Origin of the sequence: Caulobacter sp. 602-1 (genome assembly GCF_003931565.1) — a bacterium.
In the GTDB taxonomy this organism is placed as follows: domain Bacteria; phylum Pseudomonadota; class Alphaproteobacteria; order Caulobacterales; family Caulobacteraceae; genus Caulobacter.
Genome location: NZ_RRYI01000003.1, coordinates 111,107 through 168,777, shown reverse-complemented (window position 1 = coordinate 168,777; position 57,671 = coordinate 111,107). Strand labels below are relative to the sequence as shown.

Here is a 57,671-nt window from a genome sequence, read left to right as displayed (position 1 = left end):
GTGTAGAGGCCGGGACCGAGCACGGCCGCGAAGCGGTTCAAATTCCAGCCGGTCTGGTAGAGGCGGTCGTTGCGGATCCGCCGTCGCTCGATCACACCGCCCGCCAGCAGGCCGAAGCGCCCGCTGTCATCGACCCAGCTCCACACGCCGGACACGGACGGATCGGGCCGGTCTACCCGGCCCTCTGACATGCGCACCGAGACGACGGAGCTTCGCCCGCGATCCAGCGGCTTGAACGTCCGCACGTTGATATTGCCGCCCAACGCGCCCTCGTCCATGTCGGCGGTGGTCGACTTGGCGACCTCGATCTGGTCGATGACGTCGGCGGGCAAGACCTCGAAGCGGAACTGCCGCCCCCGGAAGCCGCCGTTCTCGACGAGATCATTCATGGCCAGCGGGCGGCCGTTCAGCAGGACATTCTGGAACTGTGGGCCCAGGCCTCGGACGCTGACATAGAGGCCTACGCCCCGGTGTCGCTCCAGGCTGACGCCTGGCGTCAATTGCAGCGCCTCGGCGGCGTTGGCGGCTGGCAGGCGGGCGATGTCCTCGGCGCTGACGGCGTCCAGCGCATAGGCCGAGGTGCGCTTGAGGGCCAGGGACCGGCCGAGGCTGGCGGCGTAGGCGGCCGTGACGGTCACCGCCTCGACCTCGCTGGGCCGCGCATCTTCGCGCGCCGCCATCGGTCGCGGAGACGCGGCGTCGCCGCGTTTCTCGAGCACGAAGACGCCCCGTCGCACCTCGCGAACGCTGGCGCCTGTCTCGATCAGCAGCGCCTCGATCGCCGCCCGCGCTGACAGGCCTGGCGGCAAGACCCGGCCGCTCCGGCCCGCAACCAGTTCCGGCGCGTAGAGGATCACGATGTCTCGTTCCGCCGCCAGTTTCACGAGGTTGTCGCCGAGGCTGGTGGGCGCGCCGGCGATCGCCGCATGGGCCGGCAGGAGCACGGCGACCCCGATCGCACAGATGCGGAAACAGGCGGACATGCCCGGCGTGATGGCCCAAGGAAAGCTCGGGCCTGCTTATCGACCACCCATGACAGTTGGACGACAACTTCAATCGGTTGACCAGGCAAGACCACGCATTGCGCGAACGCACGGGCCTCAGAACGAGAACATTCTAGCGCAAACCGGTCCAGTTTTTCGGGAGCAGGTCAGTCGCCACCCGCGGCGAGGAACAACGCCGGCAGCAGGGCCAGAGCGACGCCGATCCCGGCCAGGGCGGGCCAGCGCCAGGCGCCCATGCCGCGCCATGCCGACGCCCAAACGGCCGACGCCCGCTGTTCGCGCGACAGCCGCAAGGCGTAGATCGCCACACCCGACACCGCCAGCGCGGTGAGAGCCAGGCCGAAGGCGAACCAGATCAACTTGGTCCACACCCCGCCGAACGTGCCGAAATGCAGCGGGTCGGCCATTTCCGAAATGCGCTGATGGGCGTTCAGATCGCGCCCGTCGGTCAGCAGCACGACGGCGCCGGTGGCCGGGTTGGTCCAGGCCACATTGGCCCGCTCACGCACCAAAACGGCCTTGTACTGGCCCGCGAATTGGAAGGCGCCCACCTTGCCGGCCGGAAAGGCGATGCGCTGGATGCGCAGGCCGGGATAGGCGGCCTGGGCCGCGTTGAGATTGGTCTCCAGCCGGTCGGCCAGCTTCCGGGTGTCCAGCTTTACGGCGGCGACCTTGGCGCGCGGCGAGGGCAGGGCCTTGGCCACGGTGCTCTCGGCCAGGTACCAAAGGCCGGTCGCGCCAATCAGGGCCACGAACCACAGGCTCCATAATCCCACCAAGCGGTGCAGATCGCCCATGGCCGTGCGGGCGTCGCGCCAGCGGACCGGCTTGAAGAAGCCCCGCCACCACTTCTTGTAGACCACGAAGGATGTGCCGACGCTGACCAGCAGCAGGATCGAGAGGGACGAGACGATCGGTACGCCGATCGGGGTGGGCAGGTTCAGGTGGCGGTGCATGTTGCGCAGGATGCGCTGAGCGCCGACCCACGACCCCTCGCCCTGCACCGCCCCCGTCGAGGGGTGCAGATAGACGAAGGCGCGGACGCCGTCCGGATTCTGAATCGTCGCGGTCAGGGCGAAGCCCCGGTCAATGGGCGCGTCCAGCAACAGAATCCTGGCCTTGGGGCGCAGGGCTGCGACATTGCGAGCCGCCGCCGACCAGGCGAGGGGACCGTGAACCGTCGCCGGATCGACGCGCAGGGCGGGCCGCAGCACCCAGTCGATCTCGTGACTGAACACCGCGATCGTCCCCGTCAGAAAGACGAAGGCCAGCAGGATCGACAGCTTCAGCCCCACCCACTGGTGGACGCTCCACCACAGGCGCGAGGCCTTGGGCTTGGCAGCGCGCCGAGGCGCCGCCGCCGTCTGGGCGCGTTCGACGCTCACCATTCCCGCGACACTTCCAGGAACACCGACCGCGGCTCGCCGGGGAAGTGGCCGGTGCGGTCGATGAAGCCGGAGGCGGCGTAGGTTTCGTCGAACAGGTTGTCGACCCGCAGGAGCGTCGACCAGGGCCCAATCTTGTAGATCACCGAGGCGTCGAACACCGTATAGGGACGAACTTTCTGACCGCTGATCGAGGTGCGGACGTCGACATAGTCGCCGCCCAAGGCCAGGGCCAGGCCAAGCTTGGGGAACTGGTAGCGGGTCCAGAAGCCGGCCTTGTGCTTGGGCGCATTGGCGAAGCGGTCGCCGACGCTGTTGGTGATCACCGTCGCGCCGTTGGTCTTGGTGATGCGGGTGTCGTTGTAGGCGTAGGAGCCGGTCAGCACCCAGTTGTTGGTCAGGTCGGCGGCCAGGTCGAACTCGACGCCCTTGCTGGTCACCTCGCCGAACGCGACCAGATCGTCGATGCCGTCCCCGTCGACGTCGCCGCGCGGATCGCTCTGCAGCATGTTGCCGCGGACAATCCTGTAGATGGCCATGGTGGACTGCAGGCGCCCGCCCAGCAACTCGGTCTTGACGCCGCCTTCCAGGATCTCGCCGTCGGTCGGGGCGAAGGGCCCGCCCGCCCGCGGGTCCTGACTAGACACGCTCTGCGGCTCATAGCTCTGAGCCCATTGGCCGTAGACCGAAACGTCGGGACGCGCGCGCCAGACCAGACCCGCGCGCCAAGTCGCCTTCTCATCCTCGAAGGTGCTGGCGTCGGACTGGTCCTCATAGCGGTCGAACCGCACGCCGGCGGTGGCGATGAATTGACCGATCGTGGCTTCTTCCAGCAGGTACGCGCCGGACCGCTCTTGAATGGCCGAGGTGCGGACACGGGGTTTGAGGTTGTAGGTCTTGGGGTCCGTGACGCCGTAGACCGGATGGGTCAGACTCAGCGGCGCGGGCAGTCCCGCCACCGCGGTGAAGCCGCCCAGCAGAGAAGGCCGGTTGTTGTTGATCAGTTCGCTGCGATAGGCGTCGACGCCGACCAGCACGCGATTGCGCACCGCGCCGAAGTCGCGCGACCAGACGGCGTTGGCCCCGAAGCTCACTTGCTCCAGATCGCGCTCCTGATCGCGGAACTCGCGGCGTGACAGGTCCGGCACGCCGTCTCGGTCGCTGTCGGTCAGGCCGCGCGGCTCGTGATATTGCTGGCGCTCCACGCTTTTCGAGTAGCGCAGGCCCGCATCGACGGTCAGGTTTTCACTGACCGGCCATGCCACGCGCGCCTGCAGCACATTGGCCGTCAGGTCGAGGAAGTCGCTCTTCTCGTTGTGGTTCCAGCGCCGGTCGGCGAGAAAATGGCCGAGATTGTCGGTCGGCACGCCGCGCAGGCGGTTGCCCTGCAGGTTCTGCTCGTATCGGGTGGCCTGTAGCGTCAGGGCCGCCGGGCCGAGATCGGTCTTGATCCCGCCGTCCAGGATCAGCACCTCGCTGCCGGAGTTGCGGCGCGGGGTGTTGCGGTCCTCGTAGAACACGCCGACGCGCGTGGCCGGCGCCTTGTCGCCTCGCAGGAAGCCTTCGACCTCGACCGAACCACCCCTGCGCGCCTCGGCGCCGACCACCGCCGTGGCCCGCGCCGAGAACTCGTCCTTGGGCGTCTTGGTGATGTAGTTGAACAGTCCGCCCGGCGCGCCGGGGCCATAAAGCATGCCGGCCGGCCCCTTCAGGAACTCCAGTCGCTGGACATTGAACAGCTGCGGCACCGAAAAGGCGACATAGGGGTCGCCGCGCAGGCCGTCGAAGAAGATCTCCTCCTGACGGAAGCCCCGAGCGGTGACTCCGGCGTAGGAGAACAGGCTGACGCCGGCGATGTTGCGATAGAGGTCCTGTGCGTCGCGGGCGCCCTGGTCGCGGATGAGCTCCTCGTTCAGGACCTGGATGTTGAGGCTGGACTCCAGCGGCGGGGTCTCAAGCTTGCCGCTGGTGGTCTCCTGGGTGCGATAGAGCTGACGGGCGCGGGCGGTGATGATGATCGTCAGGTCGGGCTCGTCTTCGGCTGACGCCGTCGGCGCCTCGTCCGCCCAGGCAAGACCAGAGCCGCCAAGGCCCGCGATGCTGATCAGCGTAGCCATGCAAACCGCTGGCGCCCTACCCATACCCACAACCCAACTCCGTAGCGATCCATCTGGGCGGCCGCTCTATAGAGAATGAGAACCAATATCAATTTAAATGAGAATGATTCTCGGGTTGGTGGCGATGATCGTTCCTCGAACATGAGGTCGCCCTGGGCGCCCGGCCGCGCCCGCCCAAACCTTAGCGCTGGCGGGCCGGCTTTCGAGCAATCTGATGCAGACTGTCTGGGCCGCGCGGGCGCTTTGGGCGAATGGCCCAATCTCCTCAGACTTATAGCCTGGTGTCGTGGACTTGGCGGCGCTCCGTCGTGGATCAACAAGTCGCGACAATCTTGCGCTTGAAATCCTCGCTTCGCGTTGTCGATTTCGATAGGTGTCCGTATGCAGCGCGATCCGCCAACCGGGAAAATCACGATCATCGATATCGCCCGAGCCGCTGGCGTGTCCATCAAGACGGTCTCGCGAGTGATCAACCAGGAAGAGGGCGTGGGGGACGAGACCCGGGCGCGGGTCCTGGAAATCGTCGCGACGATGGGTTATCGCCCGAACGTCTCGGCCCGCTCGCTGTCCAGCCGCCGCAGCTATCTCATCGGCGTGATCTTCATGCGCGTCGGAGCCTATCACTATGTGGGCGAGGTGCAGGTGGGCGCCATGCGCGCCTGTCGGCGGGCGGGCTACCATCTGGTGGTCGAGCAGGTGCTGCCGCCTGAGGCTGTAGGTGGCGTCCAGGGGTTCGCCGAAGGTTTGCGCGACGCCCGGTTCGACGGCGTGGTGCTGACCCCGCCGACCTGCGATGATCCCGAGGTTCTGGCGGCGGTCGAGACGGCGGGTCTGCCCTACGTGCGCATCGCGCCGCACCGCGAGTTCGAGCGCTCGCCGTACGTCTTCATGGACGATCGCAAGGCGGCGCGGGAGCAGACCCTGCGGTTGTGGAACATGGGCCATCGACGGATCGCTTTTATCGATGGTCCCGCCGATCACGGCTCGGCGGCGCGTCGCCGGCAAGGCTATATCGAGGCTCTGCGGGACCGAGGCGTCGAGCCACGGCCTGAGTGGATCGCCAAGGGCGAGTTTCTCAGCCTGTCCGGCTTCGACGCGACAGAGCGCCTGCTAGCCTTGCCCGAGCGCCCGACGGCGATCTTCGCGGCCAATGACGAGATGGCGGTGGGCGCGTTGGCCGCCGCCGCCAAGCACGGACTGTCGGTGCCGCGCGATCTCTCCGTGGTCGGTTTCGACGACACGCCGACGGCCGAAGCGGCTTGGCCGCGCCTGACCACGGTCCATCAGCCGACCGCCGAAATGGCCGAGGCCGCCGTCGAGATGCTGATCGACGGATTCGGGGACGAGCGGTTTCGCGCCCGAGTCGCGGCGCGTCAATTGGACTATAGCCTCGTCCAGAGGGACTCGGCCGCCCCGCCTCTGGCCTAGGCCGGATCGGCCCAGAAGCGCGCCCGACGCGATCGATTTTCGGCGTTGGCGTTAGTCCGGCGAACAAAGCTTCGCTATGGGGCTTTGTCGGAGGCGAATTCCGTCCGCTGGCTGAAATTCCAGACAGCGGTGTCAACAACGACACCCATAGACAACGTTGTCGTAATCATGCTGTCTAGGTTAAGACAACGTTGTCGTAGCTGTCTTGGCGACGACGACTGCGTCGGGAAAAGGCCTCGGAACAAGGGGCCCAAGGAAACGCAAACAGGCGCCGATGGCGCCGCTGGGTTGGTGGCGTCCGGCGTTCGCGTCGGCGCGCTCCGAGTCAGGCAGGACAAAGGGAAAGAGATGCGTAGTCTCCTGTTCGCATCGGCCGCCATGGCGGCCGTGAGCTTTCACGCGCCTGGCGCGGCGGCTCAGGAAGCCGGCGCCGTGAAGCTCGACGAAGTGGTCGTGACCGCTCAACGCCGCAGTGAAAACCTCCAGAAGACCCCGCTCACCGTGTCGGCGGTGACGGGTGACAAGCTGGAGTCGCAAGGCATCAAGACGGTGGTCGACCTGTCGGCGCAGGTGCCGGCGCTGCAGATCAGCTCCAGTGGCTCGGGCGCGGCCGTGGTCTTCCTGCGCGGCATCGGCAGCACCAATGTCACCGAGGTCGGCGATCCGGCGGTCGCCTATCACATGGACGGCATCTACATCGCCCGATCCACATCGGTGGGCGCGCTGTTCTACGACGTCGATCGCGTGGAGGTTCTGCGTGGTCCTCAGGGCACGCTGTATGGCCGTAACGCCACGGCCGGCGCGATCAACGTGATCACCAAGCAGCCCAAGTTCGACTACGAGGGCAATGGCTCGGTCGATATTGGCAACTACGGCGCCATCACCACCTCGGGCATGGTCAACCTGCCCGTCAGCGACACCCTCGCCGTGCGCGCAGCGTTCCAGACCGCGCGCCACGACGGCTATGTGAAAGCGCTGAACAAGGGCCCCGGCACTGGTGGCAACGATCGCTACGACCAGGACGACAAGTCGGCCCGCGTTCAATTGCTGTGGAAGCCCAGCGACACGTTCTCGCTGCGGGTTGGGGCCGACTACCTGCACCAGGGCGGCGCCGGCGGCGGCGACAAGAGCTATGGCGCGGCCCTGTCCAACAGCGATCCGTGGACCTGCAACTGCGCCACCAACCTCTATCGCAACAACAAGTTCTTCGGCGCCCACAGCCAGGCCGACCTGGACCTGGGTTTCGCCACGCTGACCTACCTGACCGGCTACAACTTCTCGCGCCTGGACCGCAGCGGCGAGAACGCCAGCACCGGCGCGCCCAACTACTTCAAGGGCAAGGACACCACCTGGTCGCATGAGCTGCGCCTGGGCGGCGACACCGGCAAGCTCAAGTGGGTCGTGGGGCTGTACCGCTTCACGGAAGACAACAATGTCGATTTCCGCGTCTTCCTGGCGACCAACTCGTACCTGTCTTTCATCCAGCCGGAAGTCACAGCCAAATCGATCGCCGCGTTCGGCCAGGGCACCTACGAGGTGACGGACCGGTTCCGGATCACCGGCGGCCTGCGCTACACCGAGGACCGCAAGGCGCGTGACGGCGGGACCTTCCTGACCAATTCGGCCGGGGCGATCACATCGACCGTTATCAAGAACCTGGCCGACGCCAAGTGGGACGCCACCAACTGGAAGCTCGGCGCCGACTTCGACCTGACCAGCAGCTCGATGCTCTACGCCAACGTGGCCACGGGCTATAAGGCCGGCGGCTACTACGACGGGGTCGAGAACAACGTCTACGAGCCCGAGAAAATCACCTCGTACGAAGCCGGCGTGAAGAACCGCTTCTTCGACAACCGCCTGCAGTTGAACGCCACCGGCTTCCTCTACGACTATCGCGACTTCCAGGTCACGGCGGTCGGGACCATCGCCGGGCAGAACGCGTCGGTCACGCTAAACGCCGACAAGGCCCGGGTGTACGGCTTTGAGTTCGAGAGCAATCTCGTCGTCACCGAGCACGATCGCATCGACGCCACCCTGGGCTGGCTGCATGCCCGCTACACCGACTTCGTACTGCCGCTGGGCGACGCCTTCGCTAACAACAACGCCAACGCCGGCGGCACGGGTTGCTTCAAGACCAACTTCGCGGCCGCCGCGCCTCGGTCGACCGACTTCTCCGGTTGCCGCATGGCCCGCACCCCGACCTGGAGTGTCAACGTCGGCTACCAGCACACCTGGGAGATCGCCTCGGGCGCCAAGGTCGTTGGACGGGTCCAGAGCCACTACGAGAGCGGCAAGAACCTCGAATACCATGGCTTCGCCCAGAACCGGCAGGACAGCTTCACCAAGACCGACGTCAGCCTGACCTACACCAGCGCCGACGATCGCTGGACCCTGCAGGGATATGTCCGCAACCTCGAGAATGACGACGTGCGCACCGCCTCGTCGCCGAACTCGACCACCGGCCTGGCGACCAACGGCAATGGCGAGTTCTACGCGCCGCCGCGGACCTACGGCCTGCGTCTAGGAGTCAGTTTCTAGCTTCCCATGACCTTGCGCCCCCGGCGTATCCTGCGCGCCGGGGGGCCTTCTTTGTATGGAGTTCAACGTGCTCGCCCTTCGAAGTCTCCTGATCTCGACCGCCGTCCTGGCCGCCTTCAGCTCGGCGGCCGCCGCCGTAACCCAGCCTGACCTCGGCGTTCGCGACGGCAAGATCATCAGTGTCGAGGGCTTGCGCTTTCGGGACCTCGATCGTGACGGCAAGCTTTCGCCGTTCGAGGATTGGCGACTGTCGAGCGCCCAGCGCGCGGCTGACCTCGTCGCCCGGATGACGCTGGAGGAAAAGGCTGGCGAGATGATGCACGGCACCTTGCCTGCCTTGGGCGGCATGGTTCCGGGGCGAGGGCAGGGTTATGACCTCGCCAAGCTGAAACCCCTGATCCTGGACCGTTACGTCACCACCTTCATCACCCGCCTTTCCGGCGACCCGGCCTGGCTGGCCGAACAGAACAACGCCGTCCAGGCGATCGCCGAGCAGGGTCGTCTAGGCGTGCCCGTCACGATCAGCACCGATCCGCGCCACCACTTCCAGTTCGTGGCGGGCGCCAGCGTCGCCGCCGGCGGCTTCTCGCAATGGCCCGAAGCCACCGGCCTCGCAGCGATCGGCGACGACAAGCTCGTGCGCCGCTTCGGCGACATCGCTCGCCAGGAATATCGCGCTGTCGGCATTCATCAGGCCCTGTCGCCGATGGCCGACCTCGCCACCGAGCCGCGCTGGTCGCGGATCAACGGCACGTTCGGCGAGGACGCCGACCTCGTCGGCCGCATGGTCAAGGCCTATGTCCAAGGCTTCCAGGGCGGCGATACCAACCTGGCGCCGAACGGCGTCTCGGCGGTGGTCAAGCACTGGGTCGGCTACGGCGCCTCGGCCAAGGGTTTCGACGGCCACAACAGCTACGGCCGCTACGCCGTCTTCCCGGCCGGTCAGTTCGACCTGCACGTCAAGCCGTTCGACGAGGCCTTCGCGGCCGGCGTGGTCGGCGTGATGCCCACCTATGCGATCCTCAAGGACCTGGCGCTGGACGGCCAGCCGGCCGAGCAGGTCGGGTCCGGCTTCTCCAGGCAACTGCTGACCGACCAACTGCGGACCAAGCACGGTTTCAAGGGCATCGTCGTCTCGGATTGGGCGATCACCAACGACTGCGGCGAGACCTGCCTGAACGGCTTCCCGGCCGGAGTGAAGCCCAGTTTCGCGGGCCTCTCCACCGCCTGGGGCGTCGAGGGCCTGAGCAAGGTCGACCGTTACGCCAAGGGCGTGAACGCGGGGCTCGACCAGTTCGGCGGCGTCGAGGACACGGCCGAGCTGGTCGCGGCGGTCAAGGTCGGCAAGATTCCGCAGGGCCGCATTGATGACGCGGCGCGCCGCATCCTGGCGATCAAGTTCGAGCAGGGACTGTTCGAGAACCCCTATGTCGATCCCAAGTCCGCCGCCACAGTGGTCGGCTCGAAGGCTTTCGTCGCCGAGGGGCTGGCCGCGCAGAGCGCGGCGCTGACGCTGCTGGAGAACAAGAACGGCCTGTTGCCGCTGAAGGCCAGCGGCAAGAAGGTCTGGCTGAGGGGCGTCTCGGCCGAGGTCGCCCGCGCCCATGGCCTGGTCCCGGTCGAGGATCTGGCCCAGGCCGACTTGGCCATCATCCGGACGGCGGCCCCCTTCGAGACCCTGCATCCAAATTTCGTGTTCGGCGCCATGCAGCACGAGGGCGACCTGTCGTTCAAGGATGGAACGGCCGACTACGAGGCCATCAAGACGGCTTCGGCCAAGGTCCCGACCATCGTCGCCGTCAACCTCGATCGGCCGGCGATCCTGACCAACCTGCGCGACAAGGCGGCCGCCCTGATCGGCGACTTCGGGTCCAGCGACGAAGCCTTCCTGGACGCCCTGACGGGCAAGGCCGCGCCGCGCGGCCGGCTGCCATTCGAGCTGCCCTCGTCGATGGCGGCCGTCGAGGCTCAGGCCGAGGACGCGCCCCACGACTCCAGGGCTCCGCTGTACCCGATCCATTTCGGCCTGACCTACTGAGGACGACCGCATGAACCGCCCCCTGATCGCCGCCGCCAGCCTTGCGGTGCTCGCCGTGGCCTCCGCCGCCGAAGCGCAGGCCCCCTCGCGGCCTTGGATGAACGGCAAGCTCTCTCCGGACGAACGCGCGGCGCTGCTGGAAAAGGAGATGACGCTCGACGAGCGCATCGGTCTGCTTCACGGCCCGATGTCGATGCCGATCTTCGGCATCAAGAAGCCCGAGGGCGCGATCGGCTCGGCCGGCTACATTCCCGGCGTTCCGCGCCTGGGCGTGCCGGCCGTCAACGAGAGCGACGCCAGCCTGGGCGTGACCAATCCTCTGAACGTGCGCCCGGGCGACGGGGCCACGGCGCTGCCGTCAGGGCTGTCGCTGGCGGCGACCTTCAGCACCAAGCTGGCCTATGACGGCGGGGCTGTGGTTGGCCGCGAGGCGCGGGCCAAGGGCTTCAACGTCCAGCTGGCCGGCGGCGTCAACCTGGCCCGCGACCCGCGAAACGGCCGGAACTTCGAGTACCTCGGCGAGGATCCCTGGCTGGCCGGCAACCTGGCCGGCGCGGCGATCAAGGGCATCGAGGACCAGGGGATCGTCTCCACGGTCAAGCACTTCTCGCTGAACGGCCAGGAGACCAAGCGCCACTTCGCCAACTCGGTGATCGACGAGGCCGCCCATCGCGAAAGCGACCTTCTGGCCTTCCAGATCGCCATCGAGAAGGGCCAGCCCGGGTCGGTGATGTGCGCCTACAACCTGGTCAACGGCGACTACAGCTGCGGTAACCCGCACCTGCTGAACGACGTGCTCAAGCGCGACTGGGGCTACAAGGGCTGGGTGATGTCCGACTGGGGCGCGGTCCACGCCACCGACTACATTCTCAAGGGCCTGGACCAGCAGTCCGGCGAGCAACTGGACGGAACCACCTGGTTTGGCGAACCGCTGAAGGCGGCCGTCCAGAAGGGCGAGGTCCCCGCCGCTCGTATCTCCGACGCCGCGCGCCGCATCCTGCGCTCGATGTTCGCCGCAGGACTGTTTGACAAGCCGGTCGAGCCGGGCGGCGCGATCGACTACGACGCCGGCGCCGCTGTCGCCCAGGCCGCCGCCGCCGAAGGGATCGTCTTGCTCAAGAACCGCGACGGTCTGTTGCCGTTGGCCAAGACCGTCAAGACGATCGCCGTGATCGGCGGACACGCCGACGCCGGCGTGCTGTCGGGCGGCGGTTCCTCCCAGGTCGTGCCGCCCGGCGGCGCCAATCGCGTCGTGCCGCTGGGCGGGGAGGGCATGATGGGCCCGTTCCGCAGCCAGTACTTCAATGGCTCCTCGCCGCTGGCGGCGCTGCGCAAGGCGCTGCCCGAGGCCAAGGTGACCTTCGACGACGGCCGCTATGTCGCTTCCGCCGTGGCTGCCGCCAAGGCCGCCGACGTGGTCATGGTGTTTGGCAACCAGTGGATGGGCGAGGGCGAGGACGCGCCGGACCTGTCGCTGCCGGACGGCCAGGACGCCCTGATCGCCGCTGTCACCGCCGCCAATCCGAACGCGATCGTGGTGCTGCAGACCGGCGGTCCGGTGTCGATGCCGTGGCTGGACAAGGCCGGCGCGGTGGTCGAGGCCTGGTACTCGGGCGCGAAGGGCGGCGAGGCGATCGCCAACGTGCTGCTGGGGGCGGTCAATCCGTCGGGCCGCCTGCCGATGACCTTCCCCGCCGCGATCGACCAGTATCCGCGCGCGCAACTGCCAGGCCTGACCGTTCCGGAGAAGACCCGGTTCGACGTCGTCTATTCCGAGGGCGCGGACGTCGGCTACCGCCGCTTCGCCAAGACCGGCGCCAAGCCACTGTTCCCGTTCGGCTACGGCCTGTCCTACACGACCTTCGCCTACGCCAATCTGAAGGTCACGGGCGGCGAGACCCTGAGCGTCAGCTTCGACGTCACCAACACCGGCCAGCGTCCAGGCAAGGACGCGCCGCAGGTCTATTTGACGGGGGCGGCGGGCAAGGCGACCCAGCGGCTGATCGGCTTCGACAAGATCGACCTCAAGGCTGGCGAGACACGCCGCGTCACGCTGACCGCCGACCCGCGCGTACTGGCCAGCTTCGACGCCAAGGCCAATCGCTGGGCCTTGACCGGCGGCGACTATCAGGTCGCCGTAGGCGCCTCCTCGGCCGACCTGGCCCTGAAGGGTGCGGCCAAGGTCAAGGCGCGGACGCTGAAGCCGTGAGCGGGAGGAAAGCCATGAACATCCGTATCGCCAGTCTGGCGGCCATCTTGGTTTTTGGCGCCGGTCTGGGCGCGAGCCAGGCCCTGGCCGCCGACCCGACCGTAGCCACGACCTCGGGCCCGGTCGTGGGCGAAAGCGCCCATGGCGTCGCCGCCTTCAAGGGCGTGCCGTTCGCCGCCCCGCCGCTGGGCGCCCTGCGCTGGCGCGCGCCGCAGCCGCCGGCTGCCTGGAGCGCGCCGCGGGACGCCAAGGCCTACGGTCCCGACTGCATGCAGAACCCGTTCCCCGGCGACGCCGCCCCCCTGGGCGTCCAGCCGGCGGAGGACTGTCTGTACATGAACGTCTGGGCGCCGGAGGCGGCGCTGAAGAGCAAGACCCAGCGGCCCGTCATGGTTTGGATATACGGCGGCGGCTTCGTCAACGGCGGGAGCTCGCCGGCGGTGTACGCCGGGGACCGGTTCGCTCGCGACGGCGTGGTGCTGGTCAGCTTCAACTATCGCGTCGGCCGGTTCGGCTTCTTCGCCCATCCGGCTCTGACGGCGGTCGGCGCCGATGGCGGGATGCTGGGCAACTACGGGCTGATGGACCAGATCGCGGCGCTGAAATGGGTGCGCGACAACATCGCCGCCTTCGGGGGCGATCCCAACAACGTCACGGTCTTCGGCGAGTCGGCCGGCGGCATGTCGGTCCACGCCCTGCTGACCGCGCCCCAGGCCAAGGGCCTGTTCCACAAGGCCATTATCCAGTCTGGCGGCGGACGCCCGCGCCTGCTGCCGACCCTGCCGCTGAGCGCCCCGGCCGGACAGCGCTCGGCCGAGGCCGCAGGCCTGGCCTTCGCGGCCAAGGCAGGGGTCTCCGGGACCGACGCTGCGGCGCTGGAGGCCCTGCGCGCCTTGCCGGCCGAGACCGTGGTCGACGGCCTGAACATGGCAACGTCCAACACCCCGACGTGGGGCGGCGGACCGATGCTGGACGGCAAGATCATGACCCGGGAGCCATTGCAGGCCTACAAGGCCGGCGCCTGGACGAAGATGCCGGTGATGGTCGGGGCGACCAGCGCCGACGGCTTCTTCTTCGGCGGAAGCCGCGACCAGGTCTTCGCACCGTTCGGCGCCCGCCGCGCCGAGGCCGAGGCGCTCTACGACCCCAAGGGAGACGGCGATATCAAGGTCTATGGCTGGGCCGCCGCCGGCGACCGCATGTTCATCGAGCCCGCTCGCGCGGTGTCGCGCGTGATGGTGGAGCAGGGCGCGCCCGTCTATCAGTTCCGCTTCTCATACGTGGCCGAGAGCATGAGGAGCCAGTGGTGGGGCGCGCCGCACGCCACCGAGATCCCCTTTGTGTTCGACACGGTCGACGCCCGCTATGGCGGGGCGCTGACCCAGGCCGACGCGGCCGCGGCCAAAGCGGCCCACGCCTACTGGATCGGGTTCGCCAAGAGCGGCGCCCCTAGCGCCTCGGGGCAGCCAGCCTGGCCGCGCTACGAGGCCGCCACCGACCAGATCCTGGACTTCGCCGCGCAAGGGCCGAAGGCGGAAGCCGATCCGCTCCGGGCGCGCCTCGATCTGGTGGAGGCGACCACGCAGTGATGATAGTCGTTGTCGACGCTCACCAGTGTTCCTGGACCCGATCCGACGTCGGCTCCTGGCGCGAGACCATCGGACGCTCGGAAGATCGTCGAACCGCGCCCTACGAGACGTAGCGACAGCGAGACGGTGATCTCGGGTCGAGACCCGCCCTTGCTACTTCGCGCCCGCTCACGTCAAAAAGGGGGATGGTCGGAGTTTCGATGCGGGCATGACCCAGACACGTTTGAAGGGGGCGGAACGACGCGAACGCTTCTTGGATGCGGCGGCGCAGATCGTCATCGAACACGGGGTCGCGGCCGTCACCATGGATGGCGTCGCAGCGCTCACGGGCGTCACCAAAGCCCTGGGCTACCGCTATTTCAGCGATCGCGACGACCTGCTGACCGCGCTGTTCGACCGCGAAACCAAGATCTATGTCGAGCGTCTGGCAAGCGAGGTCGGCCCGGCCTCCACCTTCGAGGAGTGGGTCCGCGGCGCCCTGAAATACTGGTGCCGGCGCGCCGACGAGCGCGGCGAGCTGTTCCTGCGTCTGGTCAGGGACTGCGGCCCCCTGGCGGAGCGGGCGCGCGCCAACCGCAAGGCCGACGCCGACGCTTGGGCGCTGGGTCTGCAGAAGGCCTTCGGCTTGCCCGCGCGTCAGGCCAAGCAATACGCCTGGTTCATGGTCGCCGGCACCGCGGGCGCGCTGGACGCGCGAGATGGCGACGACGAAGCCATGATCGACGCGATCACCCTGGCGGTGGTCGCCGGCGCCAAGGCCCTGGCCAAGAAGTACGGCGAGCCTCGCCCCGCCAAGACCGCCTGATCCTTTCCGCGCAGACGCCGGTTGTCCCCGCCATTAAGTGACGATACCGTTACTTAATGGCGGGCGTTGAGACCCCGCGCACGGCGCAAAGCCGTAGGGGAGGCGATCACATGAAGCTCTATGGCGAAGACAATCCCGCGCCCAATCCGCGCCGGGTCCGCATCTTCCTGGCCGAGAAGGGCCTGACCCTGGAGGAGGAACGCGTGCCGCTGGCCGAGCGCGCTCACAAGGCCGCCGCCTTCCTGGAGAAGAACCCGCTGGGCCAAGTGCCTGTTCTGGAGCTCGACGACGGCGCGTTCCTGAGCGAGAGCGTCAGCATCTGCCGCTACCTGGAGGGTCTGCATCCGCGGCCGCCGCTGTTCGGCGAAACCGCCCTGGAGCAGGCGACCATCGACATGTGGATTCGGCGCATCGAGTTCCAGCTGATGGCGCCCATCGCCCACATCTGGCGGCACACCCATCCGCTGACCGCCGGCCTGCTGACCCAGTACAAGGATTTCGGCGAGTCCAATCGCGCCCACGCCGACCGGATCTACCGCTGGCTGGATGGCGAGCTGGCTGACAAGGCCTTCATCGCCGGTCCCGCCTACAGCATGGCCGACATCGTCGCCCTGACCACGGTGGACTTCGGGCGGATGATCGGCGTCGCCATCCCCGAGGACTGCGGCCACGTCCGCGCCTGGCTCGAACGCGTCGCCCAACGGCCCAGCGCCACGGCCTGACGAACAATCGTTCGAAAGCAGTTGCCAGTCCCATTAAGTGACGATAGCGTTACTTAAGCGTCTCGGGCCCGGACGCTGACCCACATCCCGGCGAACCGCACGGCTCGCCCCGCCCTTCACGACCGCGTCTTGGCGGGCGGCGAGGGCGTGCGCCCGACAGATCACAAAAGAAGCCGCGCAGCGGCTCAAGGAGGAATGCGCCATGCCCTTCCAAACCCGCCGATCGCGAGTCCAGGCGCGAGGTCTGAGGACGGATCTGCTGACGGGGGCGTCGGTCGGCGTCGCCATGATGCTCGCCGCCGGCGGCGCCCTGGCCGAGGACGACGCCTCGCGCACCGCCGGTTCCGCCGTCGTCGACGAGATCATGGTCACCGCCCAGAAGCGGGCCGAAAACGTCCAGGACGTGCCGCTGGCCATCACCGCCGTGCGCGGCGAGACGCTGGCCTCGATGAACATCACCCAGCCCCAGCAGCTGTCGCTGATCGATCCCAGCGTCCGCTTCAAGCAGAGCCTCAGCAGCAGCGCCTCGGGCCTGACGATTCGAGGGGTCGGCACCAGCAGCTTCTCGGCGGGGATCGAGCAGAGCATCTCCACGGTCGTCGACGGCGTGGTGCTGGCCGATCCCGCCAGCCTGGCCACCCTGGCCGATGTCGAGCGGGTCGAGATCCTGCGTGGGCCTCAGGGCATGCTGTTCGGCAAAAACGCCTCGGCGGGCCTGGTCCACTTCATCACCAATCGGCCCAAGCTGAACGAAAACAGCGGCCAGCTGCACCTGCAATATGGCGAGCGCGGCGAACAGGTCCTGCAGGCGATCGGCAATCTGGCGGTCAGCGACACCCTGGCCCTGCGCCTGGTGACCACGCACAATCAGCGTGACGGCCTGATCCGCAATGTCGCCAAGGACAATGTCTTCACCGATCCCCAGGACGTCAGCACCCTGACCCTGAAGGCTCTGTGGCGTCCCAGCGACGACCTGACCGTCTATTTCTCGGCCGACCGCACCGACAACGACGCCTTCTGTTGCTCATCGACCTGGCGCAAGGTCACGCCGGGCTACGCGCCGGCGGTGACGAACGCCCGCTACGGCATCGTCGCGGGGCCGAAGAATCTGCAGGTCGCCGCCAATGGCCCATCGCAAGGCAAGTCAACCGCCCAGGGCGGCACGCTGCAGATCGACTACGGGCTGGGCGACCTGACCCTCACCTCGATCAGCGCCTACCGCTCGGTCAAGCGCGAGGCGTTCTATGACGGCGACCTGACGCCGGTCAGCTATGTCGACACCAATGGCGGGGCAGGGAAGACCGACTGGCTCAGCCAGGAACTGCGCCTGACCTCGCCGATCGGCGAGCGGTTCGACTATGTCGCCGGCCTCTATCTCTACCACTCCAAGGCCTCGTCGCTGATCCGCCAGCGGGGCCAGCTCAGCTGGATCACGCCCGCGACCAATGGCGTTGTCGTGCCGATCATCCCCGGCGCGCCGCTAGGCACGATCTTCGAGACCTCGACCTACAACGACATCAACTCGACCAGCTTCGCGGGCTTTGGCCAGGTCGGCCTGCACATCACGCCCAAGCTCGATCTGATCGCAGGGGCTCGGATCACGCGCGACGAGATCACCCTGGACTATCACCGCGCCCCGACGCCCGGCGCGGTCTACATCCCAGGCTCGGTCACGCTCGACCTGCACCAGGAGGTGGAAAACACCAACATCTCGTGGCGGATCGGGCCGCGCTATAATTTCAGCGACGATATCATGGCCTATGCGACGGTGTCGCGCGGCTACAAAGGACCTGGCTTCAGCGGCCTGAGCGCGGCCAACAGCCTGGCCGACCAGCGCGTGCAGCCGGAGATTCCCACCAGCTACGAGGTGGGCATGAAGGCCGCGTTCCTCGACCGCCGCCTGATCATCAACGCCAACGTCTACAGCACCACGGTCAAGAACTTCCAGGCCCAGGTCTCCGACCTGACCAGCGCCACCTATTCCTCGCGGATCACCAATGCCGGCGAGATCAAGACGCGGGGCTTCGAGGCCAACCTGATGGCTCGGCCGGCCAACGGCCTCAGCCTCACGGCCGGTCTGGCCTACACCCACGCCCGCTATGCCGACTTCAACGGCGTGCAATGCTATTTCGGCCAGCCCAAGATCGCCCAAGGCGGGCCGTGCAGCGCGCCGCCGGCCACCCCTGCCTCGCTGGATGGCTTCTTCAACGCCAAGGGTCTGAGCTTGGCGGGCGTGCCTGACTGGGTCTACGGCGTCAGCGCAGTCTATGAGCGGTCCTTGAGCCCGGGCCTGCGCGGCTTCTTCCAGGCCAACTGGAACTGGCAGAGCGACATCAACTACTCGATCAGCGGCGACCCGGGGACGATCCAGAAGGCCTATGGCCTGCTCGGCGGCCGCATCGGCGTCTCGGCGCCGGACAAGGCCTGGAGCGTGGCGCTGTACGCGAGCAACCTGCTGGACAAGCGCTACGCCGCCCAGATCACCCCGTCGCCGGTGACCGCCCTGAACCCTGGCGGCTATGTCCAGTATTTCAGCCCGGACTCCGTGCGCCGGGCCGGGATCAGCCTGGACGTGGCCTTCTAGGACCCTTTTCGCGGCGCTCTTGCCGGCGCCGCGAGGGGGCGAGACGACCGGCGCGGACGCCGCGGCTGCAGACGTCTCGCCCCGCCTTCCTCAATCACGTTATCTCTCTGGGAGAGCCCTATGAAACAGTCCATGGGACGCCGCGCCTGGCTGGGCGCTCTGGCCGGCTTGGCCGCCGCGCCGCTGACCGCCTCGAAGGCCAAAGCCAAGCCCGCCACGCCTCTGCCGCCGATCACGATCTACCATCTGGAGGGGCGCCGTTCCGAGCGGATTGTCTGGCTGATGGAAGAGCTGGGCTTTCCCTATGAGCTCAAGTTCAAGCGCGGCGACCTGGCCGGCTCCATGGCCCTGATCCGCGAATTCAGCCCGGTCGTGCCAATGGCGCCGACGGTGAAGTACGGCGACCAGGTCCTGGTCGAGTCCGGCGCGATCATCGAGCTGATCCTTAACCGACACGCTCCGGGGCGCCTGCAACCGGCGCTGGACAGCCGCGACTATCCCGACCACCTGATGTGGATGCACTATGCCGAGGGGAGCCTGGCCGCGCGCCTGTTCTCCGACTATCGCGCCTGGACCGCCCAACCGCCCAAGCAGCGCTCGCGCCTGGTTGACTCCGAGGCCGTGGTGCAGTTCGCCGAGAACTTTCTGGGCCAGCATCCCTGGTTCGGCGGCGCGGCCTTCTCCAGCGCCGACATCATGATGATGTTCCCGCTCAACGCCGCGACCGGCTTGAACCTGGTCGAGGAGTCGCAGTTTTCGAACGTGGCGGCCTGGAAGGCCAGGATCGAGGCTCGTCCCGCCTATCAGCGCATGCTGGCCAAGGCGCGCCCGGACGGCATGATCGGCGGCCTGCCGCGCTTGCCCCAGCACGCGCCCGCCGGCCCGCGGGAGACGCCGAAGGCGCCGGGATAGCGCACGCTGCTGCGTGTCTCGCCGTATGCGGGCTTTGGAAATGAAGCCTGCCGAGCGTCCGCTTTCAGAGGGCCAGTAGGGCTTTACTCTGGCCTTGTTGGCGGCCTCCTCGCATGACGCGCAGGATTGGCGAGCGTCGTGTTCTCGGAGGGATGTCGATGTCAGAAAATGGCGCACGACCGCACTCACCCAAGATCGGAAACCCGGACCTGGTTGGCCAACTGCCAAGTCCGCGGCGCCATTCCCGTGGAGCGTTTGAAGAGTCTGGTCATGTGACTCTGGTCTGCAAAGCCGCACGCCAGAGCAACGTGCGCCAAGGGAAGTGAAGCTTCGAGCAATTGCTGTGCGCGGGCGACCCGTCTCGCAATGACCCAAGCGTACGGCGTCACGCCCGTAGACGCACGAAAGGCGCGCGCGAAGCGGCTGACGCCAAGCCCGCAGGCCTCTGCCAGTTCAGCCAAGGTCGTTCCCACAGGTAGGGTCGCCTCGATCCACTCTTTGGCCAAGCGTTCCTGCGATGTCGTCAGGCCGCCTGTAGCCGTACGCCGATCTCGTAAGTCGCCATACCGACGCAGAACATAGACTCCGAGCGACCACATGAAGCTGTCCGCGGAGAGGGGATCTAGAGCGGCCGGATCGTCGAGGTAGGGTCGGACAAGATTCGCCATTCTCGGGACCACGGGATCAGGGCGGATAAAGCAGGCTGCATTACCAAGCTCGATCCGCCCGCAGACCTCGAGGTCCTCAGCGACCTCCTGCATAAAGGCGCGGGGGAGTATCAGTTCCAGGGTGTGGCTGGGGGTATTGAGTTCGACGTAGTCGACACCAGAAACATAGAGAAAGTGGGTGTGCCCCGCTGGCGACCCATAGTCGAACATCTCCTCGCGCACCGACGTCCGGCTTTCTTCGGCGCGATAGCGCACGCCCACGAGATAGGTGTCGTCGAGCCGCGGAAAGGTGGCGTTGGCGCCCCCGCCGTGGTCGGCATAGTCAACCTCGATGACCTGCAGCTTTGATCTACGCAGGGACCGGGTGCGCATAGTCAGCGCTCCGCCGCCGGCGAAGTCGATCGGCACAGTGCCGGGCGCGGAGCGGGCAAGGGTGGCAGGCATGGTCCTCTCGACGAGAGGATATCCGCTTGCTAGCGCTGCGTCCTGCAAGCGGATGCCGCCAAGCGTTATCGCGCTGGCGTCGAGGCTGGCGCGCTCTGGGCGGCCTTCTCGATCAGAGCGGCGACAGAGCTGGGGTTGGCCACATAGACGGCGTGGCTGCCTGGGATCTCCTCCTTGGTCGCCCCCGCGCGTTCGGCCATGGCTCGCTGCGCGGCGGGCGGGATCATACGGTCGTCCGTGGCCACCAGGTACCAGCTTGGCTTCTGGCGCCAGGCCGGAGCGGTAACCGCGCCTTCAAGCGCGGCGACGCCCCAGGGGACCTGCGAATCCGCCATGAAGCGCGCTGTTTGCGGCGCGACGTCCGCGGCGAACGCGTTGGCGAACTTCGCTTTGTCCAGGAACAGGTAGCCGTCCACCGGAGGGAGGATCGGCGGAACAGCGGCGCCCGGCGGCGGATTGGCGATCAGCGACGACACAGACTCCCCTTTATCGGGCGCGAAGGCGGCGATGTAGACGAGCGCCTTGACCTTGGGATCTAGGCCGGCTTCTGAAATGACGACACCGCCGTAGGAGTGCCCAACCAGCACAACGTCGCCCGACGCCGAGGCGATCGCTCGCGTGGTGACGGCGACGTCGTCAGCCAGTGACGTCGTCGGGTTTTGAACGACCACGACATTGTAGCCGTCCTGCACAAGAATGCGGTGAACGCCCTCCCATCCCGAACCATCAACGAAGCCGCCGTGAACAAGCACCACGGTCTTATCGATATGCGGCGCCTTCGGCGCGGCTCCGGCGGTGGATGCAAGCGCGAGCGCGGCGACACCAACAACCGTCCTGAGTGCCCCAACCATAGACATTCTCCCGTTCATTCAAGTCGCGGATGCGACGTGGTGTGAGGGGTAGGAGGCCGCGGAACCAAGCTATTGAACGATCTTGCACCGCCCCATTGCCGAAGGCGGGTCTGCTTTGGGGCCTAGGTCGACGACGCGCTGGGGTGTCCCAGCAAATCGACATGGGGCAACGGCTCACCGGCCTTAGCGCGGTCCGAGCACGAGGCGCCTCCATTGAACGTCGCGTTTCTGGAAGGTTGCCGACGTCCACACTTGGCGCGGCCCGGCCGGTGACACAGATCTTCGGACTTGCCACCACAACAGCGAACAAGACGAAGACACCTTCTGTGCAAATAATGTGGCGGTTCACAGCGACGAGGCCGCGGGCGACGTCGCAAAAGGAGCGCTTATTCGATGACCTCGACCGCCGCCCACTTCATCGCTGAAACCCTCGAAGCCGCCGGCGTCGATCGCGTCTATGGGGTTGCGGGCGACTCGCTCAACGGCTTCACCGAGGCCCTGCGGGCTCGGGACAAGATCCAATGGGTCCATATGCGCCACGAGGAGGCCGCCGCGTTCGCCGCTGGAGCCGAGGCTCAGCTGACTGGCGATCTGGCGGTGTGCGCCGGCAGTTGCGGGCCGGGGAACCTGCACCTGATCAATGGCCTGTTCGACGCCCAGCGCAGCGGCGCGCCGGTGCTGGCGATCGCCGCCCACATCCCCAGCAGCGAGATCGGCATCGACTACTTCCAGGCTACGCACCCCGAAAGCCTGTTCAAGGACTGCAGCCACTATGTGGAGCTGGTCTCGCATCCGAGCATGCTGCCCCAAGTGCTAGAGCGGGCCATGCGCGTGGCCATCGCCCGGCGCGGCGTGGCGGTCGTGGTGATCTCCGGCGACGTGGCCCTGGAGAAGCTGGACGCCAAGCCGCCGACCTGGATCGCCCCGGCCCCGCCTCGCGTGATCCCGCCGGCGGATCAGGTCGAAGCCTTCGCCGACCTGCTGAACGGCGCCCAGCGCGTGACCCTGCTGTGCGGTATCGGCTGCGCCGGCGCGCGGCCCGAGGTGCTGGCCCTGGCCGACGCGCTGAAGGCGCCGATTGTCCACGCCATGCGGGGCAAGGAGTCGATCGAGCACGACAATCCCTTCGACGTCGGTATGACCGGCTTCATCGGCTTCTCGTCCGGCTACGCCGCGATGAAGGACTGCGACACCCTGGTGATCTTGGGGTCGGGCTTTCCTTATCGCCAGTTCTATCCAAACAAGGCGAAGGTCGTGCAAATCGACATCAGCCCCGAGGCCCTGGGCAATCGCAGCCGCCTCGACCTGGGCCTGCTGGGCGACGTGGGTGAGACCCTGCGCGCGCTGCTGCCGCGCCTGGAGCCGAAGGCTGACCGAAGCTTCCTCGACGCGGCGCTGGCGCACTACGCCAAGGCCCGAGAGGGCCTGGACGCCCTAGCGCAGATTCCGCACAAGCCCAGCCAGGTTCACCCCCAGCAGGTGACTCGCATCGTCAGCGAACTGGCGGCCAAGGACGCGGTCTTCACCTGTGATGTCGGCACGCCTACGGTCTGGGCGGCGCGCTATCTGCGGCTGGACGGTCAGCGCCGGCTCCTGGGCTCATTCAACCACGGTTCAATGGCCAACGCCTTGCTGCAGGCGATCGGCGCGCAGTCGGCTTTCCCGGGACGCCAGGTCGTGTCGCTGTCGGGCGACGGCGGGTTCTCGATGATGATGGGCGACTTCATAAGCCTCTCGCAGCTCGGCTTGCCGGTGAAGGTCGTCGTGCTCAACAATGGCACGCTCGGCTTCGTCGAGATGGAGATGAAGGCCGGCGGCTTTCTAGACACCGCCGTCGATCTGCAAAACCCCAACTTCGCGGCCATGGCGCAAGCCATGGGCGTCAAGGGCGTACGGATAGAGCGCGCGCAAGATCTCGAGGCGGGGATCGCTGAGGCCTTCGCCCATGACGGGCCGGCCCTGGTCGACGTGGTCACCGCCCGCCAGGAACTGGTCATGCCGCCGAAGATCACGCTGGACGAGGCCCACAAGTTCGGCGTTTTCGCCCTGAAGGCTGTTCTGGATGGCCGCGCCGCCGAGTTGATCGACCTGGCCAAGGTCAATCTCAAGCGCTGAACCATGGCGCTGCGATAAGACCTGGGGCCGCGAGCTGTCTTCGCGTCTATGGACGCAAGCTAACGGCTGCTCCTGGCGCTGCCCGGTCCGCCTAGTCCGCAGTACGCGACAATCGCACGCTCAGCGCCAGCAGCGCGGCGGCGGTCAGGAAGCCCAGGTTCACGGCCCAGGCGACCGGATCGGCGAACCGTCCGGCGTGCAGGCCGATGTGCGCCAGCGACACCCCCGCAAGCAGCGCCGCCGACAGCAGCCGCAGCCGCGCCGAAATGACCGGTGGCGTCCAGGCGATGGCCGCGCCCATGCTGGCGAGCGTGGCCAGGCCCCACACGGCGACGGGCGGCATGGGCGCGAGCAAGGCGAGCAGGGCCGAGGCGGCGTAGGCCACGGGCTGGCTCCAGACGAAGGCGATCCACACCCGCTCCCAGCGCGGAGCCGGACGGCCCTTGTCGCGCCGGCGGGCCAGCCAGATAGCGACACCGCTGGAGGTGACGGCGGTCAGGCCCAGGCCCAGCAGGAAGTATGCGACCTTGACGGGCCAGCCGCCGAACCAGCCGAAGTGCAGCGGAGTCATCGCCCCCAACACGCGGATGCCGACCGAGCCGCTCTCGTAGCCGACTTCGCCGAGGCGCTTGCCTGCGCCGTCGACGATCACCGTCTCGCCACGCGACAGACGTCCTTCGGTGACCAGATTGACGCTGGCGTGCTGGCCGGTCTCGCCGGGGTGCTCGACATAGATGTAGCTGGCGCGGGCGTTCGGATAATGGGCCTTCAGAGCCTCCAGCGCGCCGGCGATGTCGATCAGCTTGGCGGCCGGCCGTGGATCGTCGGCCACGGCGGGGCCCCGGAACAGGGCGTAGGCCTTGCTGGTGTCGCCCTTGAAGGTGGCCACGGCCAGGACGCCGACGATGATCACGGTCAGGCCCAGGAAGGCGCCGGTCAGCGAGACCACCAGGTGGAACGGCAGGCCCCAGACCGAGATGCGGTTGTGCAGATCGGCCTCCTGCAGGCGTTTGGAGCCGCCCCAGCGGAAGGCGAAGGCGTCCTTGAACACGCGCGGGTGCGATAGCACGCCCGAAACCAGCGAGGAGAGGAGCGCCACGCCCGTCAGGCCGACCACGAACCCGCCCCAGGCGCGGGGCAGGTGCAGGACGGTGTGCAGCTCGGCCTGGAACTCGCTCCAGGGCAACTTCTGCTCGGCGACCAGCTTGCCCGTGGCGTCGGCGATCCAGGTGTGCTCGCCGCCCTGGGCGTCGTCGCCGTGCGCCGACAGGCGCGGCGACGCCGGTTCGGGCAGGCGGATGAAGAGGTCGTGGGCCTTGGGGTTCTTGGCCAGGGCCGCGCGGAAGGCCGCGTCGACGGCCTGGGGCGTGGCGTCATGCAGCACCGGGCCGGCCGGCTGTTCCCAACGGTTGAACTCGTAGGTGAAGACGGCGATCGAGCCCGAGAAGCAGACCAGGTAGATCAGGGCCGCGAAGGCCAGGCCCAGGGCCGAGTGGCCGGCCAGCATGGCGCGGACAAACTCGGCGGGGATCTTCGGCCAGATCGGCTTGCCGGCCTTGCGGGCCAGCTTGCCGGGGGCGGTCGAGCCGTCCATCACAGCGCCCCCTTCAGAAAGGCCGCGCCCAGGGTCGCGACCGAGACGCCGGCCAGGACGGCGAAGGCGCGGAGGATCTTGTCGTCGGACAGAGTCCAGGCCATGCCGCCAGCCCACAGGAACGGCACGATCAGGCCGCCAATGACCATGCGGCTCTGAACCTGACCCGGCGCGCAGATGGCGACGGCCAGGCCGCAGCCCAGCGCCGCGATCCCGGCCAGCGGACCGGCCAGAAAGCCCCGCAGCCAGCCCCGCCAGACGACGCGGCGTCGGTCGGAGGGCTCGGGCGCCAGCTCGCGCGCGGCCCTCTTCTTGGCGTTGCGCTGCTCGACGCCGGCCCCCACGAAGGCCAGGGCGACCACGGAGGCGACGGCCAGCATGGCCGAGGGACCTCGCACAGGACCCAGCAACGGGACCGAGGCGGCGATAGCGACGACCAGCAGGCCCCAGCCGCCCAGGATCAGCCACGGGCGCTCGGGGCGCGGCTCGTCCCAGGCCCGCTTCAACAGCACGGTTCCCGCCAGGGGCAGCGGGGCCAGGGCCAGGCTCCAGAGCGGGCTCACCAGCGGGTCTCCAGCGTCAGGCCGACCACGCGCGGCTCGCCCAGCATGGCGATCGGGATGTCGGTGCGGGTGTACTGGCTGTAGGTCGCGTTCAGCAGGTTCTTGCCGTAGACGTACGCGCCCCAGTGTTCGCGCTCGAAGCCGAAGCGACCGTTGAACAGCAGGCGGCTCTTGATCACCGAATCCTGGGCCTGGTCGATGCCGGCGGACGAGAAGGACTTGGACTTGTAGCTGCCGTCCAGGTGAACGATCCAGCCGTTGTCCCAGCGATAGTCGCCGCCCAGCGCCACGGTCCATTGCGGGGCGTAGGGGAATTCCGAGCCCGACAGGTTGCGGTTGTCCTCGCCCGCCGTGATCGTGAAGTCGTCGAACTTGGTCTTGGTGTGGCCCAGCGAGGCGTACCACGACAGCTGGCTGGTCAGCTGTTGGGCGACCTCCAGCTCGAAGCCGTAGAGGTGCGACTTGCCGGCGTTCCTGACCTCGTAGTCGTAGGCGTTGAGGCCCAGATTGACGATGACCTGCTGGTCCTTCCAGTCGGTGTAGAAGGCGTTGGCGTTGACCGTCAGGGTTCCATCCAGCCAGGCCGTGCGCAGCGAGGCTTCGTAGTTCCAGGTGTATTCCGGATCATAGGCCGCGACGCTGGATCGCGCCTGGTTCACCGTCGAGCCACCCGAGCGGTAGCCGCGTTGGACCGTCAGGCTGGTGTTGATGTCCGGCGTCCATTCGTACTTCGCGCCGATTTTCGGCAGGAAGGCGTTGAACTTGCGGGTGTTTTCCGGCGCCGACGCGTTCGCCTGGGCGATCATGCCGGCGACGAAGGCGTTCACCTGGGTCACATACGGCGCGTAGGCGCCGAAGGACGCCGGCGTTGGATAGGTTCCGGCGAACACCGCGCTCTGCCTGGTGCTCGAGGTGTTTTCCTCGTGGTCGTATCGGAAGCCGCCCAACAGCGAGAGCCTCTCGGTCAGGGCGTAGCTGGCGTCGGCGAAGACGGCGCTGGTCTCGATGGTCGAGGGCTGGTCGCCGGAATAGTCGACAGGGATCACCGGCAGGGCGGCGATGTAGAGATTGGCGAAGCCGTTGGCTTGGGCCGCGGCGGCCGCCTGCTGGGCGGGCGTGGGCGAGGGGACGCCGGCCAGCAGGGTGGAGGTCAGGACGTTGACCAGGGTGGCGCGCGGGAACGGCACGTTGGTGCGGCTGATCGACAGGTCCTTGGCGTCGCGCTGGGCGTGGTAGAGGCCGATCAGGCCCTTCAGCCGCTCGCCCTCGTAGTTCAGGCGAAGCTCGCCCGAGGTGGTCTCGGTGGCCTGGTCGCGCGTGCCGTACGAGCTGGCGACCGGGGTGAAGTCGAAATCGATCGTGGCGTCGGTCTTGACCTTGTTCCACGAGACGATGGCGTTCAGCGTCAGGGCGTCGGACAGCTTGTAGCTGCCGTCCACCGTGAAGATGTCGACCTTGGAGTTGGTGCGCGAGGGGGTGTCCGACAGGTCGACGCGGTGATCGTAGTAGTCGGGACGGTCGGTGCGTGAATAGGTGAACTGGTAGCCGGACTCGCGCTTGTTGTGGGCGTAGGTCGCCAGCACCTTCAAGTCGGGTAGGGCGGTCGGGGTGAAGAGCAGCTTGCCGCGGACATAGAGATTGTCGACCGCCTCGATATCCTGCTTCAGCGTCGGATTGTAGACGAAGCCGTCGCTCTCCTTCTTCTGCACGGCGACGCGGAAGGCCAGTTGGTCAGCGACGATCGGACCGCCGGCGGCGACGCCCGCCGTGCGCTCGTCGCCGCTGGCCAGGCCGACGCTGGCGCGGAAGCTGGGCGTATAGGTCGGGTTGGCCGAGGTGATGATCACCGCGCCGGCCAGGGAGTTGCGTCCCTGCAGGGTCGACTGCGGCCCGCGCAGCACCTCGACCTGGCCGATGTCCCACAGCTCCAGCGGGCCGCCGAACGTGGCCTCCAGCGGCAGGGCCGCGCCGTCGACATAGACGGTCGCGAGACCGCCCGTGCCCCCGCCCGAGACGTTCATGTTGCTGACGCCGCGGATGGTGAAGCCGGTCTTGCCATAGGTCTCGCTCATGTTCGCCGTGCGGGCGACCACGTCGTAGAAGGTTCGCAGGTTCTCGCGTTCGATGCGGGCGGCGGTCGCCACGGCGACGCTGCTGACGGTGTCCTGGATCGAGCGGGAGGTCTTCTCGCCGGTCACCACGATGGCTTCGACGGCGGTCGCCTGGTCGGCGGCGGACACGACCCCAGGCGGCGTCTCCTCGGCCGAAGCGGCGTGAGCCAAGGCTAGAATCGCAAGCGAGCAGGCGGTCAGCAGCGAACGGCGCATCAAAATCCCCCAAGGACGACAACGGGGACGCGCTACTTCAGTTAAAAATGCGAGTCAATCTCATTATCAACGGGCGACGCGCTGTTAGCCCGGCGGCCAACGCCCCCTAGCAAGCTCGCCCTCCTGCGCTGCGACAGTGCGCCGACATCGACGCGATCAAGGATTTGCCCCTCTTGCTGGTCTCGCCGGGGGCTTCATCGACGGGACGGTGATCCTGATCGTGGCTTGCGTCCCGACACGCGGAAACCACACGGCCTGAGCGGCTTTGCAGAGGCCGCACGGCGGAAAAGGTCGTGCCGCTGCGAGCAAGTGCTGGCGAGCATCCCCGCGTAACCCTACCGCTACACATAAAAAGGGAGGGGAAGTTGCCTAGGATTACGAGTCTCGTTTCCACATCTCTGTTCGCCTTGATGGCGGCCGGGGCCGTCTCGGCCCAGACCACGGCGTCCAATGACGCGGCCAAGGCCCCGGAGTCCGTCTCGGTCGAAGAGGTGGTCGTCACCGGGTCGCGGGTTCGCACGACCTACAATTCGCCGACTCCCGTCAACGTGGTCGGCGCCGAGCGCATGCAGCAGCTGGCCATCCCCGACGTGGCCACGGCGCTGAACCAGATCCCGTCGTTCCGCGCCACCGTCTCGTCGTCGACGATCCTGTTTCGGGTCTCGGGGGCCATCGGCGGCAACACCCCCGACCTGCGGGGCCTCGGACCCAGCCGCACGCTGGTGCTTGTCGACGGCCGTCGGTTCGTGCCGAGCACCGATTCCGGAGCCGTCGATCTGAACGGCGTGCCCAACGCCCTGGTCAAGCGCACCGAGATCGTCACCGGCGGGGCCTCGGCCGCCTATGGCGCGGACGCCGTGGCCGGCGTGGTCAATCTGATCCTCGACACCAAGTTCAACGGCTTCAAGATGGACGCCAGTGTCGGCGCCAGCGATCATGGCGATGGCCAGAACTACTTCGTGTCGGCGGCCGGCGGGCGCGGCTTCGCCAGCGGCCGCGGCCATGTGATCGCCGGTATCGAATACCGGGACGACCAGGGCGTCGGCAATTGCTTCCGTCGCGACTGGTGCGCCAAGCTCACCAATTTCGTGCCCAATCCCGGCTATATCAACGGAGCCAGCACCAACGGCCTGCCGGCCACCCTGGTGCTGGACGACGTCCGCTTCGTCTATGCGCCGACCGGCGTGCTGGCCAGCGCCGTCCAGACGGTCAACGGCGTGAAGACGACGCTTGGCCAGCAGATCAACAACACCGGCGCCACAGCGCTCCCGGCCGGTCTGCGCGGCCTGCAGTTCAACGCCGCGGGCGACGCCCTGGTCCCCTTCCAGTTCGGAACCAATCTCAGCGGCCTGTTCATGCAGGGCGGCGATCAGGCCGCCGCGCCCAACTGGGGGTGGGGCAACCCGCCGCTGGTCACGCCGACCTCGCACGGTTCGGGCATGGTGCATGTCGACTATGACCTGACGCCCAAGACCCAGGCCTTCGGCGAGTTCATCTACAGCCAGGTCAAGGGCGGTCCGGTTCGCACCTCGGTGCTGCTGCAGGCGCCCGCCGGCGGCTCGGCCGGCCTGGACATCAACAACCCGTTCATCAGCCCCGCGGTCCGCGCCCAAATCCTGGCGGCCAACCCCAACATCACCGCGATCAACGTCAACGTCGCGGTGGCGCAGGGCGGCGACACCGTGGTCGCCTCCAGCACCAACGACATCTATCGCTTCGTCACCGGCGTGAAGGGCGAGCTGTTCAAGGACTGGCGCTGGGACGCGTCGTACGAGTTCGGCCGAACCAAAAGCCGGACAGTGGTCAAGAACACGCGCCTAGCCTCGTTCGACACCCAGGCGACCAACGCGATCACGCCGCCGGCCGGCTATTCGGGGACGATCTACCGGACCCCGTGGGGCGCGCCGGTGATCTGCGCCTCGTCGGTGGCCAATCCGAATGACGGCTGTCTGCCGGTCGACCTCCTCGGCGCCAACATCACGCCGGCGGTGCTGAGCAAGTACTTCAAGGACGAGTGGCAGACGCGCAAGGTCACGCAGCATGATCTGATGGTCAACGTCCGCGGCACGCTGTTCAACCTGCCCGCCGGTCCGGTCCAGGCCGCCGTCGGCGGCGAGTTCCGCCGCGACGAGGTCTCGGGCGCCGTCGATCCTCTGACCGCGGCGGGGCAGTTCGCCGCGCCCCAGGTCACGGCCCTGCCGCAGATCGTCCAGAAGGTCACGGAAGGTTATGCGGAAGCCAATATCCCGCTGCTGGCCGACCTGCCGCTGGTCAAGACGCTGTCGGTCGATGTGACCGGCCGCCTGACCCACTACAGCGGCTTTGGCAATGCGCGGCCGTGGAAGGTGGGCCTGGAATATCAGCCCAGCGACCAGATCCTGGTTCGCGTCACCCGCTCGGCCGACATCCGCGCGCCGACGGCGGCGGAGTCGAACCCCAACACGGTCCAGACCTTCATCCCGCTGAACGATCCGTTCACGGGGACCAACCACCTGGTCGGCGCCCTGGCGGGCGGCAACCCGAACCTGGAACTGGAGCGGGCCAAGACCACGACGGCGGGCGTCGTGCTGAAGCCGGATTTCATCCCGGGCTTCCACGCCTCGGTGGACTGGTATGACATCTCGGTCCGCAACGCGATCGACTCCGTGTCGGCCCCCAACATCCTGGCGGCCTGCGCGAGCAAGAACCTGCTGTGCAACCTGATCACCTTCAGCGGGGCGGCCAAGGCCAGTTCGGTCGTGACCGTGCTGTCGAACTTCCAGAACGTCGCTGAGCTGCACGCCGAGGGCTACGAGATCCAGTCCGACTACACGATCCCGGACGTCTGGGACGGCGCCGTCACCTTCCAGGTCAACGCCAACTACGTGAAGGATCTGAAGTCGATCGGCGGCACCGGCCTGGTCACCCGGATGAACGGCGTGACGGGCAATGCGGGCTCCCTGGCCGGCATCGCGGGCGTCCCGAAATACAAGATCGACGGACTGGTCTCGTACGTGCGGCCCAGTTGGATGGTCGCCGCGCACATGCGCTATATTCCCAAGAGCATCCTAGACCCGACGAAGATCGGTCCGGAGGACAAGGGTTACAGCGTCAACCTGCCGACCAGCATCTCAACCAACCGGGTCAGCTCGCGGTTCTATCTCGACCTCTCGGCCTCGGCCCAGCTGCCTTCGCTGTTCGGCAGCGCCAAGACCGAACTCTATGGCGGGGTGACCAACGTGTTCGACAAGGACCAGCCGCCCGAGCTGCGCCTGTTCGGCAACCCGCTGCAGTACGACACGGTGGGCCGCGCCTACCGCGTGGGTGTCCGGGCCGTCTGGTAGACGCCCCGCGCGAAGACGGCGCCCCTCTTCTCTTCAGATCCCGATGCGGGGCCTCCCGCGTCGGGATTTTTTTCGTCCCGTGGCGGGCGCGCACAAGAAAACGCCCGCCGGCAAGGGCGGGCGCTGGGGTGGGGAGATGGTTCGGGGCGACTACCAGGCCGCTTCGTAGATCGTCCGGATGTCCGCTTCGGTGAGAACCCGGGGGTTGCGATCCAGCAGGCGGGTGACCTTCATGGCCGCCGTGGCCATGCGCGGAATGGCGTCGCGCGCGATCCCGAAGTCCGACAGCCGGCGCTTGATCCCACAGGCGTCGGCCAGGGCGATGACCCGCTCGACGCCGGCGAGGGCGTCGGCCATCGGATCGCCGGAGGGCCCGACGCCCAGAGCTTCGGCGATCCGGGCGTAGCGCTCGGGCGAGGCCTCGATGTTCAGGCGCAGGACATGCGGCAGCAGGAGAGCGTTGGCCACGCCGTGGGCGATGTGGAATTCGCCGCCCAGCGGATAGGCCAGGGCGTGCACCGCCGCCGTATTCACCGGGCCCAGGCAAAGACCGCCGTAATAGCTGGCGATCATCATCGCCGAACGGGCGGCGAGATCCTCGCCGTGCGCGCAGGCGCGCTCCAGGTTCGCGGCGATCAGCCGGATGCCGCCCAGGGCGTAGACGTCGATCATCGGGTGCGCGAAGCGGTTGGCGTAGGCCTCGATGCAGTGGGTCAGGGCGTCCAGGCCCGTGGCCGCGGTCACCGAGGGCGGCATGGTCACGGTCAGGGCCGGATCCAGATAGGCCGCGTCGGGCACCAGGTAGGGGCTGACGACGCCCTTCTTCAGGTCCTCGTCCTCGTCGCCGAGGATGGCGATCGGCGTGACCTCGCTTCCGGTCCCGGCGGTGGTCGGCACGCAGGCCAGCCACAGCGAGCGGCCGGCGACCAGGTCGGTCCCGAGCACGTCCATGACGCCCTGGCGGCCATCGAACAAGGCCGCGACCAGCTTGGCCACGTCCATGGCGCTGCCGCCGCCCAGGCCGACGACCGCGTCGGCCGCGCAGGCGCGGGCGCAGGCCAGGGCCGCGTCGAACTCCTTCAGGGTCGGTTCGCCGGCCAGGTCGTGCCAGAGCGTGGCGGAGACGTCTTCGGCCTTCAGCGCCTCGACCAGCGGCCGGCACAGGAACAGGGTGGGCTCGGTGGTGACGATGAACACCGATCGCGCGCCGCGGCCCACCAGGTCGGCCGCGCATTTCGCCAAGGCTCCGGGGCCGAATGTGAGCGCGCCCACATTGACCATGCTCACGAGCCTCTGTTCCCCCGACCCCATCACACGCGCTTTCCAGTTGTCCGTTTGGAAAAGGAGTAGGGCCGGCCAGAGGCGGGGACTTGCTCGTAGAGGCAGCCCGACTTGCACCGGGTCGGACCAACGTCCTGAAAGACCGACGGTGTCGGCGCACGAAAAGATTGGCGCCGTTGAGGGCAAGGTCGAACGCGCGGGGCGGTCTAAGAGGAGCGGCTGTTCTCTCGCGAGGACGTCCTAGGCATGATACGCAGCGTTGCGCGATCTCTTGAGGAGGCCCGAGTGGCTCGCCGATCTTCTGTCCGGCAAGGTGACGCGGGGGCGCCCGAAGGCGACGTGTTGGACCGGACCGAGGCGGGGCAGGGCCGCATCAAGCGCGCCCCGGGCTATGTCGAGGAGGTCTTCGAGGTCATCCGCGCCGACATCATGTCGCTGGCCATCCCGCCGGACACGCGGATCTCGATCGACAGCCTGGCGCGGCGCCTGGGCGTCTCCCAGACGCCGATCCGCGAGGCGCTCAGCATGCTGGAAGCCATCGGCCTGGTCACCAAGCGCCACTTCGTCGGCTACTGCAGCGCGCCTCAGCTGAACCGCCGTCAGCTGGACCAGCTCTACGAGGCGCGCCTGCTGATCGAGCCCTTCGCCGCCCGTCGCGCCGCCGAGCAGATGGACGACCAGGCGATGGCCGAACTGGTCGCCCTGGCCGACGCCATGACACCGGGCGAGTCGCGCCAGTCCTATGACAAGTTCGCCGACCAGGATTCGGAGCTGCACGACCTGATAGCGACCGGCAGCGGCAATCCGATCATCCGCGAGACCTTGTCGCGGCTGCACTCGCACCTGCACATCTTCCGTCTGCGCTTCCACAGCGAGGTGACGACCGAGGCGGTGAACGAGCACGCGGATCTGATCGCGGCCCTGACGGCTCGCGATGCCGACGCGGCCGAGAAGGCGATGCGCGAACACATCCAGCGCTCGTATGCCCGCGTGGTGCCGTTCGCGGACGAGTAGCGCCCGAACACATCTAAAATCCCGATAGATCAGCGCGTTGACCGGCGGCCGAGAAGGTGTCCGGCGCCGTCGCACATGCCTGTAGCGGCACAAAAAACGCGTGAAGGCGACAACAGCGAAATAGCGCTTCTCATATTTCCTATATGATATAGGAAAGAGGTGAGGGAGGGCACGCTCCCGGCTAGGGGAGGCGCCGAATGAACGTCTTCAACACCAATGATCTGACGGGGCGCGCCGCGCCTGGCGGCTGGACGGGCCTGTTCGCCAGCCAGATCGAGGCCATGGATTTCAAGCCGGCCAAGCCCGACGCCTTCATGGCCGAGCTGGCCGGCAGCGACCTGGGACCGTTGCACATCGCGCGGCTGACCTGCGGCCGCACCACGATCGAGCGCGGCGCCGCCCAGATCGCCCACAAGACCGCCTCGACCTATCTGCTGATGCTACAGGTGCGCGGCGAGGCCGAGGTCAGCCACTACGGCAACACCGCGACCCTGGGCGAGGGGGACTTTGTCCTCTGCGACAGCGCCGCGCCGCTGAAGATCCGCTTTTCCGGCGATGTCGAGACCTTGATCCTCAAGGTCGCGGCCTCGACCCTGAAGGAGCATCTGCCGTCGCCCGAAGGGTTCTGCGGACGCGCCCTGCGCGCCGACGAGGGGTTGACCGCGGCGGCCGCCGCCATGGCGCTGAACCTGTTCGGCCGCCTGGAGGCGGGCCTGTCGCTGCACTACCAGGACCGCGTTGCGCGCCAGTTGCTCGACATCGTCGCCACGGCTTACGCCCTGGCTTTCGACACCTCCAACGCCCGCTCGTCGGTGGTTAGCGGCCGTTGCGCCGCGGTGAAGCTCTATATCGAGCACCACCTGCGCGATCCCGAGCTGACGCCCTGCGCCGTGGCGGCCGGCACAAAGCTCTCGACGCGTTACCTGCGGATGATCTTCGCCAGCGAGAACGAGACGGTGTCGGCCTACATCCTGCGCCGGCGGCTGGAGCAATGCGCCCGTCAGATCGCCGATCCGGCCTGGCGCGGCCATTCGATGACCGAGATCGCCTTCGGCTGGGGCTTCAACAGCGCCCCGCACTTCACCCGCACCTTCCGGGATCGCTTCGGCCTGCCGCCGCGCGAATACCGGCGGCTGAAGCTGGAGGAAGAAGGCGGGGCCTTCGGCGCGCGGACGCGTCGCGCCGCCTGATGCAACGTACAGACATGGGGTTGAGCTTGACCACGATGGAAGCCCGCCGGGCGTCTCTTGCGCGACCGGAGCTGCTCCGCTCGCAAGCCTATTACGCGGGCGCATGGCGGAGCGGGGAGGGTGGCGAGACGGTCGCGGTGACCGATCCATTCTCCGGCGAGACCCTGGCCGAGGTGGCCTCGGTGGGCGAGCCAGAGATCCGGGCCGCCATCGCGGCGGCGCAGACGGCGTTCGCGACCTGGTCGCGGACCCTGAACCGCGACCGCGGCCTGCTGCTGCGCCGCTGGCTGGAGCTGATCGAGCGCGACAAGGAGGACCTGGCCCGCCTGATCACCCTGGAGAACGGCAAGCCCCTGAAGGAGGCTCGGGCCGAGGTCGCCTATGGCTCCAGCTTCATCGAGGTCTATGCCGACATGGCCGCCGGCATCCTCGGCGAGATCCTCCCGCCCAACGCCCCAGGCCGTCGGCTGATGGCCGAGCGCGAGCCGGTCGGGGTGTGCGCGGCGATCACGCCGTGGAACTTCCCGATGGCCATGCTGACGCGCAAGATCGCGCCGGCCCTCGCGGCGGGCTGCACGATGGTCTGCAAGCCGGCCAGCGAGACGCCGCTGACGGCTCTGGCCCTGGCCGCCCTGGCCGAGGAAGCGGGGATTCCGCCGGGCGTGCTCAGCGTGCTGGTCAGCGCCCCGGCCCTGTTCGGCGACATCGTCACCGCCTCGAGCGTGGTGCGGAAGATCACCTTCACCGGCTCCACGCCCGTGGGGGCCAAGCTGATGGCGGCCTCGGCCCCGACCATCAAGCGCCTGTCGCTGGAGCTTGGCGGCAACGCGCCGCTGCTGGTCTTCGACGACGCCGACCTCGACGCGGCCGTCGAGACGGCCATGGTCGCCAAGTTCCGCAACGGCGGCCAGAGCTGCATCGCGGCCAACAGGATCTATGTCCAGCGCGGGATCCACGACGCCTTCCTGGCGGCCTTCCAGGCCCGGATCGAGGCGATGAAGGTCGGCGACGGCCTCGACCCGGCCACCGATATCGGGCCGCTGATCAGCGCCCGGGCGGTCGAGAAGGTCGAGCGCCACCTCGACGAGGCGATGGCCGGCGGCGCGCGCCTGGTCACGGGCGGCAAGGCCGACGGCGGCTTGCTCTCGCCTCCGACCCTGGTGGCCGACGTCGCCAGCGACGCCCTGCTGACCCGTGAAGAGACCTTCGGTCCGCTGGCGGGGGTGATCCCGTTCCGGACCTACGACCAGGCGATCGCCCGGGCCAACGACACGCCCTTCGGTCTGGCGGCCTATGTCTGTTCGACCCGGCCGGAGACCATCGCCCGCGCCGGGCGCGACCTGGAGACCGGCATGGTCGGGATCAACACCGGCCTGATCTCGACGGCCGCCGCGCCGTTCGGCGGCGTCAAGTCGTCCGGGATCGGCCGCGAGGGCTCGCACCACGGCCTCAGCGAGTATCTGAACTACAAGTATCTGTGCCAGGCTGGCCTGTAGGTCGGGGGAGCGTCGACGATGCGTCAGAACAAGAAGATCATCATCACCTGCGCGCCGACCGGCTCGATTCACACGCCGTCGATGTCGCCGCACCTGCCGATCACGCCGACCCAGATCGCCGACGCGGCCATCGAGGCCGCGGCGGCCGGCGCCTCGATCCTGCACCTGCACGCGCGGGATCCGATCGACGGCCGTCCCAGCCCGTCGGCGGAGCACTTCGGCGCCTTCCTGCCGCGGATCAAGCAGGCGACCGACGCGGTGATCAACATCTCGACCGGCGGCAGCTCGACCATGACCCTGGACGCGCGGCTGGAGGCGGCGTTCGCCTTCAAGCCCGAGGTCTGCTCGCTGAACATGGGCCCGCTGATCTTCGACTTCAGCGGCGCCGCCTCGCGCGTCGAGACCTGGCGGCATCCTTGGGAGCGCGAGTACGTCGAAACCTCGCGCGGCCGGATCATGTACAACGACAATGTCTATATCGAGCGCATCATGCGCGAGATCGGCCAAGGTCTCGGCACGCGGTTCGAGTTCGAGTGCTACGACATCGGCCATCTCTACACGCTCGCGCATTTCGCCGAGCGCGGGCTGATCAAGCCGCCGTTCCTGATCCAGGGCGTGTTCGGCATCCTGGGCGGCATCGGGCCGGACGTGCGCAACCTGGCCCACATGGTCACGGTGGCCGACAGCCTGTTCGGCGACGACTACGTGTTCTCCGCCTTCGCCGCCGGCCGTCACCAGATGCCGTTCTGCACCCAGAGCGCGCTCCTGGGCGGCAACGTTCGGGTCGGGCTGGAGGACAGCCTCTATATCGGCCGCGGCGAGCTGGCCAAATCCAACGCCGAGCAGGTCACCAAGATCCGCACCATCATCGAGGCCTTGGGCCTGGATGTCGCCAAGCCCGACGAGGCCCGCCAGATGCTGGACCTCAAGGGCGGCGACGCGGTCGGCTTCTAGAACACCGGAAGGAACGAAATCATGACGGACAAGGGCGTCTTTCTGGTGACGGGCGGAAGCCGCGGGATCGGCGAGGCGATCGCCCGCTCGGCGGCGGCGGAAGGCTATTTCGTGCTGCTGACCTATGTCGGCCAGGCCGATAGGGCGCGGGGCGTGGTCGAGGCGATCCAGGCGGCGGGCGGCCGGGCCGCGGCCGTGCAGGCCGACACGGGTGTCCCGGCCGATGTGGCGCGGATGTTCGAGGCGGCGGATCAACATGGCCGGCTCTCGGCCCTGGTCTACAACGGCGGCATCACGGGCGGCGTCGGCCTGCTGGCCGATCAGACCGACGACACCCTGGCCCAAGTCATCGCCGTCAACCTGACCGGCGCGCTGATCAGCTGCCGCGAGGCGGTCAAGCGGATGTCGACGCGACTGGGCGGGCAGGGCGGCTCGATCGTCCTGCTGTCCTCGCGCGCCGCGACGCTGGGCTCGCCGAACCAGCACCTGTGGTACGCCGCCTCGAAGGGCGGGGTCGACAGCCTCAATCTCGGCCTGGCTCGCGAGGTGGCGGGCGAGGGAATCCGCGTCAACTGCGTCTCACCGGGCCCGATCGCCACCGAGATCCACGCGCCCGGCCGCCTGGAGGCGATCCGCGACTCCCTGCCGATGAAGCGCGAGGGCACGCCCGAGGAAGTGGCCGCCGCCGTGATGTTCCTGGTGTCGGACGCGGCGTCGTACGTGGCCGCCGCCAATATCGAAGTCGCGGGCGCGCGCTGACCGTGGTGGTCTCCTCTGACCTTGGCGCGCCCATCGTCGACTGCCACGCGCACGTCTTCACGCGGGATCTGCCGCTGATCGCGGACGCCTGGAACGCTCCGGCCTACGACTACACGCCCCAGGACTATCTGGCCGAGCTGGACCGCCAGGGCGTCCATTTCGGCGTCCTGTCGGGCCTGAGCATCTCCGGGACCTACAACGAGTACACGATCGCGGCCGCCAAGCTGAGCCCGCGGCTGCGGGCGACCGCGATCGTCGCGCCGGACACCGACCCCCATGTGCTGCGCCGGATGCGCGACGATGGCGTGGTCGGGATCCGCTTCCAGCTGGTCCGCAAGGCCGTGCTGCCGGACTTCGCCGACGAGGCTCACCGCCTGCTGCTGCGCCGCGTGCGCGATCTCGACTGGCACGTCCACGTGGCCATCGAGGGCGAGCGGATGCAGCCGACCCTGGCGGCGCTGGAGGCCTCGGGCGTGAAGCTGGTGCTGGACCACTTCGCCCATCCCGAGCCTGAAAAGGGCATTGCCTGTCCGGGCTTCCAGTCGGCCATCGACGCCGTGCAGCGCGGCAAGGTCTGGATCAAGCTGGCCGCCGGCTTTCGGCTTGGCGGACCGGACGCCTGGCGCGACCCCGACCTGCCGCGCGCCGAAGCCATCGCTCAGGCCGCCGCCGCCGAGCTGATGACCCGGGTCGGGCCCGAGCGCCTGCTCTGGGGCAGCGACGCGCCGTTCGTCGGCTACGAGGGGTGCATGACCTACGACCGCGCCCTGGCGCAGCTTCGGGCCTGGGCGCCGGACCCGGCCACGCGGCGCGCGCTGTCGGATGCGGCGCTGCGCTTCTACTTCGCCTGAGACGGCAAATTTCGGCGCCCGCCGGGACAAGTCCCCGGGCGCTCGCACGATACCCTGGATCGGATACGGTCCGGACCAACAAGAGACGCGGGACCTCCCGCGCGGAGCATAGGATGGAACGCCCATGATGGCCTGGTACCGCGAGGCGGACCGCAAGACCCGGCGCGTCTTCTGGACGTGCGGCGCCGGCTGGGCGATGGACAGCGCCGACGGTCTGGTCTTCCAGTACATGATCCCGGTCCTGGTGGTCGCCTTCGGGATGACCCTGACCGAAGCCAGCTACATCGCCAGCGCCAACTATGTCGCCGCCGCCATCGGCGGTTGGCTGGGCGGCTGGCTCAGCGACCGGTTCGGCCGGGCCCGCATCCTGCAGCTGACCATCCTGTGGTTCTCGTTCTTCTCGTTCGTCTCGGGCTTCGCGCAGAACTACGAGCAGCTGTTCGCCGCGCGGATCCTGCAGGGGATCGGCTTCGGGGCTGAATGGGCGGTCGGGGCTGTGCTGCTGGGCGAGATGATCTCCGCCAAGCACCGGGGCAAGGCGCTGGGCGTCGTGCACAGCGGCGCGGCGATCGGCTCGGGGATCGCGGCCCTGCTGGCTGGCCCGTTCGCGGCGATGTTCCCGGCCGACATCGGCTGGCGGGCGGTGTTCTGGATCGGCCTGCTGCCGGCGCTGCTGGTGTTCTTCGTCCGTCGGGGCTCCGACGATCCCGAAATCTACCGCGCCGCCCAGCAGCGCGCCGCCGAAACCGGCCGCAGGCCGATGATCGCCGACATCTTCGGCAAGCGCGTCCTGCGCACCACCTTCCTGGCCTCGCTGCTGTCGCTGGGCACGCAGGGCGCGGCCTTCGCCATCAGCGCCTACTTGACCAGCTTCCTCACCCTGGAGCGCCACATGAGCGTCTCCCTGGCCGGGACCTGCGTGATGATCAACAGCGCCGGCGGCTTCTTCGGCTTCCTGGTCAACGCCTACATCTCCGACAGGATCGGACGTCGCGGCGCCTTCCGTCTGTTCGGCGCCGGCTTCATCCTGTCGGCGGCGATCTATCTGTTCGCCCCGGTCGGCGGCTCCGCCGCGTTCCTGATCCCGGCCGGCTTCGTCTACGGCTTCTTCCAGTTCGGCATCTACGCTTCGTTCGGGCCGTACTTCACCGAACTTTTCCCGACCGAGGTGCGCGCAACGGGCCAGGCCTTCGCCTACAACCTGGGCCGCGGCGGCAGCGCGCTGCTGATCACCGGCGTGGCGCTTCTGGCCAAGACCCTGCCGCTGAGCGTGGCCATGGCGGCGCTGGCGATCCTGGCCATGACCGGCTCGTTCCTGACCACCCTGCTGCTGCCCGAGACGGTCGGCCGCGAACTGCACAGCCTGGGCGACGACCCCGCCGCCGAGGCGGCGGGCAAGCAACAGAGCCCTGTCGAGCAAGACGCCGCCGGCGCGACCAATACGGTCGGCTGAGACCTTTCTTAAGGACCCGATAGATGTACGATCCCAAGCTTGCCGAACTGACCTTCGAGCTGCAGCAGCAACTGGCCGACTACTGGCACGAAATCGACACCAACGGCGGCCGCGAGGCCCACAGCTACTACACCGACGACGCCGTCTTCCACGGCCAGAAGGCCTCCTACGAGGGCAAAGAGAAGATCCAGGCCTTCTACGACTGGCGCATCGCCCAGGGGCCGCGTCTGGCCGTGCACAGCTTCACCAATTTCCGCGCCTGGTTCACCGGCGAGGATACGGCCGAGAGCAGCTGCTATCTCTTCCTGTACGCCGCCAACGGCGAGAAGATCCTGCCCAGCGCGCCGCCGATCTCGATCTCGATGGCCACCGACAAATACCAGCGCGTCGGCGACCGCTGGCTCTGCACCTACCGCCGGTTCGAGCACTGGTTCGAGGGCGACACGCCCATCACCAACCCGAAGCTCTGATTAGCGTCCAGAAGAGAGGCCGACAGATGTCAACCATGTACGCCGACGCGGACCCCCGCTCGAAGCTGGCGACCGCGACGGCCGCCGCCACCCCGACCACCACCGACGGCTTCGGCGCCTCGTCCTACGCCCTGTTCGGCGAGAGCCCGCCGCAGATCGACGACGAGACCGGCCGCACCTGGCTGACGCGCGGGGCCAACTTCATCGTCGCCTACACCCTGGCCAAGCCGGGCGCGGTGCTGGAGCGCAGGGGCCAGGTCGACGAATACGTCCTGCTGATCGAGTCGCCGGAGCCCTGGGCGCTGATCAAGGCTGGCGGTGAGACGGTCGAGGTGACGGGTGAGCACATCGCCTTCATCCCACCGGGCGACAGCCGCATCGAACTGCCCGAGGGCGGCGAAATCGTGCGGCTGTTCACCACGGCTTCCCAGGACCTGGCAGCCCTCTGCTCGAACGCGGAAACCTACGCCGCGGGCGCGCCGCACATCCCGCCGCTGGTTCGTTGGCCCGACCCGCCGGGCGGCTTCAAGGTTCGCAAGTATTCGCTGAACGTGCCCGCCCAGGAGGGGCGTTTCGGTCGGATCTGGCGCTGCACGACCTTCATGATCAACGTGTTCGAGCCGGCCGCGCCGCGCGATCCCAACAAGCTGTCGCCGCACTTCCACGACGACTTCGAGCAAGGGTCGCTGGCGATGGGCGGCAGCTTCGTCCACCACCTCCGCTGGCCCTGGACCGCGAAGCTGTCGGACTGGCGCGACGACGAGCACGTGACCTGTCCGGCGCCGTCGATCGCGGTGATCCCGGCCCGGGCGATCCACACCTCCGCCTCGGTCGCGCCGGGCATGGGCAACCTGCTGGTCGACATCTTCAGCCCGCCGCGCAAGGACTTCTCGGACATGGCCGGGTGGGTGCTGAACGCCGACGACTATCCCGCGCCGGCCCATTCTGCTTCTGGGGCGGAGGCCTGATGCATCCGCACAGTGAAATCCAGCGACGTTTCCGCCAGCGGCTGGAGGGGCGTGAGCGGCTGCTGGGCACGTTCCTGAAGACCGCCACCGGCCATGCGACCGAGATCCTCGGCGGGGCCGGCTTCGACTTCGTGGTGGTGGACGCCGAGCACGCGCCATTCTCCGCCGGCGACATCGACCTGATGATGCTGGCCGCCCGCGCGGCGGGGATCCCCAGCGTGGTCCGCGTCGCGTCCAGCGACGAGCATCACCTGCTGCAAGCCCTGGACTGCGGCGCGGCCGGCGTGCTGACGCCACACGTGACCAGCGCCGCCAAGCTTCGCGAGATCGTCTCGGCCTGCCGCTATCATGGCGGCGCGCGAGGCTTTTCCAACTCGCCGCGTGCGGGGGAATATGGGGCGCGAGGCTTCGCCGACCACATGGCCAATGCCGACGCCTCGACGTCGATCATCGCCATGATCGAGGATCCAGAGGCCATCGATCAGCTGGACGAGATCTTCACGGTCGAGGGACTGACGGCGGCTTTCATCGGACGCGGCGACCTGTCGGCCCGACTGGGCGCGCCGAACGTCAGCGACCCTACGATCGCCGCCGCGGTGGCGCGGATCACCGAGGCGGCGCGGCGCCACAACATCCCGCTGATCGCCCATGTCGGCTCGGGCGCCGATCCCGACATCGCGCGCCTGGGCGAAGCGGGCGTGACAGGCTTCCTGGTGTCCTCGGACCAGGGCCTGTTGCGGCAGGGCGCCTTGGCCGCCCGAAAGGCTTTCGACGGTCAGGCCTGATGGACAAGCTTTTCGACACCCACGCCCATCTGATCGCCGACGACTGGACCCGCTACCAGGCCCGGCCGTTCACGCCTGACCTGCCGGTCCCAGACCGTCCGAACTACAGCGTCACGGTCGACGCCCTGATCGGCATGATGGACGCGCACCACGTGGAACGCGCTTGCCTGGTCCAGCGCGGCCACGTCTACGGCTACGACAACAGCTACATCCTGGACGCCGCGCACGAGCATCCCGGGCGGCTACATCCCGTCGTCATCCTGGACACCCAGGACCCTCAGACCCCGGCGCTGTATCGCGAGATGGTCCGCGACCATCACTGCCGAGGCTTCCGGATGGCCAACGCGCGGCCCTGGCTGCTGGACACCGCCTGGATGAGCTCGCCGGCGGCCATGGAGGTCTGGAAGACCTGCGCCGATCTCGGCACGCCGATGACCATGATCATGTTCATGAACCAGCTGCCCTATCTGCTGCCGCTGGTGAGGATCATCGCCAGGCAGTTTCGGGATCTGCCGATCCTGCTCGACCACGGCGCCATGCCGTTCGGCATGACCCAGTACGAGGTCAAGCTGGCGGAGGAGGCGGGCGAGACGGTGGTCATGCCGCCAGCGCCGGACTTCGGCATCGATCGTACGATCAAGATCTTCGAGGACGTGCCGAACGTCCACTTCAAGATCACCGAGATCAATTTCGAGCGCTGCGTCGCCGCGGACGTGCGCGCCGCCCGGATCGTGCGGCGCATGGTCGACAGCTTCGGCCCCGACCGCCTGGTATGGGGCTCGGATATCGGCCAGAGCATGCGCTGGACCTATGCCGAGAAGACGCGGATGGCCCGGGAGGCGGCCGATTTTCTGAGCCCGGACGAGCGTCGCAACGTCCTGCACGACAACGCGGCCCGTCTTTACAGCCTTTAGACCGTCGACGCTCCGAAAATGGACTGGCGGCTAGCGGACGCGGATGTGTGGCTGCCGGAAGAGAAGCAAGGGCGCCTTCTGACGCTGCGACGACGCTAAGCGATAGGCTTTAGCGCGATTTTCTTCTCGATCACCGCAGCCGCCTTTTCGGCTTTCTTCCTGCGGTTGAACACCTTCTGCATGTAGCGCTGATCCTGCTCGGATAGCGTCTTCTCGGCTTCAACAAACTGCTCGGTCTCTTCTTCGAGGATGTGTTCGAGATACTCTTCCTTGAGAGCCGCGAAATGGGTGAGCCAGCCGGGCGACGAGATGTCTCGGGCAGCGGCGTCCGCCATCAGCTTGTCCAACTTGTGATGGTCGCCCACCGCGTGCCGCGCGAACTCGGTCGTCTCGGGGTTGCGCATGACGGTGGACCACAGCGCTTGCTCCTCGGCCGCGGCGTGGCCGTGAACGTCTCGAACAAATTCTTCAAACAGCGTCTTTCGCGCGGGATCGTTCGGGCTGGTGGCGTCGATCATCGCCAACAGAGCGCGATGCTTGTCGTGGTCCTCGACAAGTCGGCCGAAAATCGCGGGATTACCGCGAAACTTCGTGGCCGGCGTCGAGCCAATCCGAACCGGCACCTTCGGAGCGACAGAGCGCGCCTGCGCGACCGCCGCGGCCTTTGCCGCTGTCTGCTTTGCTTGGCTCGCGGGTCTGGTCATGGATGCTCCTGAAGTCGCGCTATGAACGGGGCATGCCGCAGGCGCGGCGGCTCAACGGGCTCGCCCCAGGAAACGCATGACTTCCGCGAAAGCTGCGCTGCGGCTGACTTCGGAATTCAGTCGCGGCGATCCCTCCTGAGTGAATCGCTACGCACCACGGCCCGGCATCGGGATCTGACGCGGACCGTGTGCTCAGGCGGGAGATCAAGCGCTGGGTCGGCCCAGCCGCTCGCGGGGTCATGCGGCGCCAGCGTCGCTTTTGGCCGGTCTGTAGAGATCGGCGTCCGGGTCGGTTTTGCCTCGCACCTCCGCCGCGACGATCTGCGAAGCGATGACCGAATAGGTGATGCCGTTGCCGCCGAACCCCATGACGGCCCAGGTGTGATCCATGCCCATGACGGGCCCGATGTTGGGAAGGCCGGTGGCGCTCTCGCCAAAGGCCCCGGCCCAACCGTAGTCGGTCTCGAACGCGACATCGGGCAACAGCCGCCGCAGCTTGGCGGTGATGACCTCGCGCTTGCGCTTCAGCTTGGCCTTATCCTCGTGCGCGTCCGCCGACGCCTCGTCCTCGCCGCCGACGATCAGGCGACCGTCGCCGCCCATGCGCAGATAGAGGTACGGATCGGACGCCTCCCAGACCAGCGTGCTCCTCAGCCAGGCGGGACAGCGCTGGCGCGGCTTGGACGCCATCGCCCAGGTCGAGATGATCTCCGCCCCCGGCGTCGGGACGCCCTTTGGAAACTCGTATCCGCAGCAGAACACCAGCGATCTGGCCCGCACCACATGATCGGTGTCGGTCAGCAGGGTCACTCCATCCGGATCGCTGACGGCCTTCAGCACCTCGACGGGCGACCAGACCCGCGCGCCGCGCGCCTGGGCGCGTCGTAGCAGCGCCGCCGCCAGCCGAGCCGGATCGCCGCTGGCCGAACCGCTGGAGAGGATGGCGCCGGTCCGCTCCACGCCGAACCGCTCACGCAACGCCGCGGCGTCCAAGTACCGACTATCCAGCCCGATCTCGGCGCGGGCCGCCGCCTCGGCTTCCAGCGCGCGATGGCCGTATTCGTCGCCCGCCAGATAGAGCGACGTCTTGTCCTTCAGTCCACAGACGATCCGTTCCTCGGCCACGATGCGCTTCAGGGCGTCCACGGCCTGGCGCGACCTGAGATAGGCTCGCCTGGCGTTCGCCGCGCCAATCTTCTTGGCGAGCGCCGTCAGCGGAAGATCGATCTCCCATTGCAGCAACGCCGTCGACGCCAAGGTGGAACCCATCAGCGGCGGCCGACGGTCGAGCACCGCGACCGCATGATCCTTCGACAGTTCATGGGCCATGAAGGCCCCGCTGACGCCGGCCCCGACGATGGCGACGTCGACGCTGATCGCGGCGGTCAGCGGACGCACTGGCACGCCCAACCCAGGACTGTCCGCCCAAAGCGATCGGCCGGTCCGGAGGTCGCGTTTGATCGTGGTTCCGGTCATCAGGGCCTCTCTTGGAGCGGAGGCTTAGCTCTTGAGGCTGGTTGCGGTTCCCAAGGGGGGCTGCTCATGGCGAAGGTTAGCCCCCGCGCAAGGGCGGCGGTCGCCCTTGCGCAGCCTCGGCCAAGCCCTTGTGCGCGGCGATTGTCTTGCTATGGTCTGACCTTGTGACCGAGTTGGTCAGATGATCGGCCAATCCAAGCGCCGAGCCTGGAGGAAGCGTGACCCACCACAAGTTTCTGACACCGGTGGCGTGCGCGCTCGTTCTGCTGTCCGCTCCGGCCGCGTTCGCGTGCGACACGCCTGTCAGCGTCTGCGCCACGGGCAAGCTGTCCAGCCTGGCGTTGATCCGCAAGGGCGCGCCGGCGGCGGTCTATGTCGACGCGGCGGCCGATCCGGCGGTGCGCCACGCCGCCGAGGGTCTGCGCGGCGACCTGGCGCGCGTCAGCGGCGGCGAGGCGGCCAAGGTATCGGACCTCTCCCAGGCGCGCGGCCCGATCGTGATCATCGGCGTGCTGGGCGCCAGTCCCGTCATCGACGGCTTGGTCAAGAGCGGCAAGCTGAAGGTCGAGGATCTGGCCGGTCAGTGGGAGGGCTTTCGGCAGGTGGTGGTCGAGCGGCCCGTCGCCAACGTGCCGCGCGCTCTGGTCATCGTCGGAGCCGACCGGCGTGGAGCGGTGTTCGGGACCTATGACCTGTCCGAGCGCATCGGCGTGTCGCCCTGGGCCTGGTGGGCGGACGTCCCTGTGGCGAAGAAGAGCGATCTCTTCCTGACCGCCGGAGCCCGGGCGGACCATCCGCGCGTCCGGTATCGCGGCTTCTTCATCAACGACGAGGACCCGGCCTTCAGCGGCTGGGCCAAGAAGACGTTCGGCGGGATCAACGCCGATCTCTATGCTCACGTCTTCGAGCTGACCCTGCGCCTGAAGGGCAACTACCTGTGGCCGGCCATGTGGGCGCCCAAGGCGTTCAATGACGACGATCCGCGCAACAAGGCGCTGGCGGACGAGATGGGCGTGGTCATGGGCAGCTCGCACCACGAGCCGATGACCCGGGCCCAGAGCGAATGGCATCGGAACACCGACAAGGGCGTGACCGGCGGCCGATGGGACTACGCGACCAACGGCGACAACCTTCGGACCTTCTGGCGCGGCGGCATCGAGCGGATGATGTCGAAGGGCGACGGCGCGCCGTACGAGAGCGTCGTGACCGTCGGCATGCGCGGCGACGGCGACGAGCCGATGGCCGAGGGCGCGGCGACCCAGCTCCTGGAGAAGGTCGTCGCCGACCAGCGCCAGATCATCGCCGACGTGACCGGCAAGCCGGCCGACCAGACCCCGCAGGTCTGGGCCCTCTACAAGGAGGTCCAGGACTATTACGACCACGGCATGCGGGTGCCCGATGACGTGACCCTGCTGTTCTCCGACGACAACTGGGGCCAGATCCGGCGCCTGCCGGTGGCCGGCAAGGACAAGCTGCCGCGCGCCGGCGGCTACGGCGTCTACTACCACTTCGACTACGTCGGCGGGCCGCGGAACTACAAGTGGATCAACACCAACCAGGTCGCCAAGGTCTGGCAGCAGATGGACCTGGCCTACAAGCGCCAGGCGCGGAACCTTTGGATCGTCAATGTCGGCGACATCAAGCCCATGGAGCATCCGCTCAGCTTCTTCCTGCGCATGGCCTGGAATCCCGAGGCGATGACGCCCAAGGCCCTGGCGGCCTTCCCGCGTGAGTGGGCCGGCGAGGCCTTTGGTCCGGCGCTCGGCGGCGAGATCGGCGAGGTTCTGGAGACCTATTCGACCCTCGCCGCGCGCAGGAAGCCCGAGCTGATCGACCAGGACACGTTCCCGCTGGGCCCGGACAATGGCGCGGGGCCGCTGGACGGTGGGGAATTCGGCGACATCGTCGACCGCTGGCGGGCGCTGTCGGCCAAGGTGGCGGCCATCAAGGCGCGGCTGCGGCCCGACCAGCAGGACGCCTATTTCCAGCTGGTCGAATATCCGGTGACGGCTTTCGCCAACCTCTACGAGATGTACTACGCCACGGCCTGGAACCGGCGGCTGTCGGCGCGCAACGACGCCCGCGCCAACGTCTTCGCCGACAAGGTCGAGGCCGCCTTCAAGCGTGACGCCGACCTGACCGCCCAGTACCACGCGCTGAACGGCGGCAAGTGGGACGGCATGATGAACCAGGTCCACATGAGCTATGTGATCTGGAACGATCCGACCCAGCAGACCATGCCCAGCGTCGCCCGCGTGTCGGCGGACACCCCGCCGGAAAAGCTGGCGGCCAAGGTCGTCTTCGCACGCTCGGCCGCCAGCGACCCGAACCGCGTCACGATCGAGGCCGCCAAGTTCGACCGCGCCGTGGGCGGCCAAGGCCTGACCTGGACGGTGCTGTCGAACCTTGGCCATGGCGACGCCGTGCTCGCCCTGCCGCAAGGCCGGCCCGCGACGGAGATCCGCGACGGGGTTCGCCTGGACTACGCGGTGACCGTTCCGCGCGCGGGTCCGGCCAAGGTCCGGCTGCGCTTGGCCCCGACCTTGGACGCGACGGGCGGCAAGGGGATCCGCATCGGCGTCTCGCTCGACGATGGCCCCGTGCAGGTGGTGACGTCCGATCTGGTCCCGACCCCCGGCGCGGCCGCGACGCCCCAGCAGGTCGCCTGGGTGGCGGCGGTCAAGGACCACGTCCACACGGTCGAGGCGTCGTTCCCGGACGTCGCTGCGGGCGCGCACGTGGTGAAGGTCTGGCGCCTGGACGACAACGCGGTGCTGGAAGAGGTTGTCGTCGATATGAACTGATCGGGAAATCGGCCTCAGGGCCGCCGCCGGATCGTCCAGTCGCCATCGCGCGGTGCTGGCGTCAGCGCCCAGTCTGGTTTGAGCGTCAGCGTCCAGCCGTCGCCTTTAAGACCGTCTTTCGTGGGAACGGCGCCGTTGTGCGCCACCGACAGACGCGACCAATCGCGCGAAAGAAGAGCTGCCTTCTCGACGTCGAGCACACCCCAGTCCGCCGCGGCGCGAATGACGCCATAAACGGCTCCCTCCGGCGGCAAGGGCGTCACCGTGTTGGGATCGAAGCTGAAATTCGCGCCGGAAACAGGCGCGACCAGCACGGAACCTTCCACCAGACCGGCCCTCAGGGCGGCGATGCGGGCCGACTGTTCAAGCGCCCTGGCGGCTTCCTCGGCCCGGACCGTCGCCGCCCCGTAGCGCCGACCGCTCGCCGCGAACGCCTCGTCGTCGGATGTGACCGTCAGGCCCAGGGTCTTGGATAGCATTTGGGACAAGCCCTCACGCCGGTCCCATGTCGCCTTCCAGTCCGGCGACGCCGCGTCCAGCAAAACACCGTAGGCTGGTCCGGTGTAGTAGGCGAAGGATCGCGCGTATTCGCGAACCCTGTCGCCGCGGCCCAGGTGGTCCGTCAGATGTCGGATCATCGCATCGTCGCGCGACAGAATGCGTCCGGAGTATTCGGCGAGGCCCTCGTGCCGCTCCATGGCGTCTTCGGCCGTCGCCGACTCTGGGAACCGGGCGTGCCGCCAGGCGCGGAAGGTCAGAGCGTCCCCGATGGCCACGCGCCGCTCGGTCGGATCGGTCGCGGCGAGCGCCGCCGACAGGGCGCGGAGTTCTAGGCGCAGCGATAGCCTCCCCGCCTCGGTCGCCAGTTGGGGCTGGTCGGCGTTGACCGCGGCCAACCCGATCTGGTCCTGGATGCGATGCCAGGCCTCATGCATCAGCAGGATGGAAAGCGCGGGCTCATCCTTCGGCAGGGGCGCGATAAGCATGGTCCAGACGCGGCCGTTCCAGCGCGCCGCGGTATTGGCGATCGGCACGGTGTCGGGAAGACGGCCCTTGAAGACCTCGCCATCCCGCTCGAGCGGCGCATCCGCGCCATCCATGTTGGCGATAAACTCTCGCGTCGCGGGATCGGCGATGATGATCGGACCGCAGAGGCTGACGCCCCACGCCCGCCCTTGATCAGCCTCGCAAAGGGACTGGGCATGCTCGAAGGCCGCCATGGCCAGCCCGGTGTCCAACCGCGACCGCGCCGCCGCGCCGTTGGCCGACAGCAGCAACAAGGACGCCGCCAACAAGCCGGCATATCCGCCGATGAAACGCGACGCCATGGTCTCCCCCTTTTCAGCGCTCCTCCGAAGATGCGCGGCGGGAGCCATGGTAAAGCTCGAAGCGACGACAATGTGGCGTGGCGGAGGTTCACCAGCATCAGGCGCTGGCCGATGTCCTGACGCAGCTTGGCGGCGTTGTCAGGAGGCGCGATGGGGTCCTCGGCGGCTTGGACCAGCAGGACCCGCGCGGTTCCCGCTCGCCGCCAACTCGCGAAGGGCGTCTTCTTTCAAGCTTGGCGAGCCATCCATCTTAGACCTTCGGCACCAGGCCTGCGGCAAACCGGGGGCGGTCCAGTTTCAGTCCGGTCCATCCGTTGGGCTATTCGTGACGAAGCGCGTCCATTGGATTGAGCCGCGCGGCCCGGCGGGCGGGGAAGTAGCCGAACAGCACGCCGATCAGGGCCGAGAAGACGAAGGCCACCGTGTTGATGGTCGGGTCGAAGATGTACGGCACATTCAGCATGGGCGCGAGGATCAGGCTGGCGCATAGGGCCAGCGTCAGGCCCAGCAGGCCGCCCAGGCTGGACAGCACCACGGCCTCCACCAGGAACTGCAGAAGCACCTCGCGCCCGAGCGCGCCGATGGCCAGCCGGACGCCGATCTCGCGCGTGCGCTCGGTTACCGACACCAGCATGATGTTCATGATCCCGATCCCGCCCACCAGCAGGCTGACCGCGGCGACGGCGCCCAGGAGGCCGGTCAGCATCTGGGTCGTGCTCCGCAGGGTCTCCGAGATCTGCTGGGTGTCGAAGATGTTGAAGTCATCGGCGTCGGCCGGCTGCAGGTGGCGGCGCTCGCGCAGCAGCGACTTGATCGAGGCCTGAACGGTCTTGGAGTCGTAGGCCGGGTCCACCGAGACCATGATCATGCTGACGTGTTGGTTGCCCGTGATCCGGCGTTGCGCGGCCTTCACCGGCATGATCACCACGTCGTCCTGGTCCATGGGGCCCATGCTGGACCCGCGCGCCGCCAGCGCGCCAACCACCTGGCACGAAAGGTCGCGGATGCGGATGGAGGCGCCGACCGGGTTCTCGTCGCGGAACAGGTTGCGCCGGACCGTGGAGCCGATGAGGCACACCGTCTTGCCCGCTTGTTCCTCGGCCACCGTGAAGGTTCGCCCCGCGTCCACGCTCCAGGACTGCGCCTTCAGGTAGTCGTTGCTGGTGCCATAGATGGTGGTCGACCAGTTGGCGGCGTTGCGGACCGCCAGGCCCGACGACTGGACAAGGGGGGCGACCGACACCAGGCCGGCCACCTGTTGCCTGAGCGCCTCGATATCGTCGGCCTCGAAGGGCTGCGGCTGCGAACCGCCGCCGCCGCCGCGCCCAAACCCCTGGCCGGGCCGGATCTGCAGGATGTTGGCGCCCAGGCTTGAGATCTGCTGCTGGACGGCGGCGGTGGTGCCGTTGCCGAGCGTCACCATCGTGACCACGGAGCCCACGCCAATGACGATGCCGAGCACGGTGAGAAACGACCGCATCAGGTGCCGGCGGATCTCCCGGAGCGCCAGGGCGAAGGTGGTGATCAGGACGGCGTTCATGGCGCGGCTCCGTCCTGGCGTTGGCCGACCTCGATAGCCTCGACCAGACCGTCGCGGAACTTCACGGTGGTGCGGGCGAAGGTCGCCATGTCCGGTTCGTGCGTCACCATCAGGATGGTGATCCCGGCCTCATCGTTGAACTGTTCGAGCAGCCGCATGATCTCGAGCGAGCGCTCGGTGTCGAGGTTTCCGGTGGGCTCGTCGGCGAGCAGCACTTCGGGCTGGGTGACGATGGCCCTGGCGATGGCGACGCGCTGCTGCTGGCCGCCGGAGAGTTCGGCGGGCATGTGGTGCGACCAATCCGCCAGTCCGACCTTCCGAAGAGCCTCCATGGCGATCTCCCGCCGGGTCCGCTTCGGTTCGCCGCGATAGAGCAGCGGCAACTCGACATTCTCCAGAGCGCTGGTTCGCGCGAGCAGGTTGTAGCCCTGGAAGATGAAGCCCAGATAGCGCCGCCGCAGCAGGGCCCGCTCGTCCCGATCGAGCTGTTCCACATGAATGCCCTTGAAGACGTATTCGCCGCCGGTGGGCGTATCGAGGCAGCCCAGGATGTTCATCATCGTGGACTTCCCGGAGCCCGACGGTCCCATCACCGCCACGAAGTCGCCGACCTGGACGTCGAGATCGATGCCCTTCAGCGCCTGGAACGCCGCCGCGCCGTCGCCGAAGGTCTTGGTGATCCCGCGCAGCGAGATCAGCGGCTCGGCGGTCATCGCGCCGCCCCGGCGAGCTGGCCGGTGACGACCTTCATCCCGACCTTCAGCGCGTCGCCGGCGACCTCGGTCTGGCTGCCGTTGCTGTCGCCGGCCTGAACCGGAATCGGTCGTAGTTCGCCGTCGTCCCGCAAGACATAGACGGTCTGGCGGCTGCCCCGCCCGATCGCGACGTCGGCGGTCTGTCCCTGCGAGCGCGGCATCCTCTGGATCAGCATGCTGGTCGCCCCGCTCGTACTCCGGGCGGCGGCCGCGTCGGGCGCGAACCTGAGCGCCGCGTTCGGGACCAGCAGCACATTGGACTTCTCCGTCGCCACGATGGCGGCTGTGCCGGTCATGCCGGGACGGAGCGCAAGATCGGGATTGTCGGCCGTCAACACCGCCGTATAGGCGACCACCTGGCCTGAACCGCTGGAGCTCGTGGTTGTCGTGGAGCCGAGGTCCAGGCGCTTGACCACGGCGTTGAACGTCCGGCCGGGATAGGCGTCGACCTGGAAGGTGGCCTTCTGGCCGTCCTTCACCTGACCCACGTCGGCCTCGTCAACCTTCACCTCCAGTTGCATCTTCGAAAGGTCCTCGGCCAGGGTGAACAGCACGGGCGCGTTCAGCGTCGCGGCTACGGTCGAGCCGGGCTCCACGTCCCGTGACAGCACCACGCCGTTCACCGGCGAGCGGATCGTGGCCTTGGAAAGCTGGGTGCGGTTTGACGACAGGTTCGCCCGAGCCTGGCCCACTGCGGCCTGGGCGGCGCGAAGGTTGGCCGCGGCTCGGGCCTGCTCGGCGCGCGCGACGTCCAGTTCGGTGGCGGAGGGCGCCTTGCCGCCGGATAGACGATAGACCTCTTCCATGCGGGTAAGACTTGCCCGCGCCTCGGTCAGGGTGGCCTGGGCCTGGGCGACGCTGGCCTCCGCCGAAGCCAGGGCGGCTTCGCTTTCGCGGACCGTGTCCTCCAGGCGCGAAGTGTCCAGTCGGGCCAGGATCTGGCCCTTGGTTACGCGGTCGTTGTTGTCGACATAGACCGCGCTGACGATGCCGGAGAGCTCGGAGCCGACCTCCACCTTGTTGGTGGGCGCGAGGTTGCCGGTGGCCGAGACGGTCACCCGAAGATCGCCGCGCTCGACCGGAGAGGTGGCGTAGCGGGGCTCGTCGCCCGCGCCGCGCAGCAGGAACCAGATCAGCAGCGCCAGCGCCACGCCGACGACCAGGAGGGCGATCACCAGCGGCCAACGTCGACGCGCGCCAGGTTTCACGCCCAGAAACGCGTCGATCTTGGCGCGGGCGTCGGACGTGGAGGCTGATGTCTGGTCCATCTGGATTCTCTAGGGAGCGGCGACGCTGGAGGGGGCGGGCGCGGCCTGCCAGCCGCCGCCCAGGGCCTTGTAGAGCTGCACCGCCGCGGCGGCCCGGGCGACGCGCGCCGAGGCCAGGCTGTCCTGGCTGGACAGCAGGGTGCGCTCGGATTCCAGCAGCGATTGGAAATCGGTGCGGCCGGAGCGGTATTGGACACGGGCGATGTCGACGGCGTTGCGGGCGGCCGCCTCGGCGGCGACCAAGGCCTGTTCACGACGATCCGCGGAGGACACCGAGACGAGGGCGTTCTCTGCCTCCTCCAGCGCGGTGAGGACGCTGGAGCGATAGGCGGCCAAGGCGCTGGCCGCACTGGCCCGCTGAGCCTCCACGGCGGCGCGGATCTGGCCGCCGTGGAAGATCGGGGCGGTGATCCCGCCGACCAGGCTGCCGGCCATGTCGCCGGCGGCGGTCGACAGCGAACCGCCCGAGCCGGAGAAGGTCCCGCTCAGTACAAGCGCCGGATAGAGCTGGGCCGTCTGGACGCCGATGCGGGCGGTCTCCGCCGCCAGGGTGCGTTCGGCCAGCGCCACGTCCGGACGCCGCCGGACCACGTCGGCGGGAATCGCGGCGGGTTGGACGACGGGCGCGGCCGGCGGCTCGGCGGCGGGTTCGAGCAAGCCGTTCACCGCGCCTGGCGCTTCGCCCAGCAGCACCGCTAGCCGGTTGGCCGCGCCGGCGTAGGTCGTCTCGATCGCCGGGACGCTCGCCGCGGTCTGGGCGCGGAGCTGGCGCGCCTGCTCCAGGTCGAGCGACCCCACCAGGCCCGCCTTCAGCCGCCAGCCGGTGATTTCCACGGTCTCGTCCAGGCTGGAAAGCGTATCGCGGGCGATGCGCAGCCGGGCTTGGGCCTCGCGGGCGTCGAGATAGTTCAGCGCGATCTCGGCGGCGACGGTGAGCTGGACCGCCCGCAGGTTGGCGCGCGTCCCCTCGGCCGTGGCGCGGGCGGCCTCGACCGAACGGCGTCCGCCGCCGAAGATGTCGGTCTCGTAGGCGGCGTCGAAGCCGGTCTGGTAGCTGGCGCGGCCGGAGGTCTGACCCGATGTGCGTTCGCCGACTTGGCGGGTTCCCGAGCCGAAGGCGTCCAGACTGGGCAGCAGAGCGCCCCGCGCCGCGCGAAGATCGGCGCGCGCCGCCCGCACCCGCGACCCCGCCTCGTCGATATCGAGGTTGGCGGCCAGCCCCCGCTCCACCAGGGCCGTCAGGATCGGGTCGTCGAAGGCCCGCCACCAGCGGGCCAGGTCGGCGTCTGCTGAGGTCTCTCGCGCCCCGGTCGCGAATTGCTCGGGCACCTTCAGCGCGGCAAGCGTCGGCGCGTGGTAGTCGGGGCCCGTGGCGCAGCCGGCCAACAAGGCGGCGGCGCCGCCGACGATCGCCGACCGCATGGACAGCAAGCGGGTCAATCGGTCTTCCCAGCCTCGTGCGACCGCAAGGGAGCCTTATTGGGGCGGCTTTCGCGCCCCTCACCTTGACGCAGCTCAAGCGTAAATCGGTCTGTATCGCATTGACCTTTCGGCGGCCCGTCTTGGTCCGTGGCCCTTGCCACCCGGACAGACCCCATGACGATCCCGCCAAGGCCACGAGGGTTCGGCTCGATCGGCATGTTGAGGCGCGTCAATTCGCTGGCGCCGCGTCCATGACAGGTTTCAGCGGCGTCTGGCTCGAAAGGTCGTCTTCATGCTGATACGCGCTCTGGTCGCAGCCGCTCTCGCCAGCGCGCAGCCGCTCGCCGCGCCGCCGAGGGGACAGCTTCGGGTCGTGCTCCAGTTCCGAGATTTGTAGCCGGCCGTCACGGGCGATCACCCTTGGCGGGCGCCCATGACCGTCGGACCCGTCGCCAATTCTGTTCGACCTACGGGAGACTCGAAATGCGGAAAGTTCTTCTCACGGGCGCCTTGGCCCTCGCTCTTGCGATTCAAGGTCCGGTCGCCGCGCTCGCGCAGGCGCCCCATCGCCCCTCGCATGATCCGCATCGCTTCGAGCGGCGTCCGCCTCCTTCCGGCTGGAGCCAACGCCAGTGGGACTACCGCCAAGACTACCTGCGTCGCCATGGCGATCGTCGTGATGATCATGACGAAGCCATCATCGCCGGCCTGCTGGGCTTCGCCCTCGGCGCGGCGATCGCCGGCTCCCAACAGGAAAAGGAGCGGGTCAAGCCGCGCCTGAGCGACCCGGACTGGATCGCCTACTGCGCTCGCAAATACAGATCCTTCGACCCACGCAGCGGCACCTACCTGGGGTATGATGGTCTGCGTCGCTACTGCGAGTAACGGATCCGCGCCCCTCGAAGCGATCCATTCCTCGCGCCGCGGCCCAGGCCTCGCAACGCGGAGATTTCCGCTCAAACCGGTCCAGCTTTCGGGGGCGTGGCATGCGACGTCGCTCAAATACTGACTAACGTGTCAGTCAATATTGACTCTCCAAGCACGCCGATGCGATGGTCGCGGCGTTCGTCGAACGGCGTCATCAAGGCGCGGCGGCGACAGGGAGGGAAGAATGAGCCGTCTAGTCTATTCGGCGTCGCTGCTCGCGCTCATGGCCGCGGCGACGTCCGCCGTCGCGCAAACCAGCGCCGCGTCCACCGACGCCAAAGCCGTCAGCAACACGGTAAGCAGCGTGGAGGAGGTCGTCGTCACCGCGACCCGCCGCAGCGAACGTCTCCAGGACGTGCCGCTCAGCATCACCGCCTTTTCCCAGAGCGAGCTGACGCAAAAGGGCGTCGTCAGTTTCGAAGGCGTCGCGCGGGAGACGCCGGGCGTGGTGTTGAACCGGGCCAGCGACAACAACGCCCGCTTCACCGTCCGCGGGATCTCGACGAACGGTTGGGGCGCGGGCCTGCAGACCACCACCACCATATATCTGGACGAGCTGCCGCTCAGCACGATCGGCAACACCGTCACGCTCGATCCCAGCCTGTACGACGTGGAGCGCGTCGAGTTCCTGCGCGGCCCGCAAGGCACGCTGTTCGGCTCGGGCTCGCTGTCGGGCGCGCTGCGCGTCCTGACCAAGAGCCCCGATACGACGGGCTATGACGCTACGGTCCAGGCCGACATCGGCTATACCGGGGATGCCAAGAGCTGGCGCCAACGCTACAACGCCATGGTCAATGTCCCCCTGGTCAAGGACAAGCTGGGTCTGCGCGTCGTCGGCTTCTACCGGGACGAGGATGGCTTCGTCGACAACACCGGCACGGGCGAGAAGAACTCGAATTCCCTGAAGGACTGGGGCGGTCGGGCGATCCTGCTCTACAGGCCCAATGACCGGCTGAGCGTGCGGCTGCTGGCCTCCTACGAGGACAGCGACCCCAATGACGCCTCGCTGACCACGCCGTCGCTGGGCGACCGCAAGCGCTACAGCACCATCAATGATCAGTACACGTCGAAGACCCAGATCTACAACGGCACGCTGGAGTACCAATTCGACGGCGCGCGCCTGACCAGTTCATCGACCTACTCGGTCGCCGACAGCCTGTTCAACGTCGACCTGGCCGGCACCTTCAACCTGGCAGTGCCGTTCTATCTGTTCGACAGCTTCACCTCGAAGACCTTCGTCCAGGAAACACGCCTGGCCTCGACCACCAGCGGCAAGGTCGATTGGGTGGCGGGCGGCTTCTACCTGCATCGCGACACCGACCTGAACGGCGAGGACCGCTCCAGCGCCGCGTATCTGAGCGCGCGCAAGATCACCGGACTGCCAGGTACGACCTTCGCCGCGTTCGGCAGCGACACCAAGACCTATGAATTGGCCGGCTTTGGCGAGCTGACCTACCACCTGACCGACAAGCTGTCGGCCACCGGGGGCGTCCGCTACGGCAAGTACGGCGGCGCGGTCGACACCAAGCCGGGCTTCAACACCGCCTACTTCACCTACGCCCTGGTCGGGATTTCGGGGCCGCTGGCCCTGACGCCGAGCGCGGCGGCGCACACCAAATACCCGTCGGCGTCGAAGGCGTCGTGGAAGGCCAGCCTGAGCTACAAGCCCTCGCGTGCGCTGACGACCTACGCCACGATCTCCACCGGCTATCGGACGCCCGTCTACAACAGCCGGGCCGGAAGCGTCAGCACCGTCACCCCCACGGATCTCGTCATCCCGGCCGGCGCGGGGTCTGACAACCTCGTCAACTACGAGGTCGGCGCGAAGGGGCGGTGGCTGGACGGCCGCTTGACGGCGAACATGGCCGCCTACCTGATCGACTGGAAGAACATCCAGGTCCAGGCCAACCGCCAGTCGGACTCGGTGCAGTTCGCGACCAATGTCGGCCGGGCGATCAGCAAGGGCTTCGAGGCCGAGGTCAGTTTCGTTCCGGCTCCCGGCTGGACGATCGGCGTCAACGGCGCCCTGAACAACGCCAAGGTGACCGAGCTGACGGCGCAGGAGGCGGTGATCTCCGGCGCCGTGGACGGCGCGC

The 57,671-nt window shown here is 67.9% G+C and carries 42 protein-coding genes (2 of these 42 running past the window's edge); 25 read left to right on the top strand and 17 right to left on the bottom strand.

Going from position 1 to position 57,671, the window contains the following annotated elements; translation table 11 throughout:
• The 3 genes from EIK80_RS09755 to EIK80_RS09745 form a co-directional block, all read right to left on the bottom strand.
• Positions 1–983, bottom strand: partial view of a TonB-dependent receptor gene (locus EIK80_RS09755; protein ID WP_125156799.1) — the 5' end (the start) only. It extends 1,855 nt beyond the left edge of the window; 983 of the gene's 2,838 nt are visible here — the first part of the coding sequence; the start codon lies at positions 981–983; the stop codon falls past the left edge of the window.
• Between the two features lie 167 nt (positions 984–1,150).
• On the bottom strand, positions 1,151–2,392 hold the full coding sequence (locus tag EIK80_RS09750) for a PepSY domain-containing protein (protein ID WP_125156798.1): 1,242 nt from the start codon (positions 2,390–2,392) through the stop codon (positions 1,151–1,153).
• On the bottom strand, positions 2,386–4,506 hold the full coding sequence (locus tag EIK80_RS09745; RefSeq protein WP_125156797.1) for a TonB-dependent siderophore receptor: 2,121 nt from the start codon (positions 4,504–4,506) through the stop codon (positions 2,386–2,388). Before EIK80_RS09745 ends, EIK80_RS09750 begins: the two co-directional genes overlap by 7 nt.
• 381 nt (positions 4,507–4,887) lie before the next feature.
• Between EIK80_RS09745 and EIK80_RS09740 the strand changes: the two genes are divergently transcribed.
• The 9 genes from EIK80_RS09740 (at position 4,888) to EIK80_RS09700 (ending at position 19,331) form a co-directional block, all read left to right on the top strand.
• The gene (locus tag EIK80_RS09740; protein WP_125156796.1) at positions 4,888–5,934 is read left to right on the top strand and encodes a LacI family DNA-binding transcriptional regulator; all 1,047 of its coding nucleotides are present in this window, start codon (positions 4,888–4,890) and stop codon (positions 5,932–5,934) included.
• Between the two features lie 348 nt (positions 5,935–6,282).
• The gene (locus EIK80_RS09735; protein ID WP_125156795.1) at positions 6,283–8,472 is read left to right on the top strand and encodes a TonB-dependent receptor; all 2,190 of its coding nucleotides are present in this window, start codon (positions 6,283–6,285) and stop codon (positions 8,470–8,472) included.
• Positions 8,473–8,539: 67 nt separating this feature from the next.
• Positions 8,540–10,510, top strand: coding sequence for a glycoside hydrolase family 3 protein (locus EIK80_RS09730; RefSeq protein ID WP_233586534.1), 1,971 nt, complete (start codon positions 8,540–8,542; stop codon positions 10,508–10,510).
• Positions 10,511–10,520: 10 nt separating this feature from the next.
• Complete coding sequence (locus EIK80_RS09725; protein WP_125156793.1) at positions 10,521–12,719, top strand: beta-glucosidase; 2,199 nt, start codon at positions 10,521–10,523, stop codon at positions 12,717–12,719.
• Between the two features lie 14 nt (positions 12,720–12,733).
• Positions 12,734–14,308, top strand: coding sequence for a carboxylesterase/lipase family protein (locus tag EIK80_RS09720; protein WP_125156792.1), 1,575 nt, complete (start codon positions 12,734–12,736; stop codon positions 14,306–14,308).
• A 208-nt stretch (positions 14,309–14,516) separates the two neighbouring features.
• Positions 14,517–15,113 (top strand): TetR/AcrR family transcriptional regulator, encoded by a 597-nt coding sequence (locus tag EIK80_RS09715; RefSeq protein WP_125156791.1) that lies wholly within the window; start codon positions 14,517–14,519, stop codon positions 15,111–15,113.
• 110 nt (positions 15,114–15,223) lie between these two features.
• On the top strand, positions 15,224–15,835 hold the full coding sequence (locus tag EIK80_RS09710) for a glutathione S-transferase family protein (protein WP_125156790.1): 612 nt from the start codon (positions 15,224–15,226) through the stop codon (positions 15,833–15,835).
• A 202-nt stretch (positions 15,836–16,037) separates the two neighbouring features.
• Positions 16,038–18,419, top strand: a complete 2,382-nt coding sequence (locus tag EIK80_RS09705) for a TonB-dependent receptor (protein ID WP_125156789.1) — start codon at positions 16,038–16,040, stop codon at positions 18,417–18,419.
• 120 nt (positions 18,420–18,539) lie between these two features.
• The gene (locus EIK80_RS09700) at positions 18,540–19,331 is read left to right on the top strand and encodes a glutathione S-transferase family protein (RefSeq protein ID WP_125156788.1); all 792 of its coding nucleotides are present in this window, start codon (positions 18,540–18,542) and stop codon (positions 19,329–19,331) included.
• 185 nt (positions 19,332–19,516) lie between these two features.
• Here the strand turns inward: EIK80_RS09700 and EIK80_RS09695 are convergent, their stop codons facing one another.
• Positions 19,517–20,443, bottom strand: coding sequence for an AraC family transcriptional regulator (locus EIK80_RS09695; RefSeq protein ID WP_125156787.1), 927 nt, complete (start codon positions 20,441–20,443; stop codon positions 19,517–19,519).
• Positions 20,444–20,508: 65 nt separating this feature from the next.
• Entirely contained in the window at positions 20,509–21,294 is a 786-nt protein-coding gene (locus tag EIK80_RS09690) for an alpha/beta fold hydrolase (RefSeq protein WP_199743433.1), read from the bottom strand.
• A gap of 393 nt (positions 21,295–21,687) precedes the next feature.
• Between EIK80_RS09690 and poxB the strand changes: the two genes are divergently transcribed.
• A complete protein-coding gene (gene poxB / locus EIK80_RS09685) occupies positions 21,688–23,409 on the top strand; it encodes a ubiquinone-dependent pyruvate dehydrogenase (RefSeq protein ID WP_125156786.1) in 1,722 nt (573 codons plus the stop codon).
• Positions 23,410–23,500: 91 nt separating this feature from the next.
• On the opposite strand, the gene EIK80_RS09680 is transcribed toward poxB, so the two are convergent.
• Genes EIK80_RS09680 through EIK80_RS09670 form a run of 3 tightly spaced genes read right to left on the bottom strand, consistent with a single transcriptional unit; the run spans position 23,501 to position 27,893 of the window.
• Positions 23,501–25,003 (bottom strand): PepSY domain-containing protein, encoded by a 1,503-nt coding sequence (locus tag EIK80_RS09680; protein ID WP_125156785.1) that lies wholly within the window; start codon positions 25,001–25,003, stop codon positions 23,501–23,503.
• Positions 25,003–25,566 (bottom strand): hypothetical protein, encoded by a 564-nt coding sequence (locus EIK80_RS09675; protein ID WP_125156784.1) that lies wholly within the window; start codon positions 25,564–25,566, stop codon positions 25,003–25,005. The genes EIK80_RS09680 and EIK80_RS09675 overlap by 1 nt, the downstream gene beginning before the upstream one ends.
• A complete protein-coding gene (locus EIK80_RS09670; protein ID WP_125156783.1) occupies positions 25,563–27,893 on the bottom strand; it encodes a TonB-dependent receptor in 2,331 nt (776 codons plus the stop codon). The genes EIK80_RS09675 and EIK80_RS09670 overlap by 4 nt, the downstream gene beginning before the upstream one ends.
• Positions 27,894–28,258: 365 nt before the next feature.
• On the opposite strand from EIK80_RS09670, the gene EIK80_RS09665 reads away from it, so the two are divergent.
• The gene (locus tag EIK80_RS09665) at positions 28,259–31,216 is read left to right on the top strand and encodes a TonB-dependent receptor domain-containing protein (RefSeq protein WP_125156782.1); all 2,958 of its coding nucleotides are present in this window, start codon (positions 28,259–28,261) and stop codon (positions 31,214–31,216) included.
• A 150-nt stretch (positions 31,217–31,366) separates the two neighbouring features.
• Here EIK80_RS09665 and EIK80_RS09660 read toward each other — a convergent pair whose 3' ends face one another.
• Entirely contained in the window at positions 31,367–32,497 is a 1,131-nt protein-coding gene (locus EIK80_RS09660) for an iron-containing alcohol dehydrogenase (protein WP_233586583.1), read from the bottom strand.
• A gap of 339 nt (positions 32,498–32,836) precedes the next feature.
• Between EIK80_RS09660 and EIK80_RS09655 the strand changes: the two genes are divergently transcribed.
• The 11 genes from EIK80_RS09655 to EIK80_RS09605 all read left to right on the top strand — a co-directional run bounded on the left by EIK80_RS09655 (position 32,837) and on the right by EIK80_RS09605 (position 43,351).
• Entirely contained in the window at positions 32,837–33,511 is a 675-nt protein-coding gene (locus tag EIK80_RS09655) for a GntR family transcriptional regulator (RefSeq protein ID WP_233586531.1), read from the top strand.
• 197 nt (positions 33,512–33,708) lie between these two features.
• Positions 33,709–34,701 carry a helix-turn-helix domain-containing protein gene (locus tag EIK80_RS09650; protein ID WP_125156779.1) on the top strand — a complete coding sequence of 331 codons (993 nt, stop codon included), beginning with the start codon at positions 33,709–33,711 and terminating at the stop codon, positions 34,699–34,701.
• Positions 34,701–36,197: an NAD-dependent succinate-semialdehyde dehydrogenase gene (locus tag EIK80_RS09645; RefSeq protein WP_370450212.1), complete on the top strand. Its 1,497-nt coding sequence runs from the start codon at positions 34,701–34,703 to the stop codon at positions 36,195–36,197. The genes EIK80_RS09650 and EIK80_RS09645 overlap by 1 nt, the downstream gene beginning before the upstream one ends.
• Positions 36,198–36,215: 18 nt before the next feature.
• Positions 36,216–37,151: a 3-keto-5-aminohexanoate cleavage protein gene (locus tag EIK80_RS09640; protein ID WP_125156777.1), complete on the top strand. Its 936-nt coding sequence runs from the start codon at positions 36,216–36,218 to the stop codon at positions 37,149–37,151.
• A 21-nt stretch (positions 37,152–37,172) separates the two neighbouring features.
• Complete coding sequence (locus EIK80_RS09635) at positions 37,173–37,910, top strand: SDR family oxidoreductase (protein ID WP_125156776.1); 738 nt, start codon at positions 37,173–37,175, stop codon at positions 37,908–37,910.
• 2 nt (positions 37,911–37,912) lie between these two features.
• The gene (locus EIK80_RS09630) at positions 37,913–38,761 is read left to right on the top strand and encodes an amidohydrolase (protein ID WP_233586525.1); all 849 of its coding nucleotides are present in this window, start codon (positions 37,913–37,915) and stop codon (positions 38,759–38,761) included.
• 124 nt (positions 38,762–38,885) lie between these two features.
• Entirely contained in the window at positions 38,886–40,214 is a 1,329-nt protein-coding gene (locus tag EIK80_RS09625; RefSeq protein ID WP_125156775.1) for an MFS transporter, read from the top strand.
• A gap of 23 nt (positions 40,215–40,237) precedes the next feature.
• Complete coding sequence (locus tag EIK80_RS09620; protein ID WP_125156774.1) at positions 40,238–40,684, top strand: nuclear transport factor 2 family protein; 447 nt, start codon at positions 40,238–40,240, stop codon at positions 40,682–40,684.
• 26 nt (positions 40,685–40,710) lie between these two features.
• Positions 40,711–41,652: a hypothetical protein gene (locus EIK80_RS09615; RefSeq protein WP_125156773.1), complete on the top strand. Its 942-nt coding sequence runs from the start codon at positions 40,711–40,713 to the stop codon at positions 41,650–41,652.
• The gene (locus tag EIK80_RS09610) at positions 41,652–42,437 is read left to right on the top strand and encodes an HpcH/HpaI aldolase/citrate lyase family protein (protein ID WP_125156772.1); all 786 of its coding nucleotides are present in this window, start codon (positions 41,652–41,654) and stop codon (positions 42,435–42,437) included. The genes EIK80_RS09615 and EIK80_RS09610 overlap by 1 nt, the downstream gene beginning before the upstream one ends.
• Complete coding sequence (locus tag EIK80_RS09605) at positions 42,437–43,351, top strand: amidohydrolase (RefSeq protein ID WP_125156771.1); 915 nt, start codon at positions 42,437–42,439, stop codon at positions 43,349–43,351. The genes EIK80_RS09610 and EIK80_RS09605 overlap by 1 nt, the downstream gene beginning before the upstream one ends.
• Positions 43,352–43,446: 95 nt before the next feature.
• On the opposite strand, the gene EIK80_RS09600 is transcribed toward EIK80_RS09605, so the two are convergent.
• Both EIK80_RS09600 and EIK80_RS09595 read right to left on the bottom strand, forming a co-directional pair.
• Positions 43,447–44,055, bottom strand: coding sequence for a hemerythrin domain-containing protein (locus EIK80_RS09600; RefSeq protein WP_125156770.1), 609 nt, complete (start codon positions 44,053–44,055; stop codon positions 43,447–43,449).
• Positions 44,056–44,292: 237 nt separating this feature from the next.
• Positions 44,293–45,531 carry an FAD-binding oxidoreductase gene (locus tag EIK80_RS09595; protein ID WP_125156769.1) on the bottom strand — a complete coding sequence of 413 codons (1,239 nt, stop codon included), beginning with the start codon at positions 45,529–45,531 and terminating at the stop codon, positions 44,293–44,295.
• 218 nt (positions 45,532–45,749) lie between these two features.
• Here EIK80_RS09595 and EIK80_RS09590 point away from each other — a divergent pair, with 218 nt between their 5' ends.
• The gene (locus EIK80_RS09590) at positions 45,750–48,335 is read left to right on the top strand and encodes a glycosyl hydrolase 115 family protein (protein ID WP_125156768.1); all 2,586 of its coding nucleotides are present in this window, start codon (positions 45,750–45,752) and stop codon (positions 48,333–48,335) included.
• Between the two features lie 14 nt (positions 48,336–48,349).
• On the opposite strand, the gene EIK80_RS09585 is transcribed toward EIK80_RS09590, so the two are convergent.
• From EIK80_RS09585 to EIK80_RS09560, 6 genes are all read right to left on the bottom strand, one after another.
• Positions 48,350–49,711 (bottom strand): hypothetical protein, encoded by a 1,362-nt coding sequence (locus tag EIK80_RS09585; RefSeq protein ID WP_125156767.1) that lies wholly within the window; start codon positions 49,709–49,711, stop codon positions 48,350–48,352.
• Between the two features lie 271 nt (positions 49,712–49,982).
• The gene (locus EIK80_RS09580; protein ID WP_125156766.1) at positions 49,983–51,203 is read right to left on the bottom strand and encodes an ABC transporter permease; all 1,221 of its coding nucleotides are present in this window, start codon (positions 51,201–51,203) and stop codon (positions 49,983–49,985) included.
• Positions 51,200–51,916, bottom strand: a complete 717-nt coding sequence (locus EIK80_RS09575; RefSeq protein WP_125156765.1) for an ABC transporter ATP-binding protein — start codon at positions 51,914–51,916, stop codon at positions 51,200–51,202. The genes EIK80_RS09580 and EIK80_RS09575 overlap by 4 nt, the downstream gene beginning before the upstream one ends.
• Positions 51,913–53,226 (bottom strand): efflux RND transporter periplasmic adaptor subunit, encoded by a 1,314-nt coding sequence (locus tag EIK80_RS09570; RefSeq protein WP_125156764.1) that lies wholly within the window; start codon positions 53,224–53,226, stop codon positions 51,913–51,915. The genes EIK80_RS09575 and EIK80_RS09570 overlap by 4 nt, the downstream gene beginning before the upstream one ends.
• A gap of 9 nt (positions 53,227–53,235) precedes the next feature.
• The gene (locus tag EIK80_RS09565) at positions 53,236–54,666 is read right to left on the bottom strand and encodes an efflux transporter outer membrane subunit (RefSeq protein ID WP_199743432.1); all 1,431 of its coding nucleotides are present in this window, start codon (positions 54,664–54,666) and stop codon (positions 53,236–53,238) included.
• Positions 54,667–54,877: 211 nt separating this feature from the next.
• Positions 54,878–55,066, bottom strand: coding sequence for a hypothetical protein (locus EIK80_RS09560; RefSeq protein WP_125156763.1), 189 nt, complete (start codon positions 55,064–55,066; stop codon positions 54,878–54,880).
• 65 nt (positions 55,067–55,131) lie between these two features.
• Between EIK80_RS09560 and EIK80_RS09555 the strand changes: the two genes are divergently transcribed.
• A complete protein-coding gene (locus EIK80_RS09555) occupies positions 55,132–55,533 on the top strand; it encodes a BA14K family protein (RefSeq protein ID WP_125156762.1) in 402 nt (133 codons plus the stop codon).
• A gap of 226 nt (positions 55,534–55,759) precedes the next feature.
• On the top strand, positions 55,760–57,671 hold the 5' portion of the coding sequence (locus tag EIK80_RS09550; protein WP_125156761.1) for a TonB-dependent receptor. 359 nt of this gene lie beyond the right edge of the window; only the first 1,912 of its 2,271 coding nucleotides appear in the window; the start codon lies at positions 55,760–55,762; its stop codon lies beyond the right edge, outside the window.

What these genes read in the sequence shown, in the direction of transcription:
- EIK80_RS09750 (WP_125156798.1), bottom strand. Translation starts at nt 2,392, where the DNA reads ATGGTGAGCGTCGAACGCGCCCAGACGGCGGCGGCGCCTCGGCGCGCT.
- EIK80_RS09745 (WP_125156797.1), bottom strand. Translation starts at nt 4,506, where the DNA reads ATGGCTACGCTGATCAGCATCGCGGGCCTTGGCGGCTCTGGTCTTGCC.
- EIK80_RS09740 (WP_125156796.1), top strand. Translation starts at nt 4,888, where the DNA reads ATGCAGCGCGATCCGCCAACCGGGAAAATCACGATCATCGATATCGCC.
- EIK80_RS09735 (WP_125156795.1), top strand. Translation starts at nt 6,283, where the DNA reads ATGCGTAGTCTCCTGTTCGCATCGGCCGCCATGGCGGCCGTGAGCTTT.
- EIK80_RS09725 (WP_125156793.1), top strand. Translation starts at nt 10,521, where the DNA reads ATGAACCGCCCCCTGATCGCCGCCGCCAGCCTTGCGGTGCTCGCCGTG.
- EIK80_RS09720 (WP_125156792.1), top strand. Translation starts at nt 12,734, where the DNA reads ATGAACATCCGTATCGCCAGTCTGGCGGCCATCTTGGTTTTTGGCGCC.
- EIK80_RS09715 (WP_125156791.1), top strand. Translation starts at nt 14,517, where the DNA reads ATGACCCAGACACGTTTGAAGGGGGCGGAACGACGCGAACGCTTCTTG.
- EIK80_RS09710 (WP_125156790.1), top strand. Translation starts at nt 15,224, where the DNA reads ATGAAGCTCTATGGCGAAGACAATCCCGCGCCCAATCCGCGCCGGGTC.
- EIK80_RS09705 (WP_125156789.1), top strand. Translation starts at nt 16,038, where the DNA reads ATGCCCTTCCAAACCCGCCGATCGCGAGTCCAGGCGCGAGGTCTGAGG.
- EIK80_RS09700 (WP_125156788.1), top strand. Translation starts at nt 18,540, where the DNA reads ATGAAACAGTCCATGGGACGCCGCGCCTGGCTGGGCGCTCTGGCCGGC.
- EIK80_RS09695 (WP_125156787.1), bottom strand. Translation starts at nt 20,443, where the DNA reads ATGCCTGCCACCCTTGCCCGCTCCGCGCCCGGCACTGTGCCGATCGAC.
- EIK80_RS09690 (WP_199743433.1), bottom strand. Translation starts at nt 21,294, where the DNA reads ATGGTTGGGGCACTCAGGACGGTTGTTGGTGTCGCCGCGCTCGCGCTT.
- poxB (WP_125156786.1), top strand. Translation starts at nt 21,688, where the DNA reads ATGACCTCGACCGCCGCCCACTTCATCGCTGAAACCCTCGAAGCCGCC.
- EIK80_RS09680 (WP_125156785.1), bottom strand. Translation starts at nt 25,003, where the DNA reads ATGGACGGCTCGACCGCCCCCGGCAAGCTGGCCCGCAAGGCCGGCAAG.
- EIK80_RS09670 (WP_125156783.1), bottom strand. Translation starts at nt 27,893, where the DNA reads ATGCGCCGTTCGCTGCTGACCGCCTGCTCGCTTGCGATTCTAGCCTTG.
- EIK80_RS09660 (WP_233586583.1), bottom strand. Translation starts at nt 32,497, where the DNA reads ATGGTCAATGTGGGCGCGCTCACATTCGGCCCCGGAGCCTTGGCGAAA.
- EIK80_RS09650 (WP_125156779.1), top strand. Translation starts at nt 33,709, where the DNA reads ATGAACGTCTTCAACACCAATGATCTGACGGGGCGCGCCGCGCCTGGC.
- EIK80_RS09645 (WP_370450212.1), top strand. Translation starts at nt 34,701, where the DNA reads ATGCAACGTACAGACATGGGGTTGAGCTTGACCACGATGGAAGCCCGC.
- EIK80_RS09640 (WP_125156777.1), top strand. Translation starts at nt 36,216, where the DNA reads ATGCGTCAGAACAAGAAGATCATCATCACCTGCGCGCCGACCGGCTCG.
- EIK80_RS09635 (WP_125156776.1), top strand. Translation starts at nt 37,173, where the DNA reads ATGACGGACAAGGGCGTCTTTCTGGTGACGGGCGGAAGCCGCGGGATC.
- EIK80_RS09625 (WP_125156775.1), top strand. Translation starts at nt 38,886, where the DNA reads ATGATGGCCTGGTACCGCGAGGCGGACCGCAAGACCCGGCGCGTCTTC.
- EIK80_RS09620 (WP_125156774.1), top strand. Translation starts at nt 40,238, where the DNA reads ATGTACGATCCCAAGCTTGCCGAACTGACCTTCGAGCTGCAGCAGCAA.
- EIK80_RS09615 (WP_125156773.1), top strand. Translation starts at nt 40,711, where the DNA reads ATGTCAACCATGTACGCCGACGCGGACCCCCGCTCGAAGCTGGCGACC.
- EIK80_RS09610 (WP_125156772.1), top strand. Translation starts at nt 41,652, where the DNA reads ATGCATCCGCACAGTGAAATCCAGCGACGTTTCCGCCAGCGGCTGGAG.
- EIK80_RS09605 (WP_125156771.1), top strand. Translation starts at nt 42,437, where the DNA reads ATGGACAAGCTTTTCGACACCCACGCCCATCTGATCGCCGACGACTGG.
- EIK80_RS09600 (WP_125156770.1), bottom strand. Translation starts at nt 44,055, where the DNA reads ATGACCAGACCCGCGAGCCAAGCAAAGCAGACAGCGGCAAAGGCCGCG.
- EIK80_RS09595 (WP_125156769.1), bottom strand. Translation starts at nt 45,531, where the DNA reads ATGACCGGAACCACGATCAAACGCGACCTCCGGACCGGCCGATCGCTT.
- EIK80_RS09585 (WP_125156767.1), bottom strand. Translation starts at nt 49,711, where the DNA reads ATGGCTCCCGCCGCGCATCTTCGGAGGAGCGCTGAAAAGGGGGAGACC.
- EIK80_RS09580 (WP_125156766.1), bottom strand. Translation starts at nt 51,203, where the DNA reads ATGAACGCCGTCCTGATCACCACCTTCGCCCTGGCGCTCCGGGAGATC.
- EIK80_RS09575 (WP_125156765.1), bottom strand. Translation starts at nt 51,916, where the DNA reads ATGACCGCCGAGCCGCTGATCTCGCTGCGCGGGATCACCAAGACCTTC.
- EIK80_RS09570 (WP_125156764.1), bottom strand. Translation starts at nt 53,226, where the DNA reads ATGGACCAGACATCAGCCTCCACGTCCGACGCCCGCGCCAAGATCGAC.
- EIK80_RS09555 (WP_125156762.1), top strand. Translation starts at nt 55,132, where the DNA reads ATGCGGAAAGTTCTTCTCACGGGCGCCTTGGCCCTCGCTCTTGCGATT.